This window comes from Micrococcus sp. EYE_212, assembly GCF_023147585.1.
Taxonomy (GTDB): Bacteria; Actinomycetota; Actinomycetes; order Actinomycetales; family Micrococcaceae; genus Micrococcus.
Genome location: NZ_JAHXOZ010000015.1, coordinates 1 through 55,264 on the forward strand (window position 1 = coordinate 1; position 55,264 = coordinate 55,264).

The 55,264-nt window shown below is 74.3% G+C and carries 49 protein-coding genes and 3 pseudogenes; 32 read left to right on the top strand and 20 right to left on the bottom strand.

All coding sequences use genetic code 11. The features are described from left to right. Positions 1–917: 917 nt before the first annotated feature. The 4 genes from KZX60_RS09725 to KZX60_RS09740 form a co-directional block, all read right to left on the bottom strand. Entirely contained in the window at positions 918–2,888 is a 1,971-nt protein-coding gene (locus KZX60_RS09725; RefSeq protein ID WP_248117921.1) for an ABC transporter ATP-binding protein, read from the bottom strand. Continuing rightward, positions 2,885–4,870, bottom strand: coding sequence for an ABC transporter ATP-binding protein (locus KZX60_RS09730; protein ID WP_248117923.1), 1,986 nt, complete (start codon positions 4,868–4,870; stop codon positions 2,885–2,887). Before KZX60_RS09730 ends, KZX60_RS09725 begins: the two co-directional genes overlap by 4 nt. A gap of 75 nt (positions 4,871–4,945) precedes the next feature. Beyond that, the gene (locus KZX60_RS09735) at positions 4,946–5,926 is read right to left on the bottom strand and encodes a metallophosphoesterase (RefSeq protein ID WP_248117925.1); all 981 of its coding nucleotides are present in this window, start codon (positions 5,924–5,926) and stop codon (positions 4,946–4,948) included. After that, positions 5,923–8,103: a transglycosylase domain-containing protein gene (locus KZX60_RS09740; protein ID WP_248117927.1), complete on the bottom strand. Its 2,181-nt coding sequence runs from the start codon at positions 8,101–8,103 to the stop codon at positions 5,923–5,925. Before KZX60_RS09740 ends, KZX60_RS09735 begins: the two co-directional genes overlap by 4 nt. Before the next feature lie 68 nt (positions 8,104–8,171). On the opposite strand from KZX60_RS09740, the gene KZX60_RS09745 reads away from it, so the two are divergent. The 3 genes from KZX60_RS09745 to KZX60_RS09755 are packed head-to-tail and all read left to right on the top strand — an operon-like array spanning position 8,172 to position 9,737. Further along, complete coding sequence (locus KZX60_RS09745; protein ID WP_248117929.1) at positions 8,172–8,339, top strand: DUF4177 domain-containing protein; 168 nt, start codon at positions 8,172–8,174, stop codon at positions 8,337–8,339. 5 nt (positions 8,340–8,344) lie between these two features. Beyond that, complete coding sequence (locus tag KZX60_RS09750) at positions 8,345–8,836, top strand: RidA family protein (protein ID WP_248117932.1); 492 nt, start codon at positions 8,345–8,347, stop codon at positions 8,834–8,836. A 37-nt stretch (positions 8,837–8,873) separates the two neighbouring features. Next, positions 8,874–9,737: an NUDIX hydrolase gene (locus tag KZX60_RS09755; RefSeq protein ID WP_248117934.1), complete on the top strand. Its 864-nt coding sequence runs from the start codon at positions 8,874–8,876 to the stop codon at positions 9,735–9,737. Positions 9,738–9,791: 54 nt separating this feature from the next. Here KZX60_RS09755 and KZX60_RS09760 read toward each other — a convergent pair whose 3' ends face one another. Further along, positions 9,792–10,469, bottom strand: coding sequence for a Crp/Fnr family transcriptional regulator (locus tag KZX60_RS09760; protein ID WP_248117936.1), 678 nt, complete (start codon positions 10,467–10,469; stop codon positions 9,792–9,794). Positions 10,470–10,631: 162 nt separating this feature from the next. On the opposite strand from KZX60_RS09760, the gene KZX60_RS09765 reads away from it, so the two are divergent. The 4 genes from KZX60_RS09765 to KZX60_RS09780 all read left to right on the top strand — a co-directional run bounded on the left by KZX60_RS09765 (position 10,632) and on the right by KZX60_RS09780 (position 14,701). Continuing rightward, entirely contained in the window at positions 10,632–12,254 is a 1,623-nt protein-coding gene (locus KZX60_RS09765; protein ID WP_248117938.1) for a CvpA family protein, read from the top strand. A 109-nt stretch (positions 12,255–12,363) separates the two neighbouring features. Beyond that, positions 12,364–14,040 carry a sodium-dependent transporter gene (locus KZX60_RS09770; protein ID WP_248117940.1) on the top strand — a complete coding sequence of 559 codons (1,677 nt, stop codon included), beginning with the start codon at positions 12,364–12,366 and terminating at the stop codon, positions 14,038–14,040. A 3-nt stretch (positions 14,041–14,043) separates the two neighbouring features. Next, positions 14,044–14,238, top strand: coding sequence for a methionine/alanine import family NSS transporter small subunit (locus KZX60_RS09775; RefSeq protein WP_248117941.1), 195 nt, complete (start codon positions 14,044–14,046; stop codon positions 14,236–14,238). 10 nt (positions 14,239–14,248) lie between these two features. Continuing rightward, the gene (locus KZX60_RS09780; RefSeq protein ID WP_248117949.1) at positions 14,249–14,701 is read left to right on the top strand and encodes a GntR family transcriptional regulator; all 453 of its coding nucleotides are present in this window, start codon (positions 14,249–14,251) and stop codon (positions 14,699–14,701) included. Between the two features lie 224 nt (positions 14,702–14,925). Here the strand turns inward: KZX60_RS09780 and acs are convergent, their stop codons facing one another. Next, a complete protein-coding gene (gene acs / locus KZX60_RS09785) occupies positions 14,926–16,866 on the bottom strand; it encodes an acetate--CoA ligase (RefSeq protein WP_248117951.1) in 1,941 nt (646 codons plus the stop codon). A gap of 208 nt (positions 16,867–17,074) precedes the next feature. On the opposite strand from acs, the gene KZX60_RS09790 reads away from it, so the two are divergent. After that, a complete protein-coding gene (locus tag KZX60_RS09790) occupies positions 17,075–17,260 on the top strand; it encodes a hypothetical protein (RefSeq protein WP_248117953.1) in 186 nt (61 codons plus the stop codon). Next, on the top strand, positions 17,257–18,063 hold the full coding sequence (gene nth / locus KZX60_RS09795) for an endonuclease III (RefSeq protein WP_248117955.1): 807 nt from the start codon (positions 17,257–17,259) through the stop codon (positions 18,061–18,063). Before KZX60_RS09790 ends, nth begins: the two co-directional genes overlap by 4 nt. A 101-nt stretch (positions 18,064–18,164) precedes the next feature. Here nth and KZX60_RS09800 read toward each other — a convergent pair whose 3' ends face one another. Beyond that, positions 18,165–19,040, bottom strand: coding sequence for an ArgP/LysG family DNA-binding transcriptional regulator (locus KZX60_RS09800; protein WP_248117957.1), 876 nt, complete (start codon positions 19,038–19,040; stop codon positions 18,165–18,167). Positions 19,041–19,110: 70 nt separating this feature from the next. On the opposite strand from KZX60_RS09800, the pseudogene KZX60_RS09805 reads away from it, so the two are divergent. Next, positions 19,111–19,576 (top strand): annotated as a pseudogene (locus KZX60_RS09805) (LysE family transporter). A 9-nt stretch (positions 19,577–19,585) separates the two neighbouring features. Here KZX60_RS09805 and KZX60_RS09810 read toward each other — a convergent pair. After that, a complete protein-coding gene (locus KZX60_RS09810) occupies positions 19,586–20,806 on the bottom strand; it encodes an NAD(P)-binding domain-containing protein (protein ID WP_248117960.1) in 1,221 nt (406 codons plus the stop codon). 70 nt (positions 20,807–20,876) lie between these two features. On the opposite strand from KZX60_RS09810, the gene KZX60_RS09815 reads away from it, so the two are divergent. The 6 genes from KZX60_RS09815 (at position 20,877) to KZX60_RS09840 (ending at position 25,665) form a co-directional block, all read left to right on the top strand. Further along, positions 20,877–21,665, top strand: coding sequence for a CoA pyrophosphatase (locus KZX60_RS09815; RefSeq protein WP_248117962.1), 789 nt, complete (start codon positions 20,877–20,879; stop codon positions 21,663–21,665). 232 nt (positions 21,666–21,897) lie between these two features. After that, on the top strand, positions 21,898–23,337 hold the full coding sequence (locus KZX60_RS09820; RefSeq protein WP_248117964.1) for an ATPase, T2SS/T4P/T4SS family: 1,440 nt from the start codon (positions 21,898–21,900) through the stop codon (positions 23,335–23,337). Further along, entirely contained in the window at positions 23,331–24,416 is a 1,086-nt protein-coding gene (locus KZX60_RS09825; RefSeq protein WP_248117966.1) for a type II secretion system F family protein, read from the top strand. The genes KZX60_RS09820 and KZX60_RS09825 overlap by 7 nt, the downstream gene beginning before the upstream one ends. A 172-nt stretch (positions 24,417–24,588) precedes the next feature. Then, entirely contained in the window at positions 24,589–24,801 is a 213-nt protein-coding gene (locus KZX60_RS09830) for a DUF4244 domain-containing protein (RefSeq protein WP_138899813.1), read from the top strand. A gap of 97 nt (positions 24,802–24,898) precedes the next feature. Further along, the gene (locus tag KZX60_RS09835; RefSeq protein WP_248117968.1) at positions 24,899–25,279 is read left to right on the top strand and encodes a TadE family type IV pilus minor pilin; all 381 of its coding nucleotides are present in this window, start codon (positions 24,899–24,901) and stop codon (positions 25,277–25,279) included. Then, positions 25,276–25,665 (top strand): Rv3654c family TadE-like protein, encoded by a 390-nt coding sequence (locus tag KZX60_RS09840; RefSeq protein WP_248117970.1) that lies wholly within the window; start codon positions 25,276–25,278, stop codon positions 25,663–25,665. The genes KZX60_RS09835 and KZX60_RS09840 overlap by 4 nt, the downstream gene beginning before the upstream one ends. An 8-nt stretch (positions 25,666–25,673) precedes the next feature. Here the strand turns inward: KZX60_RS09840 and KZX60_RS09845 are convergent, their stop codons facing one another. Next, complete coding sequence (locus tag KZX60_RS09845; protein WP_248118017.1) at positions 25,674–27,995, bottom strand: DEAD/DEAH box helicase; 2,322 nt, start codon at positions 27,993–27,995, stop codon at positions 25,674–25,676. Between the two features lie 128 nt (positions 27,996–28,123). Next, the gene (locus tag KZX60_RS09850) at positions 28,124–28,897 is read right to left on the bottom strand and encodes a GNAT family N-acetyltransferase (RefSeq protein ID WP_248117972.1); all 774 of its coding nucleotides are present in this window, start codon (positions 28,895–28,897) and stop codon (positions 28,124–28,126) included. A gap of 103 nt (positions 28,898–29,000) precedes the next feature. On the opposite strand from KZX60_RS09850, the gene KZX60_RS09855 reads away from it, so the two are divergent. The 6 genes from KZX60_RS09855 to proC all read left to right on the top strand — a co-directional run bounded on the left by KZX60_RS09855 (position 29,001) and on the right by proC (position 37,354). Next, the gene (locus KZX60_RS09855; protein WP_248117974.1) at positions 29,001–29,912 is read left to right on the top strand and encodes a rhodanese-related sulfurtransferase; all 912 of its coding nucleotides are present in this window, start codon (positions 29,001–29,003) and stop codon (positions 29,910–29,912) included. Beyond that, positions 29,912–31,621 carry a methyltransferase gene (locus tag KZX60_RS09860; RefSeq protein WP_248117976.1) on the top strand — a complete coding sequence of 570 codons (1,710 nt, stop codon included), beginning with the start codon at positions 29,912–29,914 and terminating at the stop codon, positions 31,619–31,621. The genes KZX60_RS09855 and KZX60_RS09860 overlap by 1 nt, the downstream gene beginning before the upstream one ends. A 153-nt stretch (positions 31,622–31,774) precedes the next feature. Then, positions 31,775–34,624, top strand: coding sequence for a type I DNA topoisomerase (gene topA, locus KZX60_RS09865; RefSeq protein WP_248117978.1), 2,850 nt, complete (start codon positions 31,775–31,777; stop codon positions 34,622–34,624). Between the two features lie 3 nt (positions 34,625–34,627). After that, positions 34,628–35,650 carry a Ppx/GppA family phosphatase gene (locus tag KZX60_RS09870; RefSeq protein WP_248117980.1) on the top strand — a complete coding sequence of 341 codons (1,023 nt, stop codon included), beginning with the start codon at positions 34,628–34,630 and terminating at the stop codon, positions 35,648–35,650. A gap of 1 nt (position 35,651) precedes the next feature. Further along, positions 35,652–36,512, top strand: a complete 861-nt coding sequence (locus KZX60_RS09875) for a sugar phosphate isomerase/epimerase family protein (protein WP_248117982.1) — start codon at positions 35,652–35,654, stop codon at positions 36,510–36,512. Further along, complete coding sequence (proC, locus tag KZX60_RS09880; protein ID WP_248117984.1) at positions 36,509–37,354, top strand: pyrroline-5-carboxylate reductase; 846 nt, start codon at positions 36,509–36,511, stop codon at positions 37,352–37,354. Before KZX60_RS09875 ends, proC begins: the two co-directional genes overlap by 4 nt. A gap of 69 nt (positions 37,355–37,423) precedes the next feature. Here the strand turns inward: proC and KZX60_RS09885 are convergent, their stop codons facing one another. Beyond that, positions 37,424–38,098: a TrkA family potassium uptake protein gene (locus KZX60_RS09885; protein ID WP_248117986.1), complete on the bottom strand. Its 675-nt coding sequence runs from the start codon at positions 38,096–38,098 to the stop codon at positions 37,424–37,426. Beyond that, a complete protein-coding gene (locus KZX60_RS09890; RefSeq protein ID WP_248117988.1) occupies positions 38,091–39,641 on the bottom strand; it encodes a potassium transporter TrkG in 1,551 nt (516 codons plus the stop codon). Before KZX60_RS09890 ends, KZX60_RS09885 begins: the two co-directional genes overlap by 8 nt. Before the next feature lie 127 nt (positions 39,642–39,768). Here KZX60_RS09890 and KZX60_RS09895 point away from each other — a divergent pair, with 127 nt between their 5' ends. The 3 genes from KZX60_RS09895 (at position 39,769) to KZX60_RS09905 (ending at position 41,607) form a co-directional block, all read left to right on the top strand. Then, complete coding sequence (locus tag KZX60_RS09895; RefSeq protein WP_248117990.1) at positions 39,769–41,022, top strand: acetoin utilization protein AcuC; 1,254 nt, start codon at positions 39,769–39,771, stop codon at positions 41,020–41,022. A gap of 139 nt (positions 41,023–41,161) precedes the next feature. Continuing rightward, complete coding sequence (locus tag KZX60_RS09900; protein ID WP_003792170.1) at positions 41,162–41,260, top strand: AURKAIP1/COX24 domain-containing protein; 99 nt, start codon at positions 41,162–41,164, stop codon at positions 41,258–41,260. An 83-nt stretch (positions 41,261–41,343) separates the two neighbouring features. After that, positions 41,344–41,607, top strand: a complete 264-nt coding sequence (locus KZX60_RS09905) for a glutaredoxin family protein (protein WP_248117992.1) — start codon at positions 41,344–41,346, stop codon at positions 41,605–41,607. Between the two features lie 20 nt (positions 41,608–41,627). On the opposite strand, the gene KZX60_RS09910 is transcribed toward KZX60_RS09905, so the two are convergent. After that, entirely contained in the window at positions 41,628–42,365 is a 738-nt protein-coding gene (locus KZX60_RS09910; RefSeq protein WP_248117993.1) for a hypothetical protein, read from the bottom strand. A gap of 140 nt (positions 42,366–42,505) precedes the next feature. Between KZX60_RS09910 and KZX60_RS09915 the strand changes: the two genes are divergently transcribed. The 5 genes from KZX60_RS09915 to ccsB all read left to right on the top strand — a co-directional run bounded on the left by KZX60_RS09915 (position 42,506) and on the right by ccsB (position 47,527). Beyond that, positions 42,506–43,180 carry a histidine phosphatase family protein gene (locus KZX60_RS09915; protein ID WP_248117995.1) on the top strand — a complete coding sequence of 225 codons (675 nt, stop codon included), beginning with the start codon at positions 42,506–42,508 and terminating at the stop codon, positions 43,178–43,180. Positions 43,181–43,307: 127 nt separating this feature from the next. After that, positions 43,308–43,919 (top strand): TlpA disulfide reductase family protein, encoded by a 612-nt coding sequence (locus KZX60_RS09920; protein WP_248118019.1) that lies wholly within the window; start codon positions 43,308–43,310, stop codon positions 43,917–43,919. Between the two features lie 16 nt (positions 43,920–43,935). Then, the gene (locus KZX60_RS09925) at positions 43,936–44,697 is read left to right on the top strand and encodes a cytochrome c biogenesis protein CcdA (RefSeq protein WP_248117997.1); all 762 of its coding nucleotides are present in this window, start codon (positions 43,936–43,938) and stop codon (positions 44,695–44,697) included. Next, positions 44,694–46,421 carry a cytochrome c biogenesis protein ResB gene (locus tag KZX60_RS09930; protein ID WP_248117999.1) on the top strand — a complete coding sequence of 576 codons (1,728 nt, stop codon included), beginning with the start codon at positions 44,694–44,696 and terminating at the stop codon, positions 46,419–46,421. Before KZX60_RS09925 ends, KZX60_RS09930 begins: the two co-directional genes overlap by 4 nt. A 2-nt stretch (positions 46,422–46,423) precedes the next feature. Beyond that, a complete protein-coding gene (gene ccsB, locus KZX60_RS09935; protein ID WP_248118001.1) occupies positions 46,424–47,527 on the top strand; it encodes a c-type cytochrome biogenesis protein CcsB in 1,104 nt (367 codons plus the stop codon). Positions 47,528–47,534: 7 nt separating this feature from the next. On the opposite strand, the gene KZX60_RS09940 is transcribed toward ccsB, so the two are convergent. Then, a complete protein-coding gene (locus tag KZX60_RS09940; RefSeq protein ID WP_248118003.1) occupies positions 47,535–47,921 on the bottom strand; it encodes a PLDc N-terminal domain-containing protein in 387 nt (128 codons plus the stop codon). A 43-nt stretch (positions 47,922–47,964) separates the two neighbouring features. Here KZX60_RS09940 and KZX60_RS09945 point away from each other — a divergent pair, with 43 nt between their 5' ends. Continuing rightward, complete coding sequence (locus KZX60_RS09945) at positions 47,965–48,237, top strand: DUF4229 domain-containing protein (protein WP_248118005.1); 273 nt, start codon at positions 47,965–47,967, stop codon at positions 48,235–48,237. Positions 48,238–48,253: 16 nt separating this feature from the next. On the opposite strand, the gene KZX60_RS09950 is transcribed toward KZX60_RS09945, so the two are convergent. Both KZX60_RS09950 and KZX60_RS09955 read right to left on the bottom strand, forming a co-directional pair. Beyond that, the gene (locus KZX60_RS09950) at positions 48,254–49,126 is read right to left on the bottom strand and encodes a 1,4-dihydroxy-2-naphthoate polyprenyltransferase (RefSeq protein ID WP_248118007.1); all 873 of its coding nucleotides are present in this window, start codon (positions 49,124–49,126) and stop codon (positions 48,254–48,256) included. A gap of 367 nt (positions 49,127–49,493) precedes the next feature. Next, positions 49,494–50,720 carry an AMP-binding protein gene (locus tag KZX60_RS09955; protein ID WP_248118009.1) on the bottom strand — a complete coding sequence of 409 codons (1,227 nt, stop codon included), beginning with the start codon at positions 50,718–50,720 and terminating at the stop codon, positions 49,494–49,496. A 43-nt stretch (positions 50,721–50,763) separates the two neighbouring features. Between KZX60_RS09955 and KZX60_RS09960 the strand changes: the two genes are divergently transcribed. Beyond that, positions 50,764–51,390, top strand: a complete 627-nt coding sequence (locus tag KZX60_RS09960) for a GNAT family protein (protein ID WP_248118011.1) — start codon at positions 50,764–50,766, stop codon at positions 51,388–51,390. Here the strand turns inward: KZX60_RS09960 and KZX60_RS09965 are convergent. From KZX60_RS09965 to KZX60_RS09980, 4 genes and pseudogenes are all read right to left on the bottom strand, one after another. Then, positions 51,381–51,755, bottom strand: a pseudogene (locus tag KZX60_RS09965) (enoyl-CoA hydratase-related protein); the annotation flags it as partial. The gene KZX60_RS09960 and the pseudogene KZX60_RS09965 sit on opposite strands and share 10 nt — an antisense overlap. Before the next feature lie 101 nt (positions 51,756–51,856). Further along, complete coding sequence (locus KZX60_RS09970; RefSeq protein WP_248118013.1) at positions 51,857–53,422, bottom strand: TrkA C-terminal domain-containing protein; 1,566 nt, start codon at positions 53,420–53,422, stop codon at positions 51,857–51,859. A gap of 30 nt (positions 53,423–53,452) precedes the next feature. After that, positions 53,453–54,424 (bottom strand): 1,4-dihydroxy-2-naphthoyl-CoA synthase, encoded by a 972-nt coding sequence (locus KZX60_RS09975; RefSeq protein WP_248118015.1) that lies wholly within the window; start codon positions 54,422–54,424, stop codon positions 53,453–53,455. Positions 54,425–54,434: 10 nt separating this feature from the next. Next, positions 54,435–55,139, bottom strand: a pseudogene (locus tag KZX60_RS09980) (IS481 family transposase); the annotation flags it as partial. Between the last annotated feature and the right edge of the window lie 125 nt (positions 55,140–55,264).

The following is a 55,264-nucleotide window of genomic DNA, read 5'->3' on the forward strand; positions in this document are numbered from 1 at the left end:
TGCCGCCTCACCCCCGTCGAGGACACCGGAAGCGAGGTGGGCACCGACACCGACACTGCCCTCGAGCTCAGCACCTGACAACCCCAACGAAGGATCCAACCGCTACACCACCACAAGGGGCTTGACCGCACGATGAGGACCCCGTGCCGTGGCCTCCGGAGGAGGCGGCCGCCGTCGTCCAGGAGGCAGGCGGGGTCCTCTCCCATCAGAGCGCGCTGCTGGTGCACCGCCTGGTGGTTCCCCGATGGGTGCGGCCTGACGGGCGTCTGCACATCAGCCGCCCCCATGAGCTCGGCATCTGCGATCGCGTGGGTGTGCGCACCCACAGCCGTGAGGTTCCGGCCGACGACGTCGTGGAGATCCACGGCATCCGCACCACCTCGGTGGAGCGGGCTTGGCTCGACCTGGCCGCGCTGAGGCCGCGCGGGCCCCGCGACCCCCTCGTGATCGCCGGAGACGCGCTGGTGAACCGGCCGTGGGCGGACGGCAAGCGAGGCGACCCCGTCACGACTCCCGAGCGACTCCGAGAGGCCCTCCGCCGGACGGGCCGGTTCAAGGGAGTGCGCCTGGCGCGGGAGGCACTGCACCTGGTTCGGGTCGGGGCCGACTCCCCACCGGAAACCGAGCTCCGCCTCGCACTGATCGACGCTGGGCTGCCGGAGCCGGAGCTTCAGGTGCCCGGTGATCCGCAGGATCGGTTCGCCCCCATCGTCGACCTCGGCTATCGGGCGTGGCGGCTGGCACTCCAGTACGACGGCGAGCACCATCGGTCCCGCGAGCAGCAGGCACGCGACGCGCGGCGCGACGGATGGCTCCAGGACCACGGGTGGCGCTCGCTGCGCCTCACCGCCGACGACCGGCTGACCGGCTTCGCACGGGCGATCGAAAGTGTCCGCCTCCGGAGGGGAGAGGATCGGTCAGGTGAGCGAGTCCTCCCACGCCCGGTGCAGCGCCGCGAACCGGCCGCCCTGCGCCACGAGCTCCGCCGGGCTGCCGTCCTCGACGATGCGGCCGTCGTGCACCACGAGCACCCGGTCGGCGGTCTCGACGGTGCTCAGCCGATGCGCGATGATCAGCGCCGTGCGGTTGCCCAGCAGCCGCTCGAGGCCGTCCTGCACGAGGCGCTCGCTCGGCAGGTCCAGCGAGGACGTCGCCTCGTCGAGGATCAGCACGGCCGGGTCCGCGAGGAACGCCCGCGCGAAGGACACCAGCTGCCGCTGCCCTGCGCTCAGCCGCCCCCCGCGCTTGGACACGTCGGTGTCGTACCCCTCGGGCAGCGCGAGGATGAACTCGTGCGCGCCCACGGCTCGCGCCGCCGCCTGGATCTCCGCCTCGGACGCCCCCGGCCGGCCCAGCGCGATGTTCTCCGCCACGGACCCGGAGAACAGGAACGCCTCCTGCGTCACCATCACCACGTTGCGCCGCAGGTCCCGGCTCGCCAGGTCCTTCAGCTCCACGCCGTCCAGGGTGAGCGAGCCGGACGTCAGGTCGTAGAACCGCGCGATCAGCTTCACCAGGGTGGACTTGCCCGCGCCGGTCTGCCCCACCACGGCCACGGTCTGCCCGGCCGGAATCGTCAGGTCGAACTCGGGCAGGATCACCTTCTCCGGCCCGTAGCCGAACACGGCGTCGCGGAACTCGATGCGCCCGGAGGCCACGCCCTCGCCGGGGCGCGTCGCCCCCGGCAGCAGCGCCGGCTGGGCGGCCTCGACGACGGCGGGCTCCTCCTCGAGCAGGCCCGAGACCTTCTCCAGCGCGGCGCCCGCGGACTGGAACGAGGAGTAGAACATGGCCACCATCTCCATGGGCTGGAACACGCGGCGCCCGGCGAGCAGCAGCGCCACGAGCACGCCCACCTCGAGGTCGCCGGCCAGCACGCGGAGGCCGCCGAACACCAGCAGCGCCACCACCGTGAGGTTGCCGGTCACCACGAGCACGGGCTGCAGCACGCCGAAGAGGTTCAGCGTCTCCACCATGTCGTCCCGGTAGGCGGTGGCCAGTCGGGTGTACTTCGCGTCGTTGGCCCGCTCGCGGCGGAACGCCTGCACAGCCCGGATGCCCGTCATGGTCTCCACGAAGTGCACGATGGACCGCGCGGAGGACACGCGGGAGCGGCGATAGGCCTCCTCGGAGCGCACCTGGTACCAGCGCACCGCGATCGCCACGGGCACGAACGCGATCAGCAGGACCAGGAACGACGGCGCGTCCAGCAGCACGATCGACGCGGACGTGAACACCATGAACAGCACGCCCGAGACGAGCGAGGACACGCCCTGGTCCAGCAGCTCCCGGAGCGCCTCGAGGTCCGAGGTCTGCCGCGAGATCACACGGCCGGAGGTGTAGGTCTCGTGGAAGCCGAGCGAGAGACGCTGCGTGTGCTGGAACACCCGCACGCGCAGCGCCAGTAGCATGCGTTGGCTCGCCTTGGCCGTGAGCCACTGGTAGACGCCCAGCAGGACGCCCGCGGTCAGGCCCGTCAGGGCGTACACCCCGCCCACCAGGACGACGACGGGCCACGGGTCCGCGCCCGTGCGCACGGCCTCGACCACCTGGGGCAGGCCCCGGTCGATGGCCCACGCGATGATCAGCGGCACGGCCGCCCGCGCCGCGTTGGAGACGAGCACGAGCAGGGCGGTGAGCAGGAGCGTGCCCCGCACGGGCGCCGCGAGCTGGCGCAGCAGCGCCCACGAGCGGCGGCGGACGTGCCGACGCTCCTCGGGCGTGTACTCGAGGGACTCCTCCCCGCCCACGCCGACGACGCGCAGGGAGGCCGCCTGCGCCGGGTCCACCACGGTGAGCGTCGAGGTGTCGGGGCCCGTCACGCCGCGGTCGGCCGGGCGATCCGGTGCCGTGCCGGGCGCCTGCGCTCGGGGATCCTGCGGGTTCATCGGGCGTCCTCCGTGGTCGGGGCGGCGTGGGAACCGGCGGCGTCGGCATGGGAAGCGGCGTCCCCGGCGTCGGCGAGCCGCTCGAGGGTGCGGTCGGCCTGCGCGCCCGTGGTGATGATGTCGCGGTACGCGGCGGAGCGGGCGAGCAGCTCGGCGTGCGTGCCGACGTCGATGATCACCCCGTCCTCCAGCACCGCCACGCGGTCGGCGAGGGCGACCGTGGAGGGCCGGTGTGCCACGATCAGGGTCGTGGTCCCGGCGAGCACCTGCCGCAGCCGGGCGGTGACCGCCTCCTCGGTGCGCACGTCGAGCGCGGAGAGCGGGTCGTCGAGCACGAGGATGGCCGGCCGGGCTGCGATCGCGCGGGCCAGCGCGATGCGCTGGCGCTGGCCGCCCGAGAGGCTGAGCCCCTCCTCGCCGATCTCTGAGTCCACGCCCTCGGGCAGGTCCTTCGCGAACCCGGCCTGCGCGGTGTCCAGCGCGGTCTCCAGCAGCGCCTCGGCGGCGGGGGAGTCCAGGCCGTCGGCGATCGCCTCCGCGGGCGCGCCGAGCAGCACGTTCGCCCGGATCGTGTCGGAGAAGAGGGTGGCGTCCTCGAACGCGATGGACACGCGGCGCCGCAGCTCCTCGAGGGGATACTCCCGCACGTCGAGCCCGTCCACCTCGACGGCGCCGCCCGTGACGTCCTGCAGGCGCGGCACGAGCTGCACGAGGGTGGACTTGCCGGAGCCGGTCACGCCCACGAGCGCCATCGTCTCCCCGGGCACGAGTTCGAGGTCGACGTCGGCCAGCAGGGGCGCGGCGTCCGCGGGCGTGTCCGGGTAGGCGAAGCGCGCGTGCCGGAACGCGAGGCGGCCCGACGACGGCGGCAGCCCGTCCAGCACCACGGCCGAGGTGGCCTCCGAGGAGGCGACGGCGCGCGAGGTGGCCTGCTCCTCGGCGGCGTCGGTGCCGGTCGGCGAGGCGATGGCGACGGGGGTGCGCATGACCTCGAGGTGCCGGTCGATGCCCGTCTTGGCGGCCAGGGTCATGCCCATGAGCTGGCCGATGCCCTCGACGGGCCGGGAGAGCACGGCCGTGGTGGCGAAGTACGCGGCCAGGGCGCCGACCGTGAGGTCGCCGACGGCCACGAGGTAGACGCCCAGGGCCAGCGCGACGCCGAGCACCACCTCGGGGAGGGCGACCACGAGGCCCGTGAACTGGGCGAGCACCGCGGCCTTGTGCACCTCGGTGCCCTGCAGGGTCTCCGCCTCCCCGCGGAAGCCCTCGAGCGCGTCGGGTCCGCGGCCGAACGCCTTGAGCACGCGGATGCCGTGCACGGACTCCTCCACCGTGGTGGCGAGGTCGCCCGCCTGGTCCTGGGAGAGGCGGGAGGCGGCGCGGAAGTCGTTGCGGAAGCGGAACGAGCGGATCATGATCGGCACGGCGGCCACGAGGTAGAGCAGGGCCAGCTGCCAGGACATGGTGAAGAGCAGCACGAGGCCCACGACGATGGTCACGCTCTCCACCACGAGCATCACGGACCCGAACGCGATCCAGCGGCGCAGCAGGGAGAGGTCCGCCTGGGCGCGCGAGAGCAGCTGGCCGGAGGGCCACGCGTCGTGGAAGCTCGCGGGCAGGCGCTGCAGCCGCCGGTAGATGCTGATCCGCGCCCGGTTCTCCACGTCCGCGGCGGGCGGCAGGATGAAGAAGCGGCGCAGCCAGATGAAGAACGCCTCGGCCAGGCCCAGGGCGCCCAGGGCGAGCGCCGCCCACCACACCCCGGCGGCGGGGTCCGCCGGACCCGGGACGCCGGGGGCCGAGTGCGCGAACACGGTGTTCACGAGCACGCGGATCACCTGGGGGATGGCCAGCGCCACGAGCCCCGCGGCGAGGGCGGCGAGGAGCCCGCCCACCCAGCGGCCGCGCATGCCCTCCAGGTACGGGGCGACCCCGTGCAGGGCGTCGCGCAGGGGGAGGGGCTCGGAGGAGGTGCGGGTCACACGCGCACTCTACCGGCGGCGGCGGACCTCACAGGGCGGGATCGCCCCAGGCAGGTGCGGTTCGGAGGGTCCCGCTCAGACCCGGGGCACGAGGTCCAGCACGACCGCCTCGGGCCGGCACGCGAACCGCACGGGTGCCGACGGCGCCGAGCCGAGCCCGGCGGACACCTCGAGGGGCACGGTGCGCCCCGCCGCGGTCCACGTGGACACGCCCGAGGCCTGGGAGCGGGGCAGGTCGCAGTTGGTCACGATCGCCCCGAAGCACGGGAGGCACACCTGCCCGCCGTGCGTGTGGCCGGCCAGCAGCAGGTCGGCACCGTCCGCCGTCATGGCGTCCAGCACCCGCCGGTACGGGGCGTGGGTGACGCCGAGGCGGAGGACGCCGTCGTCGGGACGGGCCGCCGCACCTGCCGGCGCCGCGGCCTCCTCCGGGAAGCCCGGCCACGCGTCGAGGCCGAGGTGCGGGTCGTCCGTGCCGGCGGCCGCGATGCGCGTCGGCACGCCACCCTCGGAGCCCAGCTCGAGCACGACCCCCCGGTTGGTCAGGTCCGCCCACCCGGCGGCACGGAAGGCGCCGAACAGCTCGCCGTGCGGCAGCTCGGCCCGCCCGGCCTCCATCCGGGAGGGCCCCCGGAGGTAGCGCAGCGGATTGGCCGGCTTGGGCGCGTAGTAGTCGTTGGACCCGGGGACGAACACGCCGGGCATGTCCAGCAGCGGGGCCAGCCCGTCGAGGACGAGCGGCACGGAGGCCGCCGCGGAGATGTTGTCCCCCGTGTTCACCACGAGGTCCGGCTCCAGGTCCGCGAGCCCGCGCAGCCACGCGAGCTTCGCGCGGTGCCGGGGGAGCAGGTGGATGTCGGAGAGGTGCAGCACGCGCATCGGCCGCGCCCCCGCGGGCAGGACCGCGAGCGTGTGCGTCCGCACCACCCGGGCCTCGGCCTCGGCGAGGCCCCAGGCCAGGCCGAGGGCCGCCGTCGTGCCCGCGCCGACGGCGACCCGCGCGCCGGTGCGCACGAGCCGCCGTCCACGGCCCCGGGTGAGGTCCACGGTGCTCATTCCGGGACGTTCTCGGGGTCGGCGCCGCCACGCTGGATGTCCTCCACGAAGAAGTCCGTGCCGTCCGGGTGCGGGCCTTCCTCGCCGGGGTCCTCGGACTGCGGTCCGGAGTACTCGGGGAGCTCTCCCGGGGGGTAGATCTCCTTCGCGCGCTGGTTGAACTCGAGCCAGGACGGGCCGTTGAAGGTGGTGCCATAGAAGACGTCGCGCTTCTGGCCGCGGACGGTCTCGCCGATCATCGACTTCAGGTTGGTGTACCGGCCGGACCACACGGCCGTCGCCAGCTCGGTGGTGTAGCCCACGAACCACGTGGAGGAGTTGTTGTTGTTGGTGCCGGACTTGCCGGCGAACTCGTAGCCCGCGCCGTCCGGGGCCAGGTTGTAGCCGGCGTGGTGGCGCAGAACGGGGGTCAGCTCGGCCACGTGCTCGGGGGCGACGACCTGGGTGCAGGTCGGCTCGCCCACGTCGTACTGGTTGCCGGTGGTGTCCGTGACCTCGAGGATCGCGCGCGGCTCGCAGTACAGGCCGTTCGCGGCGAGGGCCGCGTAGGCCCCGGCGAGGGAGAGCGGCGCCACGGAGTCCGAGCCCAGCAGGAAGGTGGGCTCGTCCGGCTGCAGCGGGGAGCCGTCGATCGCCCGGCGGATGCCCAGCTGGGTCGTGAGGTTCGTGATGTCGCAGAGGTCCATCTGGTAGGCCGTGGCCACGGTCGGCGTGTTGACGGACCAGAAGATGCCCTCGTCGATGCGGTCCCGCTTCACGAGGCCGCCCACCACGTTGTTGATGTTCCAGTCGGTGCCGATGCTGACGTACCCGCCGGGCCGGCACGAGGCCTGGAAGCGGGTGCCCGCGGGGTAGAGGTTCCGCGAGGCGTCCACGGTGTCCACCAGGTGGTTGCCGTTGCGCAGCCACGCGAGCGCCACGAAGGGCTTCAGGGTGGAGCCGGCCTGGAAGCCGGCGCCGCCGCCCCACTCGCGCTCCGCGTTGAGGTTGAGCGTGGTCCGGCCCAGCTCGTCCTTGATGGCGTACTCGGTGTTCTGCGCCATCGTGCGGATGTTGCCCGTGCCCGGCTCGAGGGACACGAGGGCCTGGCCGGCGCCGTAGGCCTCGTCGTTCGGGATGGCGCGGCGCGTGATGTCCTCGGCGGACTTCTGCAGCTCGGTGTTCAGGGTGGTGCGGATGGTCAGGCCGCCGCGGTCCAGGAGGGCGCGGCGGGAGAGCACGTCGGGTCCGAAGGTGGGATCGGCCAGGACCTGGCGCTCCACGTAGTCGCAGAAGTAGGCGCCGAACTCGGCGTTGAGGCAGCCGGAGGGCACGCCCTTCATCACGACCTCGAGGGGCTGGGCGAGGGCGTGCTGCAGCTCCTCCTCGCTCAGGTAGCCGTTGTTGCGCATGGCGCGCAGCACGGTGTCCCGGCGGTTCGTGGTGCCCTCGGGGTTGCGGGAAGGGTTGTAGCCGGTGGGGGACTGGACCATGCCGGCCAGGGTGGCGGCCTCCCAGCTCTCCAGCTCGGCGGCGGGCTTGCCGAAGACGTACTGCGACGCGGCCTCCACGCCGTAGGCGCGGCCCTGGAAGAGCGTGATGTTGAGGTAGCCCTCCAGGATCTGCTCCTTGGACATCTGCTTCTCCGCGGCCACCGCGAGCTTGATCTCCTTGACCTTGTCCGACACGTTCTTGTTGCCGGAGATGGTCAGGCGGGAGTCGCCGCGGATCTGCTGGGAGTTGATCAGCAGCTGGTTGACGTACTGCTGGGTCAGCGTCGAGGCTCCCTGGGTGGAGTCCGAGGTGGCGTTGTGCACGGCCGCGCGGACCAGGCCGCGCGCGTCCACGCCCTCGTGCTGGAAGAAGCGGGCGTCCTCGATGGCCACGATCGCGTGCTCCATGTGGTCCGAGACCTGGTCCAGGGTGACCGGCGTGCGGTTCTCCGCATAGAACGTGGCCAGCACCTGGCCGTCCTCCGAGACGATCGTGGAAGGGACCGAGACGGGCTCCGTGGGCAGCTCGTCCGGCATCCGGTCCAGCATGTCCTGCCCCACGCCCACGCCCGCGCCCGCGAGGCTCACGGCCGGCAGCATCAGCCCCGCCACGAGCAGCCCCGCCAGGGCGGAGAGCCCCAGGTACGCCAGCATCCGTCCGAGGACGCTGGAGCGAGCGGGGAGGGGGGACTTGCGGGACGCCATGGCGGGAAGTGTATCCCGCGTGGGTGGGCCGCCCTGCGGGCGGGACGCGTGCTCGCTACGCTGGTCCCATGACCCAGCACACGCGGTGGGAGTACTCCACCATCCCCCTCCTCATCCACGCGACCAAGCAGATCCTCGACCAGTGGGGTGAGGACGGCTGGGAGCTCGTGGCCGTGATCCCCGGCCCCGAGGGCGCCAACCCCGTGGCCTATCTCAAGCGCCCCAAGGCCGCGTGAGCCCGATGACCGAGCCCGACCGCCCCTCCTGGGGCTCCGGGACCGCGGCGGACCGGCTCGCCGCGCTGGGCCTCGCCCGGCCGGCCGTCGCCGCCCCCGTGGGCTCCTACGTCCCCGCCGTGCGGGACGGGGACCTCGTCCTCACCTCCGGCCAGCTGCCCTTCGTGGACGGCGCCCTGCCGGCCACCGGCAAGGTCGGCGCGGAGGTGGACCCGCAGCGGGCCGCCGAGCTGGCCCGCGTCGCCGCGGTGAACGCCGTGGCGGCCGTGCATGAGGTGGTCGGCGACCTCGAGCGCGTCGTCCAGGTGGTCAAGGTGGTCGGCTTCGTGGCCTCCGCCCCCGACTTCACCGGTCAGCCCGGCGTGATCAACGGCGCCTCGGACGTGCTCGCCGAGATCTTCGGCGACGCGGGCCGCCATGCCCGCTCCGCCGTCGGCGTGGCCGTGCTGCCCCTGGACGCGCCCGTGGAGGTCGAGATCACTGTCCGCGTCCGCTGACGCCGCCGCGCGGCGGGTCCCCGTCCCGGACCAGGACGTGGACCTCGCCCGCCAGTGGCTCGCCCAGCGATTCCGGCAGGTGCGCCCCGCCCGTCCGGCGTCCGCCGTCGTGATGGTGCGCGAGGGGACGGACGGGCCCGAGGTGCTGCTGCGCCACCGGACGGGGAACACTCCCCTCGGGCGGGTGGGCCTTCCCGGGGGCTCGCTCTCCACCTCGGACGCGGAGACGTGCCGGTGGTTCGGGCCCGAGCCCGCGCGCTGGTCCGCGTGCCTCGGCATCCCGGATCGGCGCCGCGCCCGCCAGCACGTGGTGGCCGCGGTCCGCGAGCTCTTCGAGGAGACCGGCGTCCTGTTGGCGGGGCGCTCGGACGGGGACATCGTGCTCCAGCCCCGTGGCCGCTCCTGGGGCGGGACACGGGCCTCCCTCGAGCAGGGGGAGGCGGGACTGCCCTCGCTCCTGGACTCCCGCGGTCTGGGACTGCGCGCCGACCTGCTGCGCCCGCTCGAGCGCTGGCAGAGCGCCCTCCACAGCCACCGGCGCTTCGACACGGTGGTGTTCGCCGCGGCCCTGCCGCCGCAGCAGACCGCGTCGGAGGCGGCCGCCGGCGCGAGCGAGCGGGGCTGGTGCTCCGCGCGACGGATCCTCGAGGGGCCCGTGGCCCTGCCCGGTCCGGAGGGCTGGCTCGGCGAGGCGGGCACGGTGCGCCTCGACCAGGTCTCCACGCCCATGACCCAGGCGCTGCTGCGGCGTGTGGCCGCCCACCGCACGGCCGCCGCCTTCCTGCTCTCCCTCACGGAAGGGGTGGGGCGGGGCGCCATCCCGCAGCGCACCGTGGTCACCGAGCCCGACGACGGCAGCGGCCGCCTGTGGATGCACGCCGAGGAGACCGGGCGGCACTGAGCACACACGAGGGGGCCCGCCTTTCGGCGGGCCCCCTCGTGTGTGCGGTGCGGGTCAGCGCGAACGCTGGCGCAGGCGCTGCAGGTCCAGGATCACGACGGCGCGGTTCTCGAGGCGGATCCAGCCGCGCTGCACGAACTCGGCGAGCGCCTTGTTCACGGTCTCGCGAGAGGCGCCCACCAGCTGGGCCAGCTCCTCCTGCGTGAGGTCGTGGGCCACGAGGAGCCCGTCCGCCGCGGGGCGGCCGAAGCGGTCGGCCAGGTCCAGGAGCGCCTTCGCGACGCGGCCCGGAACGTCGGAGAAGACCAGGTCCGCGAGGGACTCGTTGGTCTTGGACAGGCGCTGGGCGAGGGCCTGGAGCAGCTGGAGGGAGACCTCGGGGGAGGACGCGATCGCGCGGCGCAGGTTCTCGTGGCGCAGGCCCGCGAGGCGGGCGGCCGAGACCGCAGTGGCGGTGGCGCTGCGCGGCGCGGGGTTGAACAGGGCCATCTCGCCGAAGATCTCACCGGGGCCGAGCACGGCCACGAGGTTCTCGCGCCCGTCTGGAGCCGTCCGGCCGAGCTTCACCTTGCCGGACATGATCACGTACAGCTGGTCGCCCTGATCGCCCTCGTGGAACGCGGACGAGCCGCGCGAGAGCTCCACCTCGGTCAGCTCGGAGGTCAGGATGGCGAACACCTCGTCGTCCAGGTGAGTGAACAGCGGGGCCTTCCGCAGAACCTCGAGATCCATGTGCGTCCTTCCTCTGCCTGTCTCACCCCGACGGCGTGCCGCCGAAGTCTGTCCGGTCCATTGTGCCCCATGCCCCTCGAGGCTGCCGATACCCTGGAGTCCCCCACGGCGCCTGCCGACGCGGATGCTCCGCGCGGGGAGAGGATGAGGAGTGGACACGGGATGATCTTCGGCCTGACCTGGTTGGACGCGGTGCTGCTCGTGCTCCTGGTCATGTTCTTCGTGCAGGGCCATCGCCGTGGCCTCGGCGTCGTGCTGGGCAACCTGGCGGGGTTCATCGCGGGCGCGCTCATCGCCTTCCTCGCCGTGCCCGTCGTCTCCCAGTGGGCCACCGGCACGGGCTGGCGGTGGGTGCTCACCCTGGTCACGGTGGTGGCCCTCGTCGCCTCGGGCCAGTACGTCGGCGCGGCGATCGGCGCGCAGCTGCGCCTGCGCATCGGTCCGCCCGTGCTGCGCCGCGTGGACCGGCTCCTCGGCGCGCTGGCGTCGGTGCTCGTGGCCGCGCTCGTGATGGGCCTCCTCTCCTTCTCCCTCGGTGCCCTGGGCAACACCGCGGTCACCCGTGAGGTCGCCCGGTCCCGCGTGCTCACCACGGTGGACGCCGCCATGCCCGACGCTGTTCTCTCGTGGGCGGCCCGCGCCCGCGCCGCGGTCGCCGGCCTCGACGGCCTCCCCGAGGTGGAGCTGCCCGCACCCGCCGAGGACGCCGACGCGCCCGACCTGCCGCCCGTGACCGCGGCGCTCGGCTCCGGTGCCACGGGGTCCGGCGGCCCCGACGCCGCTGCCGTTCCCGGCTCCTCGGCCGCGGCCCCCGGTGGTGAGCCGTCCGGCGGCGCGGCCCCTGCGGACACCCCGGGCGCGGCCCGGCCCGGCGAGGCCGGCACCCCCGGCGACGCGGGCACCCCGGGCGAGCCGGGGTCGGCCACGTCGCCGACGTCTGCCGACGACTCGGCGGGAGCGGGGCCTGCACCGCTCCCCAGCACCCCCGCGCCGGGGGAGCCCGGCGCGTCCCAGCCCGGCGCGCCCGAGCCGGACGCCGCACCGTCGCGCTCCCAGCCGGACGCGCCCGCAGACCCGGCCTCCTCCGCGCCCGCACCGGCCGCGGCGGCGTCGAGCCCGACGACGGCGGCTGCCCGTCCGTCCGGACCGGCCGCCGCACCGCAGCCGGCGCCGGCCGCGGACGTGTCCCGCTCCGTGGTCCGCCTGACCGGCACCGCCACGGCCTGCGCGCAGGTCCAGAGCGGCTCCGGAGTGGCGATCGCCCCGGACCGCGTGCTCACCAACGCCCACGTGGTGGCCGGCGTCCCCGCGCCCACCGTGCTCGACCGCGACCGCGGGGTGTACGCGGCACGCGTCGTCCTCCTGGACACGGCCCGGGACCTCGCGGTGCTCGCCGTCGACGGGGCGCAGCTGCCCGTGGCGCGTCTGGGTGCGGAGCTGGGCGTGGGCGACACGGCCACGGCCATGGGCTACCCGGACAGCGGCCCGTTCGCCACCACCGCCGCCCGCGTGCAGGCCGTGGGCGAGGTCCCGCTCGAGGCCGTGGGCGGCGGCGCCGTCTCCGCGGTGGACGTCTACACCCTCGAGGCGGACATCCGCCACGGATACTCCGGCGGGCCCGTGGTGGCGGAGGACGGCACGCTCGCCGGCCTCGTGTTCGCCCGCGCGCCGGGGTCGGGTCAGATCGGCTACGCCCTCACGGCGGACGCGATCGCCCGGACGGTGGCCGTCGCGCCCAGCCTGAGCTCCACCGTCTCCGCGGGGCAGTGCGTCGTGGGAGGCTGACCCGTACCCCCGCCGCGTCTGCATCCTGGACGCGGGTTCCCACGCATCGGACGATGTCGTATTGTGTGGTCGATCACATCTGCACCCCGTCCTTCCCCGGAGGTCCCCCATGTCCACATCCGTCTCCGCCACGGACGCCGCACCGCGGCAGTCCCGTGAGGAGTTCACTGGCCGCTGGGCCTTCATCCTCGCGGCGATCGGCTCGGCGGTCGGCCTCGGCAACATCTGGCGCTTCCCCTACGTGGCGTACGAGAACGGCGGCGGCGCCTTCGTCGTCCCCTACCTCATCGCGCTCCTCACCGCGGGTATCCCCCTGCTGTTCTTCGACTACGCGATCGGCCACCGCTTCCGGGGCTCGGCGCCCCTGGCCTTCCGCCGGCTGAACCGCTGGGCCGAGGCCATCGGCTGGTGGCAGGTGCTCATCTGTGTGGTCATCGGCATCTACTACGCGGCCATCATCGCGTGGTCCATCCGCTACACGGGCTTCTCCCTCACCGAGGAGTGGGGCGACGACCCCGAGGGCTTCTTCAACGGGACCTACCTCCAGGTGGCCGACGCCCCGCAGCCCTCGTTCGACATCGTGCCCGGCGTGTTCTGGCCGATGCTCGCGGTGTGGGTCATCCTCATCCTCGTGATGGGCTTCGGCATCCGCCGCGGCGTCGCGCTGGCGTCCATGATCGGCATCCCGCTGCTCATCGTCATGTTCCTCGTGCTGGTCGTCATCGCCCTCACCCTGCCGGGCGCCACGCAGGGCCTCGACGCCCTCTTCACCCCGCACTGGGCGGCCCTGGCCGAGCCGGGCGTGTGGATCGCGGCCTACGGGCAGATCTTCTTCTCCCTCTCCGTGGGCTTCGGCATCATGATCACCTACGCGTCCTACCTGAAGAAGCGCACGAACCTGACGGGCTCCGGCCTCGTGGTCGGCCTGTCCAACTCGGGCTTCGAGATCCTCGCCGGCATCGGCGTGTTCTCGGCGCTGGGCTTCATGGCGCAGGCCTCCGGCGTGCGCGTGGACGAGGTGGTGGCCAGCGGAATCGGCCTGGCCTTCGTCGCGTTCCCCACGCTGATCTCCCAGGCCCCCATGGGCGCCCTCGTGGGCATCCTCTTCTTCGGCTCCCTCGTGATCGCGGGGTTCACCTCGCTCATCTCCATCCTCGAGGTCGTGGTCTCGGCGGTGAAGGACAAGCTGGGCTGGGGCCGCTGGACCACCGTGCTGGTGGTGGTCGGCCTCTCGGCCATCGTGTCCCTCGCACTGTTCTCCACCACCACGGGCCTCTACATGCTGGACACCATGGACGCCTTCGCCAACAACTTCGGCATCGTGGGTGCCGCCCTCATGTCGGTGCTCGTGGTGACGGCCGTCCTCGGCTCGGCGCGCCGGATCGTGGCCCACCTCAACGCGGTCTCCTCGTTCCGTGTGGGCGGGATCTTCACGCTGCTGATCGGCGTGGTCATGCCCCTGGTGCTCTCCTACATCTGGCTCTCCTGGATCATGGAGACCATCCGGGACGGCTACGGCGACTACCCGGGCGAGTTCCTCGGCCAGTACGGCTGGGGCCTGGCCCTCGGCTCGGTGGCCTTCGCGGTGCTGCTGTCCCTGATCCCGTGGTCCAAGAAGTCGAACCTCTATGAAGAGCCCGTGGAGAACGAGATCCACGGCGACCTCATCCCGACCCACGCGGTCCCGGCCGGCACCACGCCCACCGGCGCCATCCCCGTGGTCCGCACGGACACGACGGACCCGTCCGTCGACGCGGCGGCCCGGGCCGTCCGGAAGGAGCACTGAGCCATGAGCACCGCAGCCATCATGATGATGACCCTCGCGATCGTCCTGGTCTGGGGAGGTCTGGTCGTCGCGATGATCCACCTCGTGCGGCACCCGGACGAGACCTCCGGCCACCTTCCGGACGAGGCCTGGGACGCAGCCGACGAGGAGGCGTTCGGAGCCCCGGTGGACGACGACGCCCCCGCTCACCGCGTCTGATGCACGCCGGATGACCTCGCGCACCCCTGCGCACCGCGAGGGCGGGGAGGCTGCCACGGCGGCCTCCCCGCCCTCGCGTGTCGCCGCGCCGTCCCTGCCGTGTCTGTCGGTCGACCGCTCGGCCCCGCATCCCGCCTCGGCGCAGCTCGTGGACGCCGTCGTGGAGGCCGTGGCCCGCGGTCTCCTCGCCCGCGGCGACCGCCTCCCGCCCGTGCGCACGCTGGCCGGGGAGCTCGGGCTCGCCCCGGGCACCGTGGCCAAGGCCTACAAGGAGCTCGAGGCTCGCGGGGCCGTGGAGACCCGCGGTCGCGCGGGCACGTTCGTCGCGGCGTCCGAGGAGGGGTGCAGGGAGGAGGCCCGACAGGCAGCACGCCGCTTCGTGGACGAGGTCGTCGGTCGCCTCGGCTTCACGCCCGCCGACGCCGTGGAGCAGGTCCGCCTGGCCGCCGCCGCCCGGGGCTGAGGCGCCGCGGCGTCGCAACCCTGTCCACGCACCAGACCTGAGCGCCACGAGGAACGAGCCCTGCGACGTGGTGCCCATCCGCTCCGGATGGGCACCACGGCGCCGGGCTCGGGTGTGCGCCGCGGGGCAGGGGCGGGCCCCCACAGGCCCCCGCCCCCCGGCAGGGGGCGCCCCCTCCCCGCCGCTGGCCCCCCACGTCGCAGGGCTCGTCTGTGCTCCGCAGGTCAGGCGAGGTCGCCCAGGGTCTCCACGATGCGGTCCATGACGGTCGGATCCGCCAGGGTGGTGGCGTCGCCGGGGGTGCGGCCCTCGGCGACGTCCTTGAGGAGGCGGCGCATGATCTTCCCCGAGCGGGTCTTGGGCAGCTCCGGCACCACGAGGATGCGCTTCGGCTTGGCGATCGGGCCGATGTCGTGCCCCACGTGGGCGCGCAGCGCCTGCTCGACCTCGGCAGGGTCCAGGCCCCGGGCGGAGGCCTCCTCGGTGAGGAGGACGAAGGCGACGACGGACTGACCCGTCGTCTCGTCCGCGGCGCCGACCACGGCGGACTCCGCCACGAGCTCGTGCGCCACGAGGGAGGACTCGATCTCCTGGGTGGACAGGCGGTGGCCGGAGACGTTCATGACGTCGTCCACGCGGCCGAGCAGCCAGATGTCGCCGTCCTCGTCGTAGCGGGCGCCGTCGCCGGCGAAGTACATGCCGGGGAAGCGGGACCAGTAGGTCTCCTTGAAGCGCTCCGGATCGCCCCAGATGCCCCGCAGCATGGACGGCCACGGCTCGCGCGCCACGAGGAAGCCCGCGGCGGTGCCCTCGAGGGGCTCGCCTGCCTCGTCCACCACGGTCAGCACGACGCCGGGCACGGGCTGCTGCGCCGAGCCGGGCTTGAGCGTGGTGACGCCGGGCAGCGGGGTGAGCATGTGCGCGCCGGTCTCGGTCTGCCACCAGGTGTCCACGATCGGGCAGCGCGAGCCGCCGATGACCTCGTGGAACCAGCGCCACGCCTCGGGGTTGATGGCCTCGCCCACGGTGCCCAGCAGGCGCAGGGAGGAGAGGTCGTGGCCGTCCGGGATCTGGCGGCCCCACTTCATGAAGGTGCGCACCGCGGTCGGCGCGGTGTAGAGGATGGTGACGTCGTACTTCTCGACGATCTCCCACCACCGGCCCTGGTGCGGGGAGTCCGGGGTGCCCTCGTAGATCACCTGGGTGGCGCCGTTCACGAGCGGCGCGTAGGCGACGTAGGAGTGGCCGGTGACCCAGCCGACGTCGGCGGTGCACCAGTAGACGTCCGTCTCCGGCTTGAGGTCGAAGGTGTCGTGCATCGTCACGGCGCCCTGGACGAGGTAGCCGCCCGTGGTGTGGAGGATCCCCTTGGGCTTCCCGGTGGTGCCGGAGGTGTAGAGGATGAAGAGCGGGTGCTCGGCGTCGTGCCACACGAGCTCGTGCTCGTCGGAGGCGGTGGGGACCACGTCGTGCCACCAGTGGTCGCGGCCCTCGGCCATGGGCACCTCGGCCTCGTTGCGGCGCACGACGACGACGTTCTGCACGGTGTGGCCGGGGGCTGAGAGCGCCTCGTCCACGGCGGGCTTGAGCATGGAGGGCTTGCCGCGGCGGAAGGAGCCGTCCGCGGTGACGACGAGCTTCGCCTCGGCGTCGTCCACGCGGGAGCGCAGGGCGTCGGCGGAGAAGCCGCCGAACACCACGGAGTGCACGGCGCCGATGCGCGCGCACGCGAGCATCGTGATGACGGCCTCGGGGATCATGGGCAGGTAGACGGCCACGCGGTCGCCCTTGGCGACGCCCAGCGACTCGAACGCGTTGGCGGCCCGCCGCACCTCGGCGGCCAGCTCGGCGTACGTGTAGGTGCGGGTGTCGCCCGGCTCGCCCTCGAAGTGGATGGCCACACGCTCGCCGCGGCCGGCCTCCACGTGGCGGTCCAGTGCGTTGTAGGCGGCGTTGGTGGTGCCGTCGGCGAACCACGTCGCGAACGGGGCGTCGGAGAAGTCCAGGACCTCGGTGAAGTCCTCCTCCCAGTGCAGGGCCTCGCGGGCGCGGCGGGCCCAGTAGGCGAGCCGGTCCTCGGAGGCCTCGGCGTACAGGTCCGCCGTGGCGACGGCCTGGGCGGCGAACTCCGGTGGTGGGGGGAACGTGGGGATCTGCTCATCCATCGGGGGTGTCCTTTCGGGGCGGGGCGCGCCGGGATCTGGGGGTGGCCGGCAGGGCCGGTCGCCGGTGTGACGCGTGGCACAGGTCTGTCGGGATCAGCATGACGCGCGGGGCCGGAGGCGGCAAATCACCGCCGTTCGTGTTGCTCCCCACGGCGAGCGGCCGCCGGATGCGTTCGCGCCCGCCACCGCGGCACGGGAGAATCGGTCCATGACTCGGGAGCAGTGGGACGTGGTGGTGGCCGGCGGCGGAGCCGTGGGACGAGCTGCCCGACGCCGAGGAGGCGGAGCAGGGGGGCCGCGGCCTCACGACGCCCTGCTGCGCGACGCGGGCGCCGAGTGGGCGGACTCCCCGCAGGGCTCCTTCACGGCCGTGGCGGGGCGGCGGTCGGCGTGAGCGCGCACGGGACGACGACGCCGACGGGGGAGAGCCCGCTGGCCCTGACGCGCCGGGCGCGGCGGATCGACCGCGCGCTCGCGGAGGCGTACCCGTACGCGGTGGCCGAGCTGGACTTCGAGAACCCCTTCGAGCTGCTCGTGGCCACCGTGCTCTCGGCCCAGACGACGGACGTGCGGGTGAACTCCGTGACCCCCGCGCTGTTCGCGCGCTTCCCCGACGCGGCGGCCATGGCCGCGGCCACGGAGGTGGAGCTGCAGGAGCTCGTGCGCCCCACGGGCTTCTACAAGAACAAGGCGTCGGCGATCCTGCGGCTCTCCGTCGAGCTCGTGGAGCGCTTCGACGGGGAGGTCCCCGGCCGCCTCGAGGATCTCGTGACCCTCCCGGGGGTGGGTCGCAAGACGGCGTTCGTGGTGCTGGGCAACGCGTTCGGCCGCCCCGGGATCACCGTGGACACGCACTTCGGGCGCCTGGCGCGCCGGCTCGGCTTCACGGAGGAGACCGACCCGGTGAAGGTGGAGCACGCCGTCGCCGCCCTGTTCCCGCCGCGGGACTGGACCATGCTCTCCCACCACCTCATCTTCCACGGCCGCCGCGTGTGCCACGCGCGGAAGCCGGCGTGCGGGGCCTGCCCGATCGCCCGGTGGTGCCCCAGCTACGGTGCGGGCGAGACCGACCCCGAGAGGGCGCGGTCCCTGCTGGCCTACGAGCTCAAGCCCGGCCGGGAGGAGCTGCTCGCACTCATGCGCGCGGGGCGGACGCGCCGCGAGCTCCGGGCCCTGGGGCATTCCCTCGGGGCATGAGCGGTCCGGACCAGGTCCTGACCGGGTCCTGATCGGGGCGGGGCCGGCACGCAGCGCGGCACCCGGCCGACGGACGGGGCCGGTGCCTCGGATGCGGCGCCTCACGGGGGTTCCAGCCCCCGGTGGGCGGCGGCACGGACGGCCGCGGTCAGTCGCAGCAGGCGCGGTGAGGGCAGGGTGGCGGCCTGCCAGTGCAGGGGCAGGAGGACGTCGTCGACCCCCGGCAGGCGGACGAGGCCGCCGTCGCGCAGGCCCTCGCGAGCCTGATGGTCCACGAGCATGCCCCATCCCAGGCCGGCCTCCACGCAGCGCTGGAAGGCGTCGAAGGACGGGGCGGTGTGGGTCGGCGGGGCCGTGGCGACTCCGGCGGAGCGCAGCACGATGCCCTGGAGGTCGTCCTTCACGTTGAACCGCATCATCGGCATGGCCGCGAGGTCGACGGCGCCGGCCCCCCGGTGCCGCTCGAGCAGGGCGCGCGCGGCCACGGGGACGTACCGCATGTGGCCGAGCGGCTCCGCCTCGCAGCCCGGCACGGGGACCGGCTCGGTGGTGACGGCGGCCAGCACCTCGCCCCGCCGCAGCAGCTGCGCACTGTGGTCCTGGTCCTCCACGTGCAGGTCCAGCACGGTGTCATGCCAGGCGGCGGCGTCCCGCACCACGGGCTGGAACCACGTGCCCAGGGCGTCCGCGGGCACGGCGAGCGCGGTGACGCTGCGACCGGACGCCTGCCGGCCGAGACGTGCCCAGGCCTCCTCCTCGAGGACCTGCACGTGCCGGGCCATGCGCACCAGGGCCGTGCCGGCATCGGTCGGCACGCAGGGGCTGCCTCGCCGGACCACCACCTGGCCGACGGTGTGCTCGAGCGCGCGAATCCGCTGGCTCACGGCGGACGCGCTGACGCCCAGCGTGTGGGCCGCCCCTTCGAACGAGCCCTCGTCGACGATGGCCAGCAGGGCGCGCAGCTGCTCGAGATTCATGAAGCAGAGCTTAGGCAATCGCAGGATGATGCGTTTGTCTCAGATTCGAGACCGCCCTAGCGTCAGGCTCATGTGGAACCTCGCCGTGACGGGCCTGCTCACCGGACTCGCCCTCATCGTGGCGATCGGCGCCCAGAACGCCCTCGTCCTGCGCCAGGGCGTGCGCCGTGAGCACGTGGGCCCCGTCGTCGCGGTGTGCGCGGCATCGGACGCCGTGCTGATCGTGGGAGGCACGGCCGGCGCCGCGGACGGCCGGCTCGGTGCTGGGGACCACGCTCGCCCTGACGTGGCTGAATCCGCACGTTTACCTGGACACCGTGGTGCTGCTCGGCAGCCTCGCCAACCAGCACGGCCCGGACGGACGCTGGGTGTTCGCCGCCGGCGCCGTGCTCGCCTCCGTGCTGTGGTTCTCCGGGCTGGGGTTCGGGGCGCGGCTCCTGGCCCGCCCGCTCGCCTCGCCGAGCGCGTGGCGCGTCCTGGACGTGCTCATCGCCGCGGTCATGGCGGTGCTCGCCGTGCGGCTGATGCTCAGCTGAGCCGGCGGCTCAGCCCTCGGCCAGTCGGGCGGCGACGTCCTCCACGGTGTTCCGCGCCCACACGCCGACGCCCACGAGCGTGGCCGAGGCCGGCCCGCACCAGTCGCCGTAGCCGAGCAGGTACAGGCCGGGGACGTCGGTGCTCGCGGTCGGCAGGTCGCTCCGGGTGCGGGGCACGCCGGAGCCGGTCGTGCTCAGGTCCAGCTGCCGCAGGTGGCGCAGCTCCGCGTGGAAGCCGGTGCTCCACACCATCGCGTCGAACGTGCGATCCGTGCCCCGCACCTCCGCGGCGGCCGCCGAGTCCGCCGCCCAGCCGTGCTCGAGGCCGGCGTCGTCGTCCCAGGCCGCGCCGCGCCGGGTGAGCCGGGAGACCATGGGGACCGCATGCAGCCCGTGCTCGTCGCGGGCCCGGCGCACGGGCGGGACGGCCACGATGTCCCCGAGCTCGCCGACCGACGGGCCGTCCCGGCCCAGCACCCGCGCCGAGGCGGCCTGGAACAGCACGCGGCCGTCGACGTCGTCCGGCATGAAGCGCGGCGGGCGCCGACACGCCCACGTGACCTCCGCGGCGTGGTCGAGCAGGTCCGCGGCCACCTGGGGGCCGGAGTTGCCCCCGCCCACCACGAGCACGCGCTGGTCGGTGAAGTCCTCCGGACGGCGGTAGGCCGCGGAGTGCAGCCGGCGTCCCGCGAACTCCGCGGCCCCGGGGACCGCGGGCAGGTACGGGCGGGTGAACGTGCCGGTCGCGGAGACCACGGCCCGGGCGGTGAGGCGGGAGCCGTCCTCGAGCAGGAGGGTGAACGGCGGCTCCTCCGCCGCCGAGGCGTCCCGGGTGACGGTGCTGACGCGCGCGGTGCGGCGGACGGGCAGGGAATAGCGCTCCTCGTAGTCGGCGAGGTAGTCGACGACGTGGAGCGCGTCGGGGTTGCCGGACTCCGTGGCCGAGGCGTCCGGCAGGGCCGGCATGCGGTGGCCGGGCAGGGAGGAGTGCTCCGCGGGGGAGAAGAGCTCGATCGAGTCCCAGAAGTGGCGCCACGCGCCGCCGGGCTCCCCTGCCGCGTCCAGGATCACGAACGAGGGCGCGGGCCCCGCAGCGCGGCCGCGCTCGACGTCCCGCGCGAGCCGCTGGAGGTGGAATCCGGCGGCGAGGCCGGCCTGGCCGCCGCCGATCACGGCGACGTCGACGGCGGTCGGGGCCGCCGTCGTGGGTGCGGGGTGCGAGGCGCTCATGGCTCCGAGGCTACCGAGCCCCGCCCGCGGCCGGCGTCTCATGCACCGGGCCGTGGGTAGCGTGGGGGACATGACCGAGCCCGCCGCGCACCCTGCGTCCGCCCCCGCCCTCCCCGGCTCGATCGCGGGGGCCCGCGACCAGCTGACCGCCCTCACGGCCCGGTGGGGCGTGGCCGAGGTCCCCGGCCGCCACGACGCCGCCGCGCTCACCGCGGTCCCGGACGGCGCCGCCTCTGCGTGGGGCCTGGACTGGCCCCGCCCGGTGCAGGCGCGCCCCTCGGCCGTGCTCATCCTCGTCGGCGCACTCGACGACGTCCCGGCGGTCCACGACGCCGGCCGCGTCCACCCCGCCGTGGACGTCCTGCTCACACAGCGCGCGTCCACCCTGCGCCAGCACGCGGGGCAGATCGCCTTCCCCGGCGGGCGCGTGGACCCCGAGGATGCGGACGTGGTGGCCACGGCCCTGCGCGAGGCCCGTGAGGAGACGGGGCTGGATCCGGACGGCGTCGAGGTGCTGGGCGTCCTGCCCCCGGTGCCCCTGATCGTGTCCGGCCACGTGGTGCACCCCGTGATCGGATGGTGGTGCCGCCCGGGTCGCGTGGCCGTGGTGGACGAGGCCGAGGCCGCCGCCGTGTTCCGCCTGCCCGTGGCCGACCTCGTGGCCCCGCAGAACCGGTGCCGGGTGGCGCGGCCCGGCGGCCGCCGCGGCGAGACTCCCGGCTTCCTCGTGGGGGAGCGGCTCGTGTGGGGGTTCACGGCGGCACTGCTGGACCGGCTGCTGGACCTGCTCGATTGGTCCGTGCCCTGGGACCGGAGCCGCGTGATCGACGCCGAGACGTGGGAGCCGGTCAGCGACTGACGGGGCAGGGGCGCTGACGCGATCCCACGGCTGAAGGGGGCCGGGCGGTGGCGGAACGGTGTCGCCGGAGACCTCTGAGGCCCGGCGGCTCCTGCACAGGCGGCGCCCGGGGCTCGCGTGTCCCCGCAATCGGGCACGGACGGGCCGGGCCCCGTGCGCGGCGGCTGGACTGGGCGGAGGCCGGCGGCCGTCGACGTCGGCGCCGGACCCGCCGTCCCGCTGGAGGTCCGCCATGCGTCCCTGGGTGCCCGATGCCCCACCCCGTCCCCGCCGTGCCCGCCCGTCCGTCCGGTCCGGCCTTCACCCACCGCGGCCAGGGCATCCGCCGCCGGCCGCCGCCCCGCCGGCCGCGGCGTCCCCGGGGCCGGACGACGCCCCGCTGGCCGCGGCGTCCGCGGGGCCGGACGACGCCGCCGCGCTGCGCCGCAGGATCGCCGAGCAGTGCGCCGAGGGGGATCCCGCGACCGAGGCGGACCTGCGTCCGCTGATCGAGCGGGTGCTCGCGGACGCCGAGGCGCAGCGGCGCGCGGATGCCATGCGTCCCGCACCGTGGTGGCGGCGGATCGGCCGCGGCGCCCCCGATCCGGATCGGCCGTGGACCCCGCCGGCCCCCGCCGTGCGGGAGGCTCAGGCCCGCGCCCTCGAGGAGGAGCTCGCCGGCTTCGGCCCGCTCGCCCCCTGGGTGGGCGTCGAGGGCGTCACGGACGTCCTCGTGGACGGCGGCGGTGCCGTGTGGACCGACGGGGCGGGCGGGCTGATCCGGCGCCCGGCGCGCCTGGACCCGGAGGCGTCCCACGCGCTCGCGGTCCGGCTGCTGGGGCAGGCGGGCCGGCGCCTCGACGGGGCCGTCCCGATGGCCGACGCCCGGGTGGGCGGGGTCCGCGTGCACGCCGTGCTGCCGCCCGTCAGCGGTGGCGGCACGGTGCTGAGCCTGCGCGTGCCCGCACGGCGTGCCCGCTCGCTCGCGGAGCTCGCCGAGTCCTGGCCCGACGGCGGACTCTGGGCCGAGGCGGTGCAGTGGCTGGTGCTGCACCGGGCCACCGTGTTCATCAGCGGCGCGACCGGCACGGGCAAGACCACGATGCTCTCGGCGGCCCTCTCCGAGGTGTCCGCGCACGAGCGCATCATCACCGTGGAGGACACCCTCGAGGCCGCGCCGGAGCACCCGCACGTGGTGGCGCTGCAGTGCCGCGCCGCGAACGAGGAGGGGGCGGGGGAGGTGGCCCTCCCCGAGCTCATCCGCCACGCGCTGCGCATGCGCCCGGACCGGCTCGTGGTGGGGGAGTGCCGCGGCGCCGAGGTGACCGACGTCCTCACTGCGCTGAACACGGGCCACCAGGGTGCCTGGGGGACCTTGCACGCCAACGCCGCGGCGGACGTGCCCGCCCGCCTCACCGCGATGGCCTCCCTCGCCGGGTGGAGCCCGGCCGCCGTCGACGCCCAGGCCCGGGCCGGGGTGGACGCCGTGCTCCACGTGGTCCGGGACGTGCACGGCCGGCACCCCGTGGAGCTCGCCGTCCCCGCGGACGCCCCGGGGCCGCTCGCCCTGGTCCCCGCGCTCACCTGGGAGGACGGCATCGCTGACGACGGCGGCGGCGCCGCGGGACGCACGGTCGAGGGCCCGGGGCTCGAGCTGCTGCGCGCCCGCCTCGAGGGCCGGCACACGTGCTGAGGATCCCCGGACCGCTGTGCCGGCCTCGGGCTGATCCGGAGAAGGCGACCGAGGACCTCGTGGCCGTCCTGCGCCGCTGGTCCGCGCTGCTGCGGGCCGGACTCCCGGCGGACCGCGCCTGGGCGGAGGTCGCCCGGACCGTGCCCGCCTGCGCGCGGCCCCGCCCGGGCTGCTGCCTCCACCACCGCGTCCGCCGGCGGGCCGCGCGCGAGCGGCTCGGACTGGACGCTGAGGGTCCCTGCTCCGACGTGGGCGGCAGCGCCGACCGTGCGGGGCGACGTCCGTGGCGGCGGCTGCCCGGGCGCGCGGCGCCGCCGGACCCGGGCTGGGAGCTGGTGGACACCGCCCTCACGGCCGGGCGGCGTGCGGGGGCCGCGCCCGCCGCGATCGCCGCGCGCCTGGCGGACACCCTGGAGGCCGCCGTCGACGCGGCCCGCGCCCGCCGCAGCGCCGCGGCGGGGCCCCGCGCGACCGCCCGGCTGCTGCAGTGGCTGCCCATGGGCGGCCTCGGGATGGCGTGGCTGCTGGGCACGTCGCCGGCAGATCTGCTGACCTCGCCCTTCGGGTGGATCATCGGCGTGCTGGGCCTGCTGTTCACGCTTGCCGGCCAGGCGTGGACGCGTCTGCTCGTCGCCCGGGCGACCCGGCCGACCGGGTCGATCGAGCCCGCCGTCGTCCTGGACCTCGTGGCCCCGCTCCTCGCGGCGGGCCGCTCGCTCACCGCGGCCCTCGACGACCTCGCCCGTGCGCTGCCGGACGCGCACGCCCTGCGCGCCGTGACGGCCCTGCTGCGCTGGGGCCGCCCGTGGGAGGAGGCGTGGGAGCCCGTGGCGCAGGATCCGCTGTGGACTGAGGTGGCGGCCTGGCTGCGTCCCCTGCACCGCAGCGGCATGGCCGGAGCCCGTGCGCTGACGGAGACGGCCGCCGCGGTGCGCCAGCAGTCGCGGCGCGCGGACGAGCGGGCCGCGGAGGAGCTCGCCGTGCGGCTCGTGGTGCCGCTGAGCCTGTGCCTGCTGCCGGCGTTCGTGTGCTGGGGCGTGATCCCCATGGTGATCGCCCTGCTCACGGCGGGCCCGTGACGCGCGGGCGCCTGATCGCTCCTGCACAGGCCGCCCGGCGCGGGGCGGCCGTCCCCGGCCGGCGGACGCGGCGAGCGCGGCGGACGCCGTCCCGCGCAGTCTGGGATCAGCGGCCCGCACCGGACCGTCCCACCGCCCTCGCACCGAGGGCCGCCCTTCCAGGAGGAACCCCATGACCCAGCTCTCCACCGCCCTGCACCTGGCCCTGACCGATCTCGTCGGCCGCGAGCGCCTCGAGGACGAGACCGGCGCCCAGACCGCCGAGTACGGCATCCTCACGCTCGCCGCCGTCGGCTTCGCCGGCGTCCTGGCCGTCCTGCTCACCAGCCCCGAGGTGCAGGAGATGCTCAAGGACATCATCGCCGAGGCCCTCAAGCGTGACTGAGTCCCGCAACGGCGCGCCCCGGCCCGGACACCCCCGCGGTGGCCGGGCCGGGGCCGTGCCCCGTCGTGAATCGGACGCGCCTCGTCCTGAGGCGGCCATGCCCCGCCCCCGCACCGCGTCGGCAGGTGAGCGCGGCGCCGTCACGGCCGAGTACGCGGCCCTGCTGCCGGCGGTCGTGCTCATCCTCGTGGCCGTGGTCCTCGCCGGGGCCGCCTCCGTCCAGCAGGTGCGCAACGGGGACGCAGCGGCGTCGGCGGCGCGCCTCCTCGCCCGCGGGGACGACGTCGGCGAGGCCAGGCGGACCGTCGAGCGCATGGCGGGGGAGGAGGCCCGCCTGGCGCACGAGGAGGGGGACGGCTGGGTGACCGTGACCGTGAGCCATCCCGGCCCGGGCCCGCTGGGGTGGATCGAGCCGATCGCGCTCGAGGTCGGTGCGGCGGCGCCGCTGCAGCATCCGCACCCGGGGGAGGCGTCGTGACCCCGCACCGCGGCGGTGCGCCGGCCAGGGCGCGGCAGGCCCTCGCCGACGAACGCGGCGCGGGTGGGGTCACGGCCCTCGGCACGGTGGCCCTCGGGGCGTCGCTCGTGATCGCGGTGGCCGCCCTGGGCGCGGCCTCCGTCACCGCGTCGCAGGCGGCCGGCGCGGCGGACCTCGCCGCGCTCGCGGCCTCGGACGCCCGCCGCGGGATCACCGCGCAGGAGCCGTGCGCCCTCGCCGCGGAGACGGCCGAGCGGAACCACGCCCGGGTGCTGGACTGCTCGGCGTCCCCGCAGGGCTCGGTGCGCGTCGAGGTGGAGGTGGCCCGGGTGCCGCTGCCGCCCGCCCGCGCGGTGGCCGTGGCCGGCCCGCCCTCGGTGCGGTGAGGAGGCGGTCAGTCCTCGGCCGCCTCCGGCTCACCCACGTCCACCTCCGCGAGCGCATCGAACCGCTCGATCAGGAAGCGCAGCACCGTCAGCGCCCCGGCCTTGTCCAGGGGGCTGTTGCGGTTGCCGCACTTGGGGGACTGCACGCAGGAGGGGCAGCCCTCCGGGCACTCGCACGTGTGAATCGCGGCCGCCGTCGCCGTGACCCAGTGGCGCGCCTGCTCGAAGCCGCGCTCCGCGAAGCCCGCCCCGCCGGGGCGGCCGTCGTACACGAACACCGCGGGCGAGCCGGTGTCCGGGTGCAGCACCATGGACACGCCGCCGATGTCCCAGCGGTCGTTCGAGGCCACCAGGGGCATCATCCCGATCATGGCGTGCTCGGCCGCGTGCAGGGCGCCGGGCAGCCGGTCCATCGTCAGGCCCGCCGCCACGAGCTCCTCGGAGGAGGCCTGGAACCACACGGCGGAGGTGAACAGGTCCCGGGCCGGCAGATCGAGCGGCTCCTCGCCGAGCACCTCGCCGGAGAGCAGGGCCTTGCGCTGGAAGGAGACCACCTGCGTGCGCACCTGCACGTCGCCCAGGCACCAGCGCAGGGAGCTGCCGTGCGCGTCGAGCCGACGCTCCACGGCCACGATCTCGATCTCCGTGACGTCCCGGGCCTGCGTCGTGAAGTCCGGCCACGCGCGCGTGACGAGCACGGCGTGGGCGTCCTCGTCGAGGTCCTCCACGAGGAACGTGCGGTCCTGGTGCACGTACACCGCGCCCGGGTGCGCCTGGTAGTGGGTCTGCGGGGAGTCCATCGTGCCCAGCAGTGCCCCGGACTCGCCGTCGATGATGTCCATGGGGCCGCCGCCGTCGTCGCGGAGGGAGACCAGTCCGGCCGCGTGCTCGGCGTGCGTCCAGAACCAGCCTGCGGGGCGCCGGCGCAGCAGGCCCTGCGCCACGAGGGCGTCGAGCAGCTCCCGTACGCGCGCCGGCGTGCCGAACCAGCCGAGTGCGTCCGGGGTGATCGGCAGCTCAGCGGCGGCGGCGCACAGCTGGGGGCCGAGCAGGTGCGGGTTCTGCGGGTCCACCACGGTGTCCTCCACGCCCAGGTCGAACACGGCCTCGGGGTGGTCCACCACGAAGGTGTCGAGCGGGTCGTCGGAGGCCACGAAGAACGCGAGCGCGTCCTGACCGCCGCGCCCGGCCCGGCCGATCTGCTGGAAGAAGGACGCGCGGGTCCCGGGCCAGCCGGCCACCACCACGGCGTCGAGCCCGGCCACGTCGATCCCCATCTCGAGCGCCGGGGTCGAGGCCATGCCGAGCAGCCGCCCCGAGCGGAGGGCCTCTTCGAGCGCGCGCCGCTCCTCCGGCAGGTAGCCGGAGCGGTACGCCGCGATCCGGGTGCCGAGTCCGGCCTCGACCTCCTCGAGCTGACGCTTCGCGGTGCCCGCGATCGCCTCCGCGCCGCGTCGGGATGTGATGAACGCGAGGGTGCGGGTCTGCTGGAGGGCGAGGTCGGTGACGAGGTCGGCAGCGGTCGCCATGGCCGAGCGCCGCACGGGAGCGCCGTTCTCGCCCCGCCGGTCGGTCAGCTCGGGCTGCCAGAAGCCCACGTGCACCGCGCCGTGGGGGGAGCCGTCCTCCGTCACCGCCCTCGCGGGCGCACCGATCAGCGTGGTGAAGTGCGCGGCCGGGTCCGCCGAGGTGGCGGAGGCGCCCACGAACACGGTCTCGGGGCGTTCGCCCCGGCAGTGCGCCGCCACCCGGCGCAGGCGGCGCAGCAGGATGCCCACCTGCGAGCCGAACACCCCGCGGTACGTGTGCGACTCGTCGACGATCACGTGCGTCAGGTTCCGGAAGAACACGGCCCACCGCTCGTGGTGCGGCAGGATCCCCACGTGCAGCATGTCCGGGTTGGTCAGCAGGATGTTCGCGTGCTCCCGCGCCCAGACCCGGTCCTGGGGAGCGGTGTCCCCGTCGTAGGGGGCGGCGCGCAGCCAGCGGGCGCCGTCGCGCTCGAGGGCGCGCCACGACGCCAGCTGGTCGGCGGCCAGGGCCTTGGTCGGTGCCAGATAGAGCACGGTGGCGCTCGGGTCGGCGGCCAGGGCCGTGCCCACCGCCAGCTGGTAGCCGAGGGACTTGCCCGACGCCGTCCCCGTCGCCAGCACGGTGTGCGCGCCCTGTGCCAGGGCGAGGGCGGCCTCCACCTGGTGGGCCCAGGGCCGCTCGACGCCCCGGGCCGCGAAGGCCTCGACCAGCCCCTCCGGTGTGCCCGCCGGCCAGTCGACGGGGCGCGCCGCGCGGGACGGGACCGTGCGCACGTGCAGCACCTGCTCCGGCAGCATGCGGCGCCCGAGCGCCGTGGCGAGGGCCGCGCGCGCGTGGTCGGGAGCGGCCGGGGGCGCGGGCACGTCCCACCCGGCGGCCGGGTCCTCCCATGGCGAGGGGACGTCAGAGGGCGGGGGCGGCGGGGTCACCCACCCATGGTGCCCGTGTGCTCGGGGGTCGCGGCGCCCTCGACACGATCGCGGCTGAAGATGGCCACCGGAGCCACATCGGTCCAGCCGAGGTGGGCGTAGAGCTTCTGGCCGTCCGGGGAGGCCACGAGCAGGCCGCGGCGGACCTCGCCCTCGCTCATCACCTCGCTGGTCAGGTGGCGCATCACGAGGGAGCCCATGCCGCGGCGCCGGTGGTTCGGCGCGGTCCAGATGCGGTCGTAGACGGCGGTGGCGTCCTGGAACGTGACCCAGCCGAGCGCGGCGAGCTCCTCCTCGCCCTCGGGCGCCGTGGAGGCCCCCACGGCCACCACGCGCAGGCGGCGGCTGCCGTCCACGGGCTCGTCCACGCGGGCCTCGTACCCCTCCGGGAGCAGCGGCGGCTCGACGTCGAGCAGTTCGGGGTCCATCTCGAGGGCCATGAGGCGCTCGGCGTCCACCTGGCAGGCCAGGCCGAGGCCGGCGAGGTCCCCCTCGGCCTCCCCGAACACGGTGACGAGGGAGTCGGGTGCGTCGTCGAGGATGGGCTCCAGCGCGTCCAGCTCCTCCTGGCCCGGCGTCATGAGGACGTGCTCCCACGTGGCGGGGACGTCCACCGGGGCCCGGCCGGAGCCGCCGGGGATCATGCGGGCGGGGCGCTGCGTGCGCAACGCCGCGCGCCGGCCGCCCTCCGTGTCGGTCCGGTAGCCGCGCGAACGGGCCCACGCCTCGAACCAGGTGTCCACCAGTGCCGTGTCCAGATGCTGCGTCATGACACGAGGCTAGGGTGTGACCGCCGTCACGGGAACACCCGTGACCCCATTGCAACATCCGAGGCCACAGAGGCGGTGCCGCGCCGGGACCTACCCTGGACCGGTGAGTCCTTCCCCCGTCTCCCGCATCGCGCTCTACTACCGCTTCACGCCGCTCGCCGATCCCGAGGCCGTGCGGCTGTGGCAGCGCACCCTGGCGGCCTCCCTGAGCCTGACCGGCCGGATCATCGTCTCCCCGCAGGGCATCAACGGCACGGTCGGTGGGCCGGTCGAGGCGGTGAAGGCCTACGTCAGGGCCACGCGCGAGCACCCCGCGTTCCGCGCTCTCGACGTCACGTGGTCCGCGGGCTCCGCGGCGGACTTCCCCCGCCTCTCCGTGAAGGTCCGCCCCGAGCTCGTCGCCTTCGGCGCCCCCGAGCGGATCCGGGTGGACGAGCGAGGCGTGGTCGGCACGGGGGAGCATCTCACGCCGCAGCAGCTCGCGGACCTCGTCGCCGAGCGCGCCGCCACGGACAGCCCCGTCCGGTTCCTGGACGGGCGCAACAGCGTCGAGGCCGCCATCGGCCGGTTCGAGGGGGCCGTGGTGCCCCAGGCGGAGACCACGCGGGACCTGCTGGCCGCCGTCGACTCCGGCGCCCTGGACCACCTCAAGGACGCGCCCGTCGTCGCCTACTGCACCGGCGGGGTGCGCTGCGAGGTCCTCTCCGCCCTGCTCAAGGACCGCGGCTTCGCCGAGGTCTACCAGCTCGAGGGCGGGATCGTCCGCTATGGGGAGGCCTTCGGCGACTCCGGCCTGTGGCGCGGCGAGCTCGCCGTCTTCGACCGGCGCATGGCCACCCGCTTCACCGACGACGCCGAGACCATCGGCCGGTGCCACCTGTGCGGCGAGCCCACCTCGGACCTGCGCAACTGCGCCGACCCCGCCTGCACCACCCTCGAGGTCCGCTGCGCCGCCTGCGACGCGGCCCACCCCGACCACCGGTGCCACGTCTGCGCCGAGAGGAGCGCCGCCTGATGCACGCCGCCACGCCGTCCACCCCGCTCGGCTCCCACCCCGCGCCCCGCTTGACGCCCGCGGCCGCCGCCGCGCTCGCGGCCGATCTCGCCGACCTCCCCTACACCGCGGAGTCGGTCGAGGCGCTGCTCGGACCCGTCGCCGCGGACTCCCTCGCGCGCGAGCGCCCCGAGGCGGCCCGCCTCGCAGTCGCCCGAGCGCGGGACGTCGAGGGCCTGGAGGACGAGGCCACGGGCCACGACGACGACGCCGCCCTCCCGCGGTCGGCGCACCGTCCGCTCGCCGCGCTCGTGGGAGCGTGGATGCTCGGCGACCCCGTCCCCGCCTCCGACCTCGCCGCCGCCCTGCCGCGCACGGGCCTGCCCGGTGCTCTCGCGGCCGGCCTGGTGGTGGAGGCCGGCGAGGGGCTCGTGCGCGGGACCGTGGAGCTCACCCCGTACGAGGTGGACGAGCCCGGGCGGATGTGGGTGGCCGCGGACCAGACCGCGCTCCAGCGCCGCGGTCCGCTGCCGGAGGACCACGTGCTCGGCATCGGGCGGGCCTCGCTCACCCTCGCCGGTGCCACGCAGCGCCGTCCGGTGGGTCGCGCCCTGGACGTCGGCACCGGCTGCGGCATCCAGACCCTGCACCTGCTCGCCCACGCCGAGCACGTCACCGCCACGGACCTCTCCGAGCGGGCCCTCGAGTTCACCCGGTTCAACCTCCTGCTGAACGCGGAGGTGCTCGGCCTCGACCGGGAGCGGATCGAGGACCGCGTGCGCCTGCTCGCCGGGGACATGCTGGCCCCGGTGGCGGGGGAGCGCTTCGACCTCGTGGTCTCCAACCCGCCGTTCGTCATCACGCCGCGCACCGACCCGGACGCCCCCGTCCTCACCTACCGGGACGGCGGCCGCGAGGGCGATCGGATCGTGGCCGAGCTGATCGCCGCCCTGCCGGATCACCTGACCGAGGGCGGCACCGCGCAGCTGCTCGCCAACTGGGAGATCCCGGCCGAGGGCGACGGCGCCGCCGCCTGGGACGCGCGCCCCCGCTCGTGGATCGCCCCCGGCGTCCAGGCCTGGATCATCCAGCGTGACGCCCAGGACCCGGCCGGCTACGCCGAGACCTGGCTGCGGGACTCCTCCCTGGAGCTGGACCCGCACGCCTACGATGCGGCGTATCGCGGCTATCTGGAGGACTTCGCCGCCCGTGGGGTCTCCGGGGTGGGCTTCGGCCACGTGTGGCTGCGCCGCCCCGCCGCGGACGGCTCGCAGGGTCGGGGCTGGACGGTCGCCGAGGAGCTGACCCAGCCGGTCGACGAGGCGCTCGGCGCCGCGTGGGCGGCCGCCGTCGCCCGCCGGGACCGGCTCGCCGTGGTCCCGGACCGCGCCGGCGGCGTGTCGGGCGACGTCGTCGGCGACCCGGCGCTGACCGCCCTGCGCTCCCTCCACCTGCGCGTGGCGGACGATGTCACGGAGGAGCGCCACCAGCGCTTCGGCGCCGAGCACCCGGAGGTGATCCTGGCCCGGCAGGGCGGCGGCTTCCGGCGCACCGCGCGCCTGGACACCGCGACGGCGGGCGTCCTCTCCGCCTCGGACGGCGAGCTGAGCGTGGGGCAGCTGGTGGGCGCCGTCGTCGCCCTGCTGGAGCTGGACGACGCCGGCCGGGCCGGCCTGCTCGCGGCGCTGCGGGAGCTCTACGAGGACGGGTTCCTCGTGGAGGGGGCCTGACCGCTCCGCTCCGCCTCCTCTGCGGGCGCACGGAGACCCAACCGTTATGGTGGGCCACGCGCCCCCTACGATGTGGGGACGTCCGTCCGCCATGTCCGCGCCACCCCGGCGCCGCCGGCGGGCCCGCAGCACTCACCGTCCAGGAGGACTCCGTTGACCACCACCCCCGCTTCCGTGACCGGCTCCGTGCCCCAGGGCAAGAAGCTGGTCATCGTGGAGTCCCCGGCCAAGAGCAAGTCCATCGCGAAGTACCTGAACGCGGTGGGCGAGGGCTGGGTGGTGGACTCCTCCGTGGGCCACATCCGTGACCTGCCCAAGCCCTCCGACCTGCCGGCGGACATGAAGAAGGGTCCCTACGGCAAGTTCGCGGTGGACACGGAGCACGGCTTCGACCCCTACTACGTGGTGCACCCGGACAAGAAGAAGAAGGTCACCGAGCTCAAGCGCGAGCTCAAGGATGCCGAGGCCCTCTACCTCGCCACGGATGCGGACCGCGAGGGCGAGGCCATCGCGTGGCACCTCCTGGACACCCTCAAGCCCAAGGTCCCCGTGTACCGCATGACCTTCGGCGAGATCACCAAGGAGGGCGTGCAGCGCGGCCTGCAGAACATCCGCGACCTGGACACCCACCTGGTGGACGCCCAGGAGACGCGCCGCATCCTGGACCGCCTCTTCGGCTACGAGCTCTCCCCGGTGCTGTGGCGCAAGGTCTCCCGCGGCCTCTCCGCCGGCCGCGTGCAGTCCGTGGCCACCCGCCTCGTGGTGGAGCGCGAGCGTGAGCGCATGGCGTTCGTGCCCGCGCAGTACTGGGGTGTGGAGGGCACGTTCACCGTCGCCGAGGGCGCGCAGGCCGCCGACGCCGTCGGCGCCTCCTTCACCGCCCGACTCTCCACCGTGGACGGTGAGCGCGTGGCCACCGGCCGCGACTTCGACGACGCCGGCCGCCTGAAGTCCGCCCCGGGCAAGAAGGTCGCGCACCTGGACGCGGCCGCCGCCACCTCCCTGGCCGAGGGGCTGCGCGGCGCGGACTTCACGGTGGACGCCGTGGAGGACAAGCCGTACACGCGCCGGCCGGCCGCGCCGTTCACCACGTCGACCATGCAGCAGGAGGCCTCGCGCAAGCTGCGGATGAGCTCCCGCGTCTCCATGCAGGTGGCCCAGCGCCTGTACGAGAACGGCTACATCACCTACATGCGCACCGACTCGGTGAACCTGTCCCAGGAGGCCATCGGGGCCGCCCGCACGCAGGCCGCCGAGCTCTACGGGTCCGACGCCGTGCCGGCGCAGCCGCGCACGTACGCCAAGCGCTCCGAGAACGCGCAGGAGGCGCACGAGGCCATCCGCCCCGCGGGCGACTCCTTCCGCACCCCCGCCCAGGTGAAGAACGAGCTGCGCCCGGACGAGTTCCGCCTCTACGAGCTGATCTGGAAGCGCACCGTGGCCTCCCAGATGGCGGACGCGAAGGGCTACACCGCCACGCTGCGATTCTCCGCGCAGGCGAAGGACGGCCGCACCGCCCAGTTCGCCGCCTCCGGCACCGTGATCACGTTCAAGGGCTTCCTCGACGCCTACGAGGAGGGCAAGGACGCGGAGAGCGAGGAGGAGAGGGCCGAGGCCAGAGACCGCCGCCTGCCGCAGGTGGCCGAGGGGGAGCGGCTGACCGGCGAGCCGATCGAGGCCACCGGTCACGAGACCTCCCCGCCGGCCCGCTACACCGAGGCCTCCATCGTGGCCGAGCTGGAGCGCCGGGAGATCGGCCGCCCCTCCACGTACGCCCCCACGATCTCCACGATCATGGACCGCGGCTACGTCACCAAGCGCGGCAACGCCCTGGTCCCGTCGTGGACCGCGTTCGCCGTGATCGGCCTGCTCGAGGACTACTTCAGCAGGTACGTGGACTACGACTTCACGGCCCGCATGGAGGACGACCTCGACCGCATCGCCGCGGGCGAGCTGGCCCGCGAGGCCTGGCTGCAGACCTTCTACTTCGGCGCCCCGGCCTCGGATGCCGAGAAGGGCATGGACGGCCTCCAGCAGGTGGTGGAGAACCTCGGGGACATCGACGCCCGCGCGGTGAACTCCCTGCCGATCACCGAGGACATCACCCTGCGCGTGGGCCAGTACGGCCCGTACCTCGAGAAGCCGCTGCCCGCCGGCGCCGAGGAGGGCTCGACGCCGCCGCGCGCCAACGTCCCCGAGGACTTGGCCCCGGACGAGCTCACCCCCGCCAAGGCGGAGGAGCTGTTCGCCACCGCCAAGCCCTCCGAGCGCGCGCTGGGCACGGACCCGGAGACGGGTCACGCCGTCGTCGCCAAGGACGGGCGCTACGGCCCCTACGTCACCGAGGTCATCCCCGAGATGACCGAGGAGCAGCTGCAGGCGTGGCTGGACGCGCAGCCCACCGAGTACTACAAGAACGGCAAGCCGAAGCCCAAGAAGAAGCCCGCGGCGCAGAAGCCCCGCACCGGCTCGCTCTTCACGAGCATGGCCGTGGACACCGTGACCCTCGAACAGGCGCTGCAGCTGATGTCCCTGCCGCGCATCGTGGGGGCGGACGCGGAAGGTGAGGTCATCACCGCGCAGAACGGCCGGTTCGGCCCCTACCTGAAGAAGGGGACCGACTCGCGCTCGCTCGAGTCAGAGGACCAGATCTTCAGCATCACCGAGGACCAGGCCCGGGAGGTCTACGCCCAGCCCAAGCAGCGCGGACGCGGCACCGCGAAGCCGCCGCTCGCGGAGTTCGGCGAGGACCCGGTGTCCGGCAAGAGGGTCACCGTGAAGGAGGGCCGCTTCGGCCCGTACGTCACGGACGGCGTCACCAACATCACCGTGCCCCGCGGCCGCGTGCCCGAGGAGCTGACGGCCGAGGAGGCCTACCAGCTGCTCGCGGACAAGCGCGCCAAGGGCCCGGCTCCCAAGAAGGCACCGGCCCGCAAGCCGGCCGCCACGAAGGCCCCTGCGAGGAAGCCGGCCGCGAAGACCACCCCTCGGAAGAGGGCCTGACGCATGCGCCTCGGCGTGCTGGACATCGGCTCGAACACCGTCCACCTGCTCCTCGTGGACGCCCACCCGGGCGCCCGCCCCACCGCGTACGCCGACCACAAGCGCTCGCTGCCGCTCATCCGCTTCCTCGACGCCGAGGGCGCCATCAGCGAGGAGGGCCAGCGCGAGCTCGTGGACTTCATCCAGGAGGCGGTGGCCTTCGCGGAGGAGAACCGCGCGGAGGACATGGTCTCCTTCTGCACCTCGGCCATCCGCGAGGCGGCCAACGGGAAGGCCGTGCTCGCCCGCGTGGAGGAGCAGACCGGCGTGCACCTCGTGGAGCTCTCCGGCGAGCAGGAGTCCGCGATGACCTACTTCGCGGTGCGCCGCTGGCAGGGCTGGGACGCCGGCTCCATCCTGAACTTCGACATCGGCGGCGGCTCGTTCGAGATCGCCTACGGTCAGGACGAGCTGCCCTCCCACGCGGTGTCCCTGCCGCTCGGCGCGGGGCGCCTCACGCGGGACCGCCTCCCGGACGACCCGCCGCACCCCAGGGACGTCAAGCAGCTGCGCAAGTACGTGTCGACGCACATGGAGGCGGCCTTCGCCTCCTTCCCCCCGGTGACCCCGCCGGTCGTCGTCACCGCCACGTCGAAGACGTTCCGCTCGCTGGCCCGCCTCACCGGCGCGGCGCCGTCCGCCGCGGGACCCTTCGTCAAGCGGCACCTGCGCGCGGACGACCTGCACCTCTGGGTCAACCGCCTCGCCGCGATGCCCTCGGCCGAGCGCGCGGACCTGCCCGGGGTCTCCGAGGTCCGGGCCCAGCAGATGCTCGCCGGCGCGATCGTGGCGCTCACCGCGATGCGCACCTTCGGCGTGGTGCAGCTGGAGATCTGCCCCTGGGCCCTGCGTGAGGGCCTCATCCTCAACCGCCTGGACGCCCTCATGCTCGAGGGCCACCTCACGCGGGACGGCGTGCCCGGCGTCGGGCGCGTGGACCTGAACACGGACACGCTGCTGCCCGGCCTGCGCCTCGGGGTGCGCTGAGATGCCGCTGATCTCCACCGGGCATCTCGCCCCCGCCCCGCGCTTCGGCGCGGACATCCCGGTGACCCTGTCCTCGTCGTCGGTGTTCCCCCTGGGGACGCAGGACGTCTTCGCCACCGCGCAGGACCTGGGCTACGACGGCGTCGAGGTCATGGTCACCCACAACGGATGGAGCCAGGACGCCGACCGGCTGCGCACCCTCGCGGAGCGCACCGGCATGCGGATCGACTCGATCCACGCGCCGACCCTGCTCTTCACCCAGCAGGTGTGGGGATCCGCGTGGACGAAGATCCGGCGCTCCGTGGAGATGGCCCAGGCCGTGGGGGCCGCCACCGTGGTGGCCCACCCCCCGTTCCGCTGGCAGGGCACGTACGCCGAGCGCTTCGCGGAGGGGATCGCCGACCTCATGGCCGAGTCCGGCGTGGTGATCGCGGTGGAGAACATGTACCCGTGGCGCGCCTACGGCCGCGAGACCAAGATGTACCTGCCCCAGTGGGATCCGGTCCCGGAGCCGTACGAGCACGTGTGCTGGGACTTCTCCCACGCGGCCATCGCCCGCGAGGACTCCCTCGCGGCGCTGACGGCGCTCGGGCCCCGCGTGCGCCACGTCCACCTCACCGACGGCACCGACAGCCACAAGGACGAGCACCTGATCCCCGGCGAGGGCACCCAGCCCGTCGCCGCGTCCCTGCGCCACCTCGCCCGCACCGGCCTGGCCGGCACGGTGTGCGTGGAGGTGGGCACGCGCGGCATGGACTACGCCGGGCAGCGCGAGGAGCGGCTCGCCGCCTCGCTCGCCTTCGCCCGGACGCACCTCACCCTCGACGACGAGACCACCGACGACGAAGGAGCACGACCGTGAAGCTGACCATCCTGGGCCTGGGCACCATGACGGGCGCCATCCTGACCGGCGCCCTCGACTCGGGTGCCGTGCAGGCCGCCGACGTCACCGCCACCACCCGCTCGGAGGACTCCGCCGCGGCCGCGCGCGAGCGCTTCGCGGGGGTGGACGTGCGCGCCGCCGGCGGTGCGGACGAGGCGAACGCGGACGCCGTGCGCGAGGTCGACGTCGTGCTGCTCGGCATGAAGCCCAAGGACCTCGTGGCCGCCGCGCGCGGCATCGCGGACGCCCTGCCCGCGGACGCCGTGGTGGTCTCGGTGGCTGCCGGCGTCACGGCCGGGACGATCGCGGGCGCGCTGCGTCCGGGCCAGCCGCTCGTGCGCACCATGCCGAACACGCCGCTGACGGTGGGCTCGGGCGTCGTGGGCGTGGCCCCCGCCGAGGGCGTGGGGGAGGAGCAGGCCGCTGCCGTGGAGGGTCTGTTCTCCGGCTCGGGCCTGGTCGTGCGCGTGGACGAGCGGCAGCTGCCCGCCGTCGTGGCCGCGGCCGGCTCGGCCCCGGCCTACGTGTTCCTGCTGGCCGAGGCGATCGCGCAGCATGCCGTGGAGCTCGGCCTGGACCGCGCGGACGCGGAGGCGATGGCCGCCGCGACCGTGAAGGGCGCGGGCCTCATGCTCGAGCGCGCGGTGGAGTCGGGAGAGCAGACCGCCGAGGACCTGCGCCGCGCCGTCATGAGCCCCAACGGCACCACGGAGCGGGCCGTGACCGCGCTGCAGGACGGCGGTCTGCCGCAGCTCGTGGCCCGCGCGATGCACGCCGCGGCCGAGCGCGACCGCGAGATGGGTCGCGAGTTCGCCGGCTGAGGCGAGCGGCACGGACCGCCACGCGGCCGGGGGCCGGGATGCGGCGCGGGCACCCGGCGGGCCCATGGCTCAGGGGCGGGCGGCGAACCGGTCGATCAGCTCGGTGTGCCCGGAGACGATGAGCGTGTCGCGGGGCCCCACGCGCGTGTCCGGCTGGGCGTAGGTGAAGTCCTCGCCGGGGGTCTTCACGCCCACCACGGTCACGCCGTACTTGGCGCGCACGTTCGACTCGCCGAGGGTGAAGCCCACGCACTCGGACGGCGGGTACATCTTCACGATCGCGAAGTCGTCGTCGAACTCGATGAAGTCCATCATGCGGCCGTTCACGAGGTGCGCGGCGCGCACGCCCGCGTCGTGCTCCGGGAAGATGATGTGGTTCGCGCCGATCCGCCGCAGGATGGTGCCGTGCTTCTCGCTGATCGCCTTGACCCACACGTGGGGGATCTCGAGGTCCACGAGGTTGACCGTGATGAGCACGGACGCCTCGATCGAGGTGCCCACGCCCACGACGGCGGTGGAGAAGTCCTGCGCGCCGAGCTGGCGCAGGGCCTCGGCGTCGGTGGCGTCGGCCTCCACCACGTGGGTGAGCGTGGGGGCGAAGCGCTGGACGAGCACGGGGTCCCGCTCGATCGCGAGCACCTCGCGGCCCTGGGAGACGAGCTCCTCCGCGGTCGCCGCTCCGAAGCGGCCGAGGCCGACCACGAGCACGGGGGCGTGGGGATCGGAGCGCTGGTGCTCAGCCAAGGATCGGCCTCTCGTTGGGGTAGCGGTAGAGGACGCGGCGCGAGCGCAGGGCCAGGGCCGCGGCGAACGTGATCGTACCAACGCGGCCGGCGAACATCATGGCCGTCAGGAGGTACTTGCCGGCCGGCGGCGCGGCCTCGGAGATGCCCACGGAGAGGCCGCACGTGCCGAACGCGGAGATCACCTCGAAGAGGGGCCGCTGCAGCGACTCGTCGAGGATCGAGACCAGGATGAGGGTGGCCACGAGCACGAGGGTCGCGCCGAGGGCGAGCACCGAGATGGCCACGCGGAGGGTCTCCGGGGCGATCGTGCGGCCATGCGCGGTGACCTCGCGGTCGCCGCGCGCCTCGGCCATGATGGCCAGGAACATGACCGCCAGCGTCGTCACCTTGATGCCGCCGCCGGTGGAGGCGGATCCGCCGCCCACGAACATGAGGGCGTCCATGAGGAGCAGGGACTCCGGGCGGTGCACGTCCGGGTTGTCGATCGCGAACCCGCCGGAGCGGGTCATGATCGAGCCGAAGAGCGAGTGGCCGACCCGCTCCCAGAACGTCAGGTCGCCCTGCGTGAGCGGGTTGCCGGACTCGAAGACGAAGAGCAGGACGGCGCCCAGCACCAGCAGGATCAGCGTCACCTCCACCGTGAGCTTGGTGTGCAGGTTCCACGCGCGGAAGCGCCACCCCTTGTCCATCAGCACCATGACCACGGGGAAGCCCAGTGCCCCGGCGAACACGCCCACGGCGATCACGGTGAGGATCACGGGGTCGTGCGCGAACTCCGCGATGCCGCCGGGGTGGATGGCGAACCCCGCGTTGTTGAACGCGCTGATGGAGTAGAACACGCCCTCCCAGAGGCCGGTCAGCCACGAGCCGGAGTGCGCCGCGAAGCGCGGCACGAGGAACACGGCCACGGCTGCCTCGCACGTCAGGACGGTGAGGACGACGACCCGCAGCAGGCGGGCGACCTCTCCCACGTTGCCCGTGGTCATGCCCGCCTCCTGCGTGTTCAGCTTGGACTTGACGCCCAGGTGGCGGGAGACGGCGAGCGTCAGCAGGGACGCCATGGAGAGGATGCCGAGGCCGCCGACCTGGATGGCGAGCAGGATGACGATGTCCCCGAACACGGACCAGTGCTCCGCCGTGTTCACGGCCGTCAGACCGGTCACCGAGAACGCGGAGACGGCCGTGAACATCGCGTCGTGCAGCGGCGTCACCTGACCGTCCTCGGCGGCCGCGGGGAGCATCAGGAGGGCGGTGAACAGCAGGGACATGAGTGCGAACGCGGACAGGGCCGCACGGGCGGGGGAGCCGCCGACCGCATCCGTGACGCGGCGCCGGGAGCGGTGCAGCGCGGTCGCCAGGCCGCCGGAGGGCTCCAGGCTGGACCCGGCACCGGGCCGGGGCGTCACCCGTGGCGCGGGGCGCCGGCGGGAGCGCGCGAAGCCCACGCGGGCCGGGTCGTCGTCGAGGGAGGCGCGGCGCGGCACGGAGTCGCCACGGCCCGGTCCGCCCTGTGGGTCCGTGGCCCGGGGACGAGCGCTCATGGTGCACCTCCTGCGTGCCGTGACGGGTGTCGGACCGCGTGCGGGCCCGTCCCAGTATCGCCCCGCGCCCGTCATGTGCGCGTCCGCCCATGGCCTCGGGCGGTCGAGGGACCTACTCTGGAACGTGATGAGTGCCACCCTCGAGCCCGATGCCCCCACGCCCGCCGCGGTCGTGTGGGATCCGAGCCTGCTCCGCTACCGCTTCAGCGCCGAGCACCCGATGGCACCCCTGCGGCTGGACCTCACCCACCGCCTCGTGGACGCCCTCGGCCTCCTCGACGCCCCGCACGTGAGCATCCTGCAGCCCCCGGTGGCCACGGACGACGAGCTCGCCGCCGTGCACGGGCGCGAGTACATCGCCGCGGTGCGCGCGGCCTCGGCGCAGACCTCCTCCGACGACGCCGCGCACGGCCTGGGCACGGAGGACTGCCCCGTGTTCCCCGACCTGCACGAGTCTGCGGCCCGCATCGCGGGAGGCTCGCTCGTGGCCGCCGAGGCCATCTGGTCCGGGCGCGTGAGCCGCGCGGTCAACTTCGCGGGCGGGATGCACCACGCCGCGCGGGACAAGGCCTCGGGGTTCTGCATCTACAACGACTGCGCCGTGGCGATCCAGCGCCTCCTCGACCTCGGCGCCGAGCGCGTGGCCTACGTGGACGTGGACGCGCACCACGGGGACGGCACGCAGGCGATCTTCTACGACGACCCCCGCGTCCTGACGATCTCCGTCCACGAGACCGGCATGAGCCTCTTCCCGGGCACGGGCTTCGCCAACGAGACCGGCGGGCCTGCGGCGGAGGGGACCGCGGCCAACGTGGCCGTCCCGCCGCGCACGGGCGACGCCGGCTTCCTCCGCGCCGTACACGCCGTGGTGCCGCAGCTGCTGCAGGCGTTCGCCCCGGACGTGATCGTGAGCCAGCACGGCTGCGACTCCCACCACGCCGACCCCCTCGCGGACCTGCGCCTGACGGTGGACGGCCAGCGCCAGCTCGCCTTCGACATGGCGGACTGGGCGGAGCGCTTCGCGCACGGCCGGTGGCTGGCCACGGGCGGCGGCGGATACAACCCGCTCAAGGTGGTGCCGCGCGCGTGGACGCACCTGACCGCCGCGGTGCTGGGGACGCCGGTGCCGCTGCGGGCGCCGATCCCCGCCGAGTGGCTGGCCCACGCCCGGGAGCTCACGTCGGAGGACCTCACGGGGGACATGTCCCTGCACGAGGGCGCGGAGGACGAGCGGATCCCCACGACGATGGGCGAGGACGCGGACGTGTGGTGGCGCTCGTGGGAGGTGGGCTACGACCCCGCCGATCCTGTGGACCAGTCGATCATGGCCACCCGCCGGGAGGTCTTCCCGCTGCACGGGCTGGATCCCTGGTTCGACTGAGGCTCGTCCGCCCGGTATTGTGACCGAGAACGTTTTCATGCGTTCCACACCCGGTGGAATGCGGGTCGGCGTGTCCGGGAGCCCGGATGCCCGCGGTCCCCACCAGCCGCCGACCCTCACCCCGACGCAAGGAGTCCCCATGGGATCTGTCATCAAGAAGCGCCGCAAGCGCATGGCGAAGAAGAAGCACCGCAAGCTGCTTCGCAAGACCCGCCACCAGCGTCGCAACAAGAAGTGACGCCCGCGCTCGTCGAGAGCGCCAGCGAGGCCGCCCGTTCCGTCAGGAGCGGGCGGCCTCGTCGTGTCCGTAGCATGGTCGCCATGACCGCCGACCTGCCCGCCTCCGCCGCCCGCGTCCAGCTCCTCGTGAAGCCGGGGTGCCACCTGTGCGAGGAGGCGGCCGGCGTCGTCGCGCAGGTGTGCGCCGAGCGGGGCCAGACGTGGGAGCCCGTGGACGGCGCGGCCCACCCCGAGCTGCTCGAGCGGTTCGCGGACGAGGTGCCCGTGCTGTTCGTGGACGGCGTCCAGCGCGACTTCTGGCGTGTGGACGCCGCGCGCCTGGGCCGCCTGCTCGACGCGGCCTGAGAGCCCCGCCGCCGGCGGCGTCAGCGGCGTCCGGCGTGCTCCCACGCCTTGAGGCGCATGAACTCGGTGGCGTCCTTGCGGTAGGCCATGACGATGCCGGCCACGCCCAGGCCCACCCAGAGCAGCTCGAACACGGAGAACGCGCCCATCGCCAGGTTGGCGAGCAGCATGAGCACGGAGAGCACCGCGAGCACGGTGCCCACGGTGCGGGCGGCCCGGGATCCGCCGCGGATCTTGACGGCGATCAGCAGGTAGAGCAGGAACCCGAGAACGCCGAGCACGGCCGTCGTCGTGAGGACGGCGGGCACGGCGCCCAGCATCATGGCTTCCATCTCGGACGCCTGCTCCGCCGGCAGGCCCGCCTGCCCCACCGCGTCCCGCAGGGTCTGCTCGAGCAGGGCGCGGCCCTCCGGGGTGTTCGCGGCGAGCAGGCCGAGCGCGGTGCTGAGGAGCTGGACGAGCCCCGCGGACACGATCAGCCAGAAGGCCGCGGTGATCGAGCCGGGGCGCGCGGGGGCGGGCATGCCGACGCCGGGCACGGCGCCCTGCGGGTGGCCCACGCCCGGCATGGCCGCCGGGGAGGGCGAGGGCGCCTGGGCGCCCCACGGGGCCGCACCGTCCTCGGGGCGGCCGTACGGGTTCTGCTCGTGCGCGCCGGGGGCGGTCCCGTACGGGTTCGCGGCGCCCGCGGGCTCCTGCCCGGACGGAGTGCCCTGGCCGTACGGGTTCTGGCCGTAGGGATTGGTCGAGCCGGTCATGGGTGCCTCCTGGGGAAGCGCCGCCGCGGGGAGGGCGACGGCGGCGGGGACGGTGGGAGCCCTGTGCGCCCGGCGCTCGCGACGCCGGCGGGCTGCTGCTCCCCACCGTACCGGGCCGGCCGGTCTGCCAGACTGGTGGCATGCAGACGATCGCGACCGTCCACCTCGTCCGTCACGGCGAGGTCCACAACCCCGACCGCGTCCTCTACGGCCGTCTGGACGGGTTCGGCCTCTCGGAGCTGGGGCACCGGATGGCCGACGGCGTGGCCGAGTGGTTCCTGCACCGCGCGAACCGCATCCGGCGGCATCCGGCCCTGGTGGCGGCCTCCCCGCTGCTGCGCGCTCAGCAGACCGCCGCGCCGATCGCCGGCGCCTTCTCCCGGCCGCTGCTCACCGAGCCGAACCTCATCGAGGCCGAGAACGCCTTCGAGGGGATGTCCCAGGTGGTCGACTCCCTCAAGCGGGACCCGCGCCTCTGGCCGAAGCTGCGCAATCCCCTGCGCCCCTCGTGGGGCGAGCCCTACCACCAGCAGGCCGCGCGCATGCTCGAGGTGGTGGACCGCGTGAAGGGGGAGGCGGTGGACACCCTCGGCCCCGGCGCGGAGGCCATCCTCGTCTCCCACCAGCTCCCCATCTGGGTCACCCGCCTCGCGGTCGAGGGCCGGCCCCTGTGGCACGATCCGCGTCAGCGCGAGTGCTCCCTCACCTCGGTGACCTCCCTCGTGTTCGAGGAGGGCCGGGCCACCCCGCGCGTCGAGTACCACGAGCCCAACCGCGAGCTCCTCAAGGACGCCTCCTCCCTGCCCGGCGCCTGAGGCCCCCGGGACGGCTGACGCCCAGGGTTCAGTCAGGATCAGGGGCGGAGGATAGACTCGATCAGGCCCCCGCGGGGGCCCTCCGACTCCCTCCCGTCCGCCTCGCCTGGAGCGCCCGCCCATGACCCTGCAGTCCCCGCTCACCCGCCGTCGCGTGCTCGCCGGCCTCACGGCCGCCGGCCTGGCGCCCGTGCTCGCGGCCTGCTCCGGCGGGGATGACTCCCTGGCCGCTCAGGCCGGCAACGGGGACGGCAAGAACTACATCGCCGGCGACGGATCGGTGCTCGAGTTCGCCCCGGCCGACCGCGGGGAGCCCGTGGAGTTCACCGCGACGCGCTTCGACGGCACGCCCGTGAGCGGGGAGAGCCTGCGCGGCGCGCCCGCCCTCCTCAACTTCTGGTACGCCGCGTGTGCGCCGTGCCGCGTCGAGGCGCCCCACCTGGTCTCGCTCCACGAGGAGTTCGCCCCGCAGGGGGTGAACTTCCTCGGCGTGAACGTGCGGGACACGGCCACCACGGCGCAGGCCTTCGAGCGGTCCTTCGAGATCCCCTACCCCTCCGTGGAGGACGCGCGCGGCGACGTCCTGCTGCGCATGACCGACTACGTGCCCCCGCAGGCCGTGCCGTCCACCCTCGTGCTGGACGCCCAGGGCCGCGTCTCCGCCCGCGTGCTCGGCGCGATCGAGGAGTCCACGCTCCGGGCGCTGCTCAAGACCGTGGTGGACGAGGCCGCGGCCTGAGCCGCCGGCAGAGCCCATGCGCGACAACCCCTTCGCCGAGATCGCCCTGCAGGGCTCCCTCCTGCTCGCGGCGCCGGTCGCTCTGCTCGCCGGCCTCGTCTCCTTCCTCTCCCCGTGTGTCCTCCCGCTCGTGCCCGGCTACCTCGGCTACGTCACCGGCCTGGGCGGGGACGTGCTCACCTCGCGCCGTCGCGGGCGCCTCGCCCTCGGGGCGGTGCTCTTCGTGCTCGGGTTCGCGGTGGTCTTCGTGGCCGTCAGCGTGGTGTTCACGCAGGCCCTGTTGTGGCTGCAGCGCGACGGCGTGTGGGTCACCCGCCTGCTCGGCGTGCTCGTGATGCTGATGGGCGTCATCTTCATGGGCGGCGGCGGGCGCCTGCAGCAGGAGCGCCGGGTGCACGCCAAGCCCGGCATGGGCCTGGCCGGCGCCCCCCTGCTCGGCATGACCTTCGGGCTCGGCTGGGCCCCGTGCATCGGCCCCACGATGGCCGCCGTCCTGGCGATGTCCACGGTGGGCGGCGGCGAGGGCTCCCTGGGCCGCGCCGCGCTCCTGGCCTTCCTCTACTGCCTCGGCCTCGGCGTGCCGTTCGTGCTGATCGCCCTGGGCATGGAGCGTGGCCTGCGGGCCCTGGCCTTCTTCCGCACGCACCGCGTGCTCATCATGCGCCTGGGCGGCGCCCTGCTGATCCTCCTCGGGCTGCTCATGGCCACCGGGGTGTGGACCGTGTGGACCACCCAGCTGCAGTTCTGGTTCGCGAACGAATGGGAGATGCCCCTGTGAGCTCCTCGACGGGCCACGGCTCCTCGGCCCCCCAGCCCGCCCGCGCGCGGGACGTCGCCCTCCCCTCGCTCGGGCTGGCCGGGACCCTGCGCTGGATGTGGACGCAGCTGACGAGCATGCGCACGGCGCTCATGCTGCTGCTCCTGCTGGCCGTGGCCGCCGTGCCCGGCTCCCTCGTGCCGCAGCGCCGCGCGGGCCCCGAGGTGGTGGACCGCTGGATCGAGGACAACCCGTTCTGGGGCCCGGTGCTGGACGCGCTGCAGTTCTTCGACGTCTACACCTCCGCCTGGTTCTCCGCCATCTACCTGCTGCTGTTCATCTCCCTCGTGGGCTGCGTGTGGCCCCGCGCCGTCAAGCACGCCCACGCCCTGCGCCAGCCCCCGGCGCGCACACCGCGCCGCCTCGAGCGGCTGCCGGAGTCCGGCGTCGTGGTGCTCGAGGAGGGCGGCCCCGCCCCCGAGGACGCCGTCCGGCAGGCGCAGGCCTGGCTGAAGAGGCGCCGCTACCGCGTGGAGTACCGGCCCGAGGACGGCGGCGCCTCCGTGGGCGCCGAGCGCGGATACCTGCGCGAGATCGGCAACATCCTGTTCCACGTCTCGCTGATCGGCGTGCTCGTGTTCATGGCGTACGGCGGCATGACCAAGTACGGCGGGCAGAAGATCATCGTGGAGGGCGAGGGCTTCGCCAACAACCTCGTGGCCTACGACTCCTTCACGCCGGGCGCCCGCTTCGACCCGAACAGCCTGCAGCCCTTCTCCCTGGCGCTGACGTCCTTCGACGCGCGGTTCGAGCGCCAGTCCGAGGCGCACTGGGGCCAGCCGCTCGACTACACGGCCGTGATGGAGGTCCGCGAGGGCGCCGGCGGCGAGGCCCACGAGGAGATCCTGAAGGTCAACCACCCGCTCTCCGTGGACGGCGCCCGCGTCTACCTCATGGGCAACGGCTACGCCCCGGTGGTCACCGTGCGGGACGGCAACGGGGACATCGCCTTCCAGGGCCCCGTGGTCACCCGCGTGCAGGACCAGAACTTCAACTCGATGGCCGTTGTCAAGGCGCCCGACGCGCGGCCGGAGCAGCTGGGCTTCGTGGGCCAGTTCATGCCCGCGGCGGACGACCCCACGGGCTCCGGGGTGCAGGTCTCCGTGGACCCCGAGCTGCTGAACCCGACGCTGATCCTCAACTCGTACGCCGGGGACCTCGGCCTGGACCGCGGCGTGCCGCAGAACGTGTACGTGCTCGACACCGAGTCCCTCACCGAGCTGAACAGCCGCAAGAGCGAGAACGGCGGCATCACGCTGACCCCGGGGCAGACCCACCAGCTGCCGGACGGCAAGGGCTCGATCAGCTTCGACGGCGTCCGCCGCTATGTGGGCGTGGACATCCACTACGACCCGGGCAAGTGGGGCGTGGGCCTGTTCGCCGTGACGGCCCTGCTCGGCCTCGCCACCAGCCTGTTCGTGCGGCGCCGCCGCGCGTGGGTGCGCGCCGCCGTCGGCGACGACGGCCGCACCCGCGTCGAGTACGCCCTCCTCGCCCGCGGCGAGGAGTTCGGGCTGCGCGAGGAGCACCTCGCCCTGCGCGCGGCCATGGACCGCATGTGGCCCGTCTCCGCGCCGGACGCCGAGGAGCACCGGCCCGACCCCTCCGGCGCGGTGGCCGCGACGGCCGCGCCCCGCGCCCCCCACGCCGACCCCGGCATCACCCATCCCGCCTCAGGAGCCTGACTGTGTACAACCCCACGGCACCCGTGAACGAGCAGCTGGCGCAGTACAGCGACCTGTTCATGCTCATCGCCGCCCTCGTCTACGCGGCGGCCTTCATCCTCTTCGCCGTCGACATGGCGATCTCCTCCTCCACCATCCGTCGAATCGAGACCCAGCTCGCGGCCGAGCGCGGCACGGCCGGCGTCGTCCCCGCCGCGACGCGGGAGCCGGCCGGCGTCGGCGCCCGCTCCGCCGCCAACGGCACGGTCGGCGGCTCCGGCACCACCGCCCTGCCCGCCGAGACGCGCCACGCGGGAGCCGGCAACGGCCTCGTGGACGAGGACATGGACTACACCGGCACGGGCCGCCGCCCCGTCGCCAACGTGGCCGTGGCCGTGCTCGCGATCGGCTGGGCCCTGCACGCCTTCGCCGTGGTCGCCCGCAGCATCGCCGCGCACCGCGTGCCGTGGGGCAACCTCTACGAGTTCATGACCACGGGCGCGCTCGTCATCGTGACGGTGTACCTCGCGTTCCTGATCCGCAAGGACCTGCGCTTCGTGGGCTCCTTCGTCACGGGCCTCGTGGTGGCCATGATGTGCGCCGCCACCATGGGCTTCCCGACGCCGGTGGGCCACCTCCAGCCGCCGCTGCAGTCGCCGTGGCTCGTGATCCACGTGTCCATCGCCGTGCTGGCCAGCTCTCTCTTCGCGCTGACCGCCGCCATGTCCGTGCTCCAGCTCCTGCAGGACCGCGCCGAGCGGCGGGCCGCCGCGGGAGAGCACTCCTGGTCCTTCCTGCGCCTCGTGCCCTCGGCCTTCGCGCTCGAGAACTGGTCCTACCGCCTCAACGCGGTCGCCTTCGTGATGTGGACCTTCACCGTGATCGCCGGCGCCATCTGGGCCGAGGCCTCGTGGGGGCGCTACTGGAACTGGGACACCAAGGAGGTCTGGTCCTTCGTGATCTGGGTGGTCTACGCGGCGTACCTGCACGCCCGCGCCACCCGCGGCTGGACCGGCTCCCGCGCCGCGTGGCTGAGCATCGTGGGCTTCGCCTGCATCGTGTTCAACTACACGATCGTCAACAAGTTCTTCCCCGGCCTGCACTCGTACGCGGGCCTGCCGAGCTGACCGGAGGTCAGGCCTCGGGACCGTCCGGCTCCTGACCCGTCTCCCGGCGGCGGCGCAGCTCCTCCTCGCGGGCGCGCAGCTCGGCGTCCCGCCGGTCCAGCTCGCGCTCCCGCTCGGCCTGACGACGCTGGGTGCGCAGGGTGCGCAGGAAGTCCTCGTCGTCGTCGGGGGAGGCGGGACGGGCGGGGGGGCGGCCCGTGGCGCCCGCCGGGCGGGCGCGGCCGAGGCACAGCCACAGCAGGGGCCCCACGAGCGGGACCAGCACGACGACGGCCACCCACGCCCACTTGGGCATCGAGCGCACCTGGTGCGCCGGGGTGAGCAGCGCCTCGAAGAGGGCGTACAGGGTGAGGCCGACGAGGACGATCGCGGCGGGGATGAGGAAGCGGCCCATCGGTCCAGTCTATTCGGCGGCGGAGCGCTCCTAGAATGGACGGGTGCGTCTCTTCCTCTACGGCCTCGTCCGCGTGCTCCTGTTCTTCGCCGTCTGGGGCGTCAGCCTCTGGCTGGGCCTGGGACTGGTGATGTCCACGATCGTGGCCGCGGTGCTGACCTTCGCGATCAGCTACCTCTTCCTCACACGGCTGCGCCTGGGCGCCACGCAGGACCTCGCGGCCGCGTGGGAGGGCCGGCCCGGGCGGCGCGGCCGCATCGAGCAGACCGACGCGGACGCCGAGGACGCCTACACCGAGGGACGCTTCCGGGGCTGACGAGCCCCGGCACCGGTCAGAGGGCCGCGCCGAGCGCGAAGGTGATCGCGTAGAGCAGGCCGATGACGCCCGTCGCGCGCAGCACGGGGATGAGCCGGCGGCGGTCCTGGGCGCGCAGCACCGTGCGGGCCGGGCGGACGGCGAGCGCCGCCGCCAGCAGCACGAGCAGCATCCACGGGTGGGAGTCCACGAACAGCAGCGGCAGCAGCACGGCGACCGCCAGCATGACGGCGTAAGATGCGCGGGCCGGGGCGTCCCCGATGCGGGCGGCCAGGGTCATCTTGCCGGCCGCGCGGTCCGTGGGGATGTCCCGGATGTTGTTCACCATGAGCAGTGCCGTGGAGATCAGCCCGCAGCCCACGGCGCCGGCCCAGGCCAGGCCGGAGACCGTGCCCGCCTGGGTGTACGTGGTGCCGAGCACCGCCACGAGGCCGAAGAACACGAACACGAACACCTCGCCCAGGCCCAGGTAGCCGTAGGGCTTCTTGCCGCCCGTGTAGTACCACGCGGCCGCCACGCACAGCAGGCCCACGGCGATCAGCCACCACTGGCCGGCCAGCAGCACGAGCCACAGCCCGGCGAGCATCGCCAGCGCGAAGCAGGCGAACGCGGCGAGCTTCACATGCTTCGCGGGAACGAGCTTGGACGCCGTGAGGCGGAAGGGGCCCACCCGGTCGTCGTCGGTGCCGCGGATGCCGTCGGAGTAGTCGTTGGCGTAGTTCACGCCCACCTGCAGGGCCAACGAGACCACGAGCGCGAGCAGGGCGCGGCCCACGTGGAGGGACCCGAGGTCCGCCGCGGCGGCCGAGCCGACGATCACGGGCGCCACCGCCATCGGCAGCGTGCGCAGGCGCGCGGCGGCGACCCACTGGGAGAGCGAGGCGGACATGGTCGGGGGACCTCCTGGAGACGATGCGATGCGGGGCGATGCGATGCGGGGCGGTGCGAGGCGGGTCAGCGAGGGGACGCGTGCGACGTCGACGCGGTGGGGGGACGTCCAGCTCGGGGATGGCGCACTTCACGAACGCCTCGAACGGGGGGACTGCGAACTCAGCGTAGCCGTGCTGGGGGGTGGAGAGGAGGCCGAGGGTGATCACGTCGGCCCTCAGGGGGCGACCTGGGATGACGCGCGGCCCATCCGGGCGGCCACGGCCTGCGCCCTCCGCCTCCCCGGGCCGAGCTCCGCCCTGGCCGGCTCCCCCACCGCGCGGACGGCGTCATCCGTGTCCCGGCTGCCGATCCGGGGAGAGGCAGCGTCACGCCTCGGCGAACCGCCGGGTGAGCTCCTGCCGGTCCGTCTTCCCGGTGCCCAGCAGCGGCAGCGCGTCGAGGGCCAGCCACGTCTTCGGGACGGCGGCCGGCCCGAGCCCGGTGCGCACGCGGGAGCGCAGCTCATCCTCGAGGGCCGCGGGGAGGGCCCCGCCGGGGAGGACGTCGCCCTCGGCCGGCACCACCGCCGCGCACAGCCGTTGCCCCCACTCGGGATCGGCCACGCCCGCCACGTGGGCGGCCGCGACGCCCGGGTGCGCCTCGAGCGCGGCGGCCACCGCGGCGGCCGAGACCTTCACACCGCCCGTGATGACGACGTCGTCCAGGCGCCCGGTGACGGACAGGCGCGTGCCGCCGTCGGGGGTGCCGGACACCGTGCCCGTGTCCTCGGTGAGGAAGGCGGGGGCGCCGTCCGCGCCGCGCGGGAAGTGCGCCGCGGTGCGGACGGGGTCGTCGAGGTAGCCGGCGGCCACCATGGGCCCGGCGAGGCGCACCCGCGGACTGGCGGCTGGGTCGGCGGGGTCGGACGGGACGGTGTCCGCCGTGACGCCGGGCAGCGGGACGCCGTCGTACACGCAGCCCCCGCACGTCTCCGCCATGCCGTAGGTCGCGGTGACACGCACGCCGACCGCCTCGGCGGACGCGCGCAGCTCGGGGGCCAGGCGCGCCCCGCCCACCAGCACACGGTCGAAGGCGCGCAGCGCCGCCACGCCGGCCGGGTCGGCTCCGGGCGCCAGGAGCCGGGCGAGCTGGGTGGGGACGAGCGAGACGAAGCGCGGGCCGCCGTCGTCCGGGAGGCGGGCGGCCCCTGCGGCGAAGGCGGCGGGCGTGAACGGGCCGGGCGCCAGCGCGACGGGCGCGGTGCCGGCCGCGATGGTGCGGGAGAGCACGGCCAGGCCGGCCACGTAGTGGACGCCGACCGCGAGGAGCCAGTGCCCCTCGCCGCCCGTGCCCTCCCCGCCGAGCCGCTGCGCGGTGGCGGCGGCCGAGGCGCGCAGGGCGCCGCGGGTCAGGACGATCTGCTTCGGCGTGCCCGTCGAGCCGGACGTGCGGACGACGGCGACGGCGTCCGGGTGGCCGCAGCGCGCCGGATCGCGGGCCTCGGGGTGCAGGGCCACGGTGCCGTCCGCCGTGAACTCGACGGGCGCGCCGCCGTCGAACGCCGTGGCGAGGGCGGAGCGGGCAGTGGCCAGGGCGTCGGGGGTCAGCGGCATGAGACCACGGTAATCGTGGGCGGGGACGCTCTAGGCTTCACGCATGACCGCCCCGGACACCGCCGCCACGCCCGCCGCCGAGATCGGCCCCGTCACGCTCACCGGCCGCCTCGTCCGGCTGGAGCCGCTGAGCCACGACCACCACGACGAGCTCGTCGAGGCGGTGCAGGACGGCCGGCAGTGGGAGCTCTGGTACACCGCCGTGCCCACCCCCGAGGGCATGGCAGCGGAGATCGACCGTCGCCTGGCCCTGCAGGAGGCCGGGTCCATGGTCCCCTTCGCCACCCGTCGGCTCTCCGACGGGCAGGTCATCGGCATGACGACGTTCATGAACATCGACCGTTCCGTGCCCCGCGTGGAGGTCGGCAGCACCTGGAACGCGGCCTCCGCCTCCGGCACGGGGACGAACGCCGATGCCAAGCTGCTCCTGCTCGGCCACGCCTTCGAGGTCTGGGGCGTCGCCGCCGTCGAGTTCCGCACGGACTGGATGAACATGCAGTCCCGCGCGGCGATCGAGCGGCTCGGTGCCAAGCGGGACGGGGTGCTGCGCCAGCAGGCACAGCGCAACGGCTACGTGCGGGACACGGTGGTCTACTCCGTCGTCGCCGCGGAGTGGCCCGCAGTGAGGAAGGGCCTCGAGTTCCGCGTGGGGCGCCGGGCTCAGAAGTAGTAGGGGAACGGCGTCCAGTCCGGGTCGCGCTTCTGCAGGAACGCGTCCCGGCCCTCCACGGCCTCGTTGACGGCGCCCATCTCGACCATCTGCTCGGCCGAGTACTCGCGCGCCGTGAAGAAGATCTCGCGGGCGCGCTTCTGGCCCACCTGGCGGGCGAGCAGGGCCGAGCCGTAGCCGGCGTCGAACGAGCCGACCGTGGCGTCCGTCTGCTTGAACTTCCCGTGCTCGCGCGAGGCCAGGGTCAGGTCCGCGACCACGTGGAGCGAGTGGCCGCCGCCGGCCGCCCAGCCGTTCACGACGGCGATGATCGCCTTGGGCGAGGTGCGCATCAGGCGCTGGACCTCGAGGACGTGCAGACGTCCGTGGCGCGGGCGAGGGCGTCGGCGGTGGCGGGCATGGCCCCGAGTGTAGGAGGCCCGACGGTCGGACGGACCCGCCCGGCGGATCGGATCCGACCGACCGGTCAGAGCATGAACGGCACGGTGGCGATCTTGACCACCATGATCAGCGCGAACAGCTGGGCGTAGCCCTCGGTCACGCGGGCGTCGGTGGACCGGGAGAGCGCGTAGTCCAGGATCGCCGGCTGGCCCGTGATGCCCGCCAGTGCCCCGTAGGTGCGATCCACGGACTGCCCCAGCAGCCGTGCCGCGGCGATGAGCAGGGCCGCGGTCAGCGCGGTGAGCACGGCGGACATCAGGATGGCCAGCCCGCCGACCCGGGTGAACACCGTCTCGATGAACGCCGGGCCGGCGGCCAGGCCCACCACGCCCAGGAAGAGCATGAGGCCGAACTGCCGCAGCGTCAGCGCGATCTCCGTGGACGGCTCCCACACGGTGGGTCCCGTTCGGCCGATCGCACCGAGGGCGAGGCCGACGAGGATGCACCCGGCCGCCGGGCCGAGGGAGAAGGAGGCCCCGCCCGGAAGCGGGATCGTCACCATGCCCAGCAGGTAGCCCAGCGCCATGCCCGTGCCCAGGGAGATCCAGTCCAGGTTCGAGAGCCCCCGGGTCGAGTTGCCGAAGAAGTCGCGCACCGCCTCCATCCGCGGCGCGGTGGTCACGATGAGCACCCGGTCGCCGACCTTGAGCTCGGTCTGCGGGGTGGCCAGCGACTCGACGTCGTCCCGCCGCAGCCGGGCGACGTCGGTGCCGAAGCGCTCGCGCAGGGACAGCGTGCCCAGGCGGCGATCGGCCAGGGCGCGGGCGGTGACGATGACCATGGAGGTCTGCAGCGGGTTCATCACCCGCGCCGGGTCGGCGCCGGTGCGGCGGCCGAAGGCCTCCACGGCCGCGTCGATGTTCTTCTCCGTGCCGTCCAGGACGACCTCGTCCCCGGGTTCGATCCGGTCGGCGGAGCCGGCGATCCGAGCCACGCCGCCGTGGTGCAGCGCCACCACGCGCACCAGCCCGTCGGAGATCCCCGGGATCTCCCGCACGGCGAGAGCGGAGGTGGCGGCCGCGGCGGTGAAGCGCAGCTTGCCGTCGGTCACCGGCGCCGGATCGCGCGGGGAACTGCTCCACGGGCGGGCGGCGAGCAGGGTGATCGCGATGATGGTGCCGACCACGCCCACCAGGTAGGACAGCCCGTAGCCCACGGCCGGGGCCTGCCCGCCGGTGAGCTGGTTCGCCAGCGCCATCGCCGGCGTCGCGGTGAGCGAACCCGTCCACACGCCGATCGCCGTCGGCAGGTCCAGGTTGAGCAGCGCGGCCAGCGGGTGCACCGTGAAGGTGGTGAGGATCACCACGACGACGGCGGCCAGCATCAGGGGCAGGTTGCGGCGCAGGTCCCGGAAGAACACCTTGCCGGCGCCGAGCCCGATCAGGTAGGCGAACAGGGCCAGGCCGAAGCTCTGGAACAGGGCCAGCCGGTCGCCGACGTCGGGCAGCACCGCCCCGACGAGCAGGCCCACGAACAGGGCTCCGGAGGCGCCGAGGCGGATCTTGCCCAGGGGGATGGTGCCGACGGCGGCGCCCAGGGCGACGGTGGCCATGAGGACGAGGATGGGCTGGTCGTTGAGCAGTGCGAGCATGGGCGGGTCTCCGTCCTGCCTGGTGGTCGGTCAGAAGTGGTACGGGAAGGCGGACCAGTCCGGGTCGCGCTTCTGCAGGAACGCGTCTCGGCCCTCCACGGCCTCGTCCGTCATGTAGGCCATGCGCGTGGCCTCACCCGCGAACACCTGCTGGCCGGCCATGCCGTCGTCGGGCAGGTTGAACGCGAACTTGAGCATGCGGATGGCCTGCGGGGACTGCGCGTTGATGTCCGCCGCATACTCCAGCGCGACCTCCTCGAGGCGCTCGTGGTCCACGGCCTCGTTGACGGCGCCCATCTCGACCATCTGCTCGGCTGAGTACTCGCGGGCGGCGAAGAAGATCTCCCGCGCCCGCTTCTGGCCCACCTGGCGGGCGAGCAGGGCCGAGCCGTAGCCGGCGTCGAACGAGCCGACCGTGGCGTCCGTCTGCTTGAACTTCCCGTGCTGGCGGGAGGCGAGCGTGAGGTCGGCGACCACGTGCAGCGAGTGCCCGCCGCCGGCGGCCCACCCGTTCACGACGGCGACGATCACCTTCGGCGACGTCCGCATGAGCCGCTGGACCTCGAGGATGTGCAGGCGGCCGGCGCGGGCCGGGTCGATGGTCTCGGCCGTGTCCCCCTCGGCGTAGCGGTAGCCGTCGCGGCCGCGGATGCGCTGGTCGCCGCCGGAGCAGAACGCATGGCCGCCGTCCTTGGGGGAGGGGCCGTTGCCGGTGAGGAGGACCGTGCCCACGTCCGGGGTCATGCGAGCGTGGTCGAGGGCGCGGTAGAGCTCGTCCACGGTGCCGGGACGGAAGGCGTTGCGGACCTCGGGGCGGTCGAAGGCGATGCGCACTGTGGGCAGGTCGCGCACCCAGCGGCCGTCGGCGTCGCGCTCCACCTGTCGGTGGTAGGTCATGTCCTCGAAGTCGAAGCCCTCGACCACGCGCCAGCGCGTCGGGTCGAAGAGGTCGGAGACCTTCTCGGGGAGGCGGTCGCGGGAGGAGGCGGTCTGCTCGGTCATGGCGTCGAGTCTAGTTGTAAGAGGTCATGACGTTGTTGACTCGCGCCGGGGCCAGTGAGGCCGGCGGGGCGTCCCCGCAGGAGGTATGAGGCCGATGGTAGTTGTAGTGGTTCACCCACACCGCCAGGGCCTCACGCCGGGCCGTCTCTGAGGAGTACGGGCGGGCGTAGAGGACCTCATCGACCATCAGCCGGTTGTAGCGTTCGACCTTCCCGTTGTGGCGCGGGGTGTAGGGGCGGATCCGGTGGTGCCGACCCCCGAGCGAGACCACCTTCCGGGTGAAGTCCACGGCCCGGTAGTTGTTCCCGTTGTCCGTGACCACCCTGTCGATCCGGATGCCGTGGGCGGCGAAGAACGCCCGCGCCCGGCAGAAGAACCCGATCGTGGTCACCGCCTTCTCATCCTCCAACGCCTCGGTGTAGGCCAGGCGGGTGAACCCGTCCACCGCCGAGTGCAGGTAGGTGTAGCCGACCCGGCGGCCAGGCCCGCGCTTGGCCGCTCGCGCGTTCTCGGAGTCCCGGCCGTGAGCACGCCAGCCTCCCCCGTCAGGGATCTTCCCGATCTTCTTCACGTCCAGGTGCACCATGTGCCCCGGCCCCCTCGCGGTGATCCTCTGGGCCGGCTGCTGGCGCAGGTCTTCCCCGGCCGGGGTCAGGTCCCGTAGCCGGGAGAGCCCGGCCCGGTGCAGCCACCGTCCCACGGTACGAAGACACAGGGACTGATGCACCCATAGGTGACAGTCTTCGTCACGCCGCGTCTGCGGGCGTGTGGTCCATGATCAACTCGTACTCGACCGGCGTCAATCGGCCCAGGCGCACCTGCCGGCGGCGGCGGTGGTAG

Coding starts and splice junctions, on each gene's coding strand:
- KZX60_RS09725 (WP_248117921.1), bottom strand. CDS start 2,888: ATGAACCCGCAGGATCCCCGAGCGCAGGCGCCCGGCACGGCACCGGAT.
- KZX60_RS09735 (WP_248117925.1), bottom strand. CDS start 5,926: ATGAGCACCGTGGACCTCACCCGGGGCCGTGGACGGCGGCTCGTGCGC.
- KZX60_RS09740 (WP_248117927.1), bottom strand. CDS start 8,103: ATGGCGTCCCGCAAGTCCCCCCTCCCCGCTCGCTCCAGCGTCCTCGGA.
- KZX60_RS09745 (WP_248117929.1), top strand. CDS start 8,172: ATGACCCAGCACACGCGGTGGGAGTACTCCACCATCCCCCTCCTCATC.
- KZX60_RS09750 (WP_248117932.1), top strand. CDS start 8,345: ATGACCGAGCCCGACCGCCCCTCCTGGGGCTCCGGGACCGCGGCGGAC.
- KZX60_RS09760 (WP_248117936.1), bottom strand. CDS start 10,469: ATGGATCTCGAGGTTCTGCGGAAGGCCCCGCTGTTCACTCACCTGGAC.
- KZX60_RS09765 (WP_248117938.1), top strand. CDS start 10,632: ATGATCTTCGGCCTGACCTGGTTGGACGCGGTGCTGCTCGTGCTCCTG.
- KZX60_RS09770 (WP_248117940.1), top strand. CDS start 12,364: ATGTCCACATCCGTCTCCGCCACGGACGCCGCACCGCGGCAGTCCCGT.
- KZX60_RS09775 (WP_248117941.1), top strand. CDS start 14,044: ATGAGCACCGCAGCCATCATGATGATGACCCTCGCGATCGTCCTGGTC.
- KZX60_RS09780 (WP_248117949.1), top strand. CDS start 14,249: ATGACCTCGCGCACCCCTGCGCACCGCGAGGGCGGGGAGGCTGCCACG.
- acs (WP_248117951.1), bottom strand. CDS start 16,866: ATGGATGAGCAGATCCCCACGTTCCCCCCACCACCGGAGTTCGCCGCC.
- KZX60_RS09790 (WP_248117953.1), top strand. CDS start 17,075: ATGACTCGGGAGCAGTGGGACGTGGTGGTGGCCGGCGGCGGAGCCGTG.
- KZX60_RS09800 (WP_248117957.1), bottom strand. CDS start 19,040: ATGAATCTCGAGCAGCTGCGCGCCCTGCTGGCCATCGTCGACGAGGGC.
- KZX60_RS09810 (WP_248117960.1), bottom strand. CDS start 20,806: ATGAGCGCCTCGCACCCCGCACCCACGACGGCGGCCCCGACCGCCGTC.
- KZX60_RS09815 (WP_248117962.1), top strand. CDS start 20,877: ATGACCGAGCCCGCCGCGCACCCTGCGTCCGCCCCCGCCCTCCCCGGC.
- KZX60_RS09820 (WP_248117964.1), top strand. CDS start 21,898: ATGCGTCCCTGGGTGCCCGATGCCCCACCCCGTCCCCGCCGTGCCCGC.
- KZX60_RS09830 (WP_138899813.1), top strand. CDS start 24,589: ATGACCCAGCTCTCCACCGCCCTGCACCTGGCCCTGACCGATCTCGTC.
- KZX60_RS09835 (WP_248117968.1), top strand. CDS start 24,899: ATGCCCCGCCCCCGCACCGCGTCGGCAGGTGAGCGCGGCGCCGTCACG.
- KZX60_RS09845 (WP_248118017.1), bottom strand. CDS start 27,995: ATGCTGCCGGAGCAGGTGCTGCACGTGCGCACGGTCCCGTCCCGCGCG.
- KZX60_RS09850 (WP_248117972.1), bottom strand. CDS start 28,897: ATGACGCAGCATCTGGACACGGCACTGGTGGACACCTGGTTCGAGGCG.
- KZX60_RS09860 (WP_248117976.1), top strand. CDS start 29,912: ATGCACGCCGCCACGCCGTCCACCCCGCTCGGCTCCCACCCCGCGCCC.
- KZX60_RS09870 (WP_248117980.1), top strand. CDS start 34,628: ATGCGCCTCGGCGTGCTGGACATCGGCTCGAACACCGTCCACCTGCTC.
- KZX60_RS09875 (WP_248117982.1), top strand. CDS start 35,652: ATGCCGCTGATCTCCACCGGGCATCTCGCCCCCGCCCCGCGCTTCGGC.
- KZX60_RS09890 (WP_248117988.1), bottom strand. CDS start 39,641: ATGAGCGCTCGTCCCCGGGCCACGGACCCACAGGGCGGACCGGGCCGT.
- KZX60_RS09895 (WP_248117990.1), top strand. CDS start 39,769: ATGAGTGCCACCCTCGAGCCCGATGCCCCCACGCCCGCCGCGGTCGTG.
- KZX60_RS09900 (WP_003792170.1), top strand. CDS start 41,162: ATGGGATCTGTCATCAAGAAGCGCCGCAAGCGCATGGCGAAGAAGAAG.
- KZX60_RS09905 (WP_248117992.1), top strand. CDS start 41,344: ATGACCGCCGACCTGCCCGCCTCCGCCGCCCGCGTCCAGCTCCTCGTG.
- KZX60_RS09910 (WP_248117993.1), bottom strand. CDS start 42,365: ATGACCGGCTCGACCAATCCCTACGGCCAGAACCCGTACGGCCAGGGC.
- KZX60_RS09915 (WP_248117995.1), top strand. CDS start 42,506: ATGCAGACGATCGCGACCGTCCACCTCGTCCGTCACGGCGAGGTCCAC.
- KZX60_RS09925 (WP_248117997.1), top strand. CDS start 43,936: ATGCGCGACAACCCCTTCGCCGAGATCGCCCTGCAGGGCTCCCTCCTG.
- KZX60_RS09940 (WP_248118003.1), bottom strand. CDS start 47,921: ATGGGCCGCTTCCTCATCCCCGCCGCGATCGTCCTCGTCGGCCTCACC.
- KZX60_RS09950 (WP_248118007.1), bottom strand. CDS start 49,126: ATGTCCGCCTCGCTCTCCCAGTGGGTCGCCGCCGCGCGCCTGCGCACG.
- KZX60_RS09955 (WP_248118009.1), bottom strand. CDS start 50,720: ATGCCGCTGACCCCCGACGCCCTGGCCACTGCCCGCTCCGCCCTCGCC.
- KZX60_RS09960 (WP_248118011.1), top strand. CDS start 50,764: ATGACCGCCCCGGACACCGCCGCCACGCCCGCCGCCGAGATCGGCCCC.
- KZX60_RS09970 (WP_248118013.1), bottom strand. CDS start 53,422: ATGCTCGCACTGCTCAACGACCAGCCCATCCTCGTCCTCATGGCCACC.
- KZX60_RS09975 (WP_248118015.1), bottom strand. CDS start 54,424: ATGACCGAGCAGACCGCCTCCTCCCGCGACCGCCTCCCCGAGAAGGTC.